Source organism: Pseudomonas sp. GW821-FHT04C07, from assembly GCF_059420325.1.
Map to the genome: position 1 here is coordinate 1 of NZ_JBWKTM010000022.1, position 57,671 is coordinate 57,671.

At 57.1% G+C, this 57,671-nt stretch carries 52 protein-coding genes and 4 pseudogenes (1 of these 56 running past the window's edge); 18 read left to right on the forward strand and 38 right to left on the reverse strand.

Annotated elements, in window-relative coordinates; translation table 11 throughout:
* Positions 1-152 precede the first annotated feature (152 nt).
* From AC07UI_RS27910 to AC07UI_RS27940, 7 genes are all read right to left on the reverse strand, one after another.
* On the reverse strand, positions 153-1,565 hold the full coding sequence (locus tag AC07UI_RS27910; protein WP_494995530.1) for an aldehyde dehydrogenase family protein: 1,413 nt from the start codon (positions 1,563-1,565) through the stop codon (positions 153-155).
* Positions 1,566-1,575: 10 nt separating this feature from the next.
* Entirely contained in the window at positions 1,576-2,619 is a 1,044-nt protein-coding gene (locus tag AC07UI_RS27915; protein WP_494995531.1) for a homoserine dehydrogenase, read from the reverse strand.
* 173 nt (positions 2,620-2,792) lie between these two features.
* Positions 2,793-3,230, reverse strand: a complete 438-nt coding sequence (locus AC07UI_RS27920) for an Lrp/AsnC family transcriptional regulator (protein ID WP_494995532.1) — start codon at positions 3,228-3,230, stop codon at positions 2,793-2,795.
* A 20-nt stretch (positions 3,231-3,250) separates the two neighbouring features.
* Positions 3,251-4,630 carry a threonine synthase gene (gene thrC / locus AC07UI_RS27925; protein WP_494995533.1) on the reverse strand — a complete coding sequence of 460 codons (1,380 nt, stop codon included), beginning with the start codon at positions 4,628-4,630 and terminating at the stop codon, positions 3,251-3,253.
* Between the two features lie 16 nt (positions 4,631-4,646).
* Entirely contained in the window at positions 4,647-5,537 is an 891-nt protein-coding gene (locus tag AC07UI_RS27930; RefSeq protein ID WP_494995534.1) for a LysR substrate-binding domain-containing protein, read from the reverse strand.
* A 60-nt stretch (positions 5,538-5,597) separates the two neighbouring features.
* Positions 5,598-7,028, reverse strand: a complete 1,431-nt coding sequence (locus AC07UI_RS27935) for an amino acid permease (RefSeq protein ID WP_494995535.1) — start codon at positions 7,026-7,028, stop codon at positions 5,598-5,600.
* Positions 7,029-7,180: 152 nt separating this feature from the next.
* Entirely contained in the window at positions 7,181-8,458 is a 1,278-nt protein-coding gene (locus tag AC07UI_RS27940; RefSeq protein ID WP_494995536.1) for a cystathionine gamma-synthase family protein, read from the reverse strand.
* Positions 8,459-8,941: 483 nt separating this feature from the next.
* On the opposite strand from AC07UI_RS27940, the gene AC07UI_RS27945 reads away from it, so the two are divergent.
* Complete coding sequence (locus AC07UI_RS27945) at positions 8,942-9,145, forward strand: co-regulatory protein PtrA N-terminal domain-containing protein (RefSeq protein ID WP_494995537.1); 204 nt, start codon at positions 8,942-8,944, stop codon at positions 9,143-9,145.
* Between the two features lie 224 nt (positions 9,146-9,369).
* Here the strand turns inward: AC07UI_RS27945 and AC07UI_RS27950 are convergent, their stop codons facing one another.
* Positions 9,370-10,650 (reverse strand): HAD family hydrolase, encoded by a 1,281-nt coding sequence (locus tag AC07UI_RS27950; RefSeq protein ID WP_494995538.1) that lies wholly within the window; start codon positions 10,648-10,650, stop codon positions 9,370-9,372.
* A gap of 263 nt (positions 10,651-10,913) precedes the next feature.
* Here AC07UI_RS27950 and AC07UI_RS27955 point away from each other — a divergent pair, with 263 nt between their 5' ends.
* Positions 10,914-11,684, forward strand: a complete 771-nt coding sequence (locus AC07UI_RS27955) for a DeoR/GlpR family DNA-binding transcription regulator (RefSeq protein ID WP_494995539.1) — start codon at positions 10,914-10,916, stop codon at positions 11,682-11,684.
* A gap of 88 nt (positions 11,685-11,772) precedes the next feature.
* Here AC07UI_RS27955 and AC07UI_RS27960 read toward each other — a convergent pair.
* The 6 genes and pseudogenes from AC07UI_RS27960 to AC07UI_RS27985 all read right to left on the reverse strand — a co-directional run bounded on the left by AC07UI_RS27960 (position 11,773) and on the right by AC07UI_RS27985 (position 18,737).
* Positions 11,773-12,702: pseudogene (locus AC07UI_RS27960) on the reverse strand (p-hydroxyphenylacetate 3-hydroxylase reductase component).
* A 205-nt stretch (positions 12,703-12,907) separates the two neighbouring features.
* Positions 12,908-13,513: a hypothetical protein gene (locus AC07UI_RS27965; RefSeq protein WP_494995540.1), complete on the reverse strand. Its 606-nt coding sequence runs from the start codon at positions 13,511-13,513 to the stop codon at positions 12,908-12,910.
* 549 nt (positions 13,514-14,062) lie between these two features.
* Positions 14,063-15,286: a patatin-like phospholipase family protein gene (locus AC07UI_RS27970; RefSeq protein ID WP_494995541.1), complete on the reverse strand. Its 1,224-nt coding sequence runs from the start codon at positions 15,284-15,286 to the stop codon at positions 14,063-14,065.
* 418 nt (positions 15,287-15,704) lie between these two features.
* Positions 15,705-16,550, reverse strand: coding sequence for an amidohydrolase family protein (locus AC07UI_RS27975; RefSeq protein ID WP_494995542.1), 846 nt, complete (start codon positions 16,548-16,550; stop codon positions 15,705-15,707).
* Positions 16,551-16,578: 28 nt separating this feature from the next.
* Positions 16,579-17,868 (reverse strand): MFS transporter, encoded by a 1,290-nt coding sequence (locus tag AC07UI_RS27980; RefSeq protein ID WP_494995543.1) that lies wholly within the window; start codon positions 17,866-17,868, stop codon positions 16,579-16,581.
* A 137-nt stretch (positions 17,869-18,005) separates the two neighbouring features.
* Complete coding sequence (locus AC07UI_RS27985; RefSeq protein WP_494995544.1) at positions 18,006-18,737, reverse strand: GntR family transcriptional regulator; 732 nt, start codon at positions 18,735-18,737, stop codon at positions 18,006-18,008.
* A 181-nt stretch (positions 18,738-18,918) separates the two neighbouring features.
* On the opposite strand from AC07UI_RS27985, the gene AC07UI_RS27990 reads away from it, so the two are divergent.
* Positions 18,919-19,659: a Mut7-C RNAse domain-containing protein gene (locus AC07UI_RS27990; RefSeq protein WP_494995545.1), complete on the forward strand. Its 741-nt coding sequence runs from the start codon at positions 18,919-18,921 to the stop codon at positions 19,657-19,659.
* A gap of 110 nt (positions 19,660-19,769) precedes the next feature.
* Positions 19,770-19,940, forward strand: a complete 171-nt coding sequence (locus tag AC07UI_RS27995) for a DUF2986 domain-containing protein (RefSeq protein ID WP_494995546.1) — start codon at positions 19,770-19,772, stop codon at positions 19,938-19,940.
* 68 nt (positions 19,941-20,008) lie between these two features.
* On the opposite strand, the gene AC07UI_RS28000 is transcribed toward AC07UI_RS27995, so the two are convergent.
* Positions 20,009-20,395, reverse strand: a complete 387-nt coding sequence (locus AC07UI_RS28000; RefSeq protein ID WP_494995547.1) for a hypothetical protein — start codon at positions 20,393-20,395, stop codon at positions 20,009-20,011.
* Between the two features lie 262 nt (positions 20,396-20,657).
* Here AC07UI_RS28000 and AC07UI_RS28005 point away from each other — a divergent pair.
* A pseudogene (locus AC07UI_RS28005) lies at positions 20,658-20,762 on the forward strand (GNAT family N-acetyltransferase); the annotation flags it as partial.
* A gap of 19 nt (positions 20,763-20,781) precedes the next feature.
* On the opposite strand, the gene AC07UI_RS28010 reads toward AC07UI_RS28005, so the two are convergent.
* Positions 20,782-21,546 carry a tetratricopeptide repeat protein gene (locus AC07UI_RS28010; protein ID WP_494995548.1) on the reverse strand — a complete coding sequence of 255 codons (765 nt, stop codon included), beginning with the start codon at positions 21,544-21,546 and terminating at the stop codon, positions 20,782-20,784.
* A 69-nt stretch (positions 21,547-21,615) separates the two neighbouring features.
* Between AC07UI_RS28010 and AC07UI_RS28015 the strand changes: the two are divergent.
* Positions 21,616-21,770: pseudogene (locus AC07UI_RS28015) on the forward strand (integrase); the annotation flags it as partial.
* Here the strand turns inward: AC07UI_RS28015 and AC07UI_RS28020 are convergent.
* Positions 21,763-22,347 carry an eCIS core domain-containing protein gene (locus AC07UI_RS28020; protein ID WP_494995549.1) on the reverse strand — a complete coding sequence of 195 codons (585 nt, stop codon included), beginning with the start codon at positions 22,345-22,347 and terminating at the stop codon, positions 21,763-21,765. The pseudogene AC07UI_RS28015 and the gene AC07UI_RS28020 sit on opposite strands and share 8 nt — an antisense overlap.
* A gap of 360 nt (positions 22,348-22,707) precedes the next feature.
* Here AC07UI_RS28020 and AC07UI_RS28025 point away from each other — a divergent pair, with 360 nt between their 5' ends.
* Positions 22,708-23,025 carry a hypothetical protein gene (locus AC07UI_RS28025; RefSeq protein ID WP_494995550.1) on the forward strand — a complete coding sequence of 106 codons (318 nt, stop codon included), beginning with the start codon at positions 22,708-22,710 and terminating at the stop codon, positions 23,023-23,025.
* 51 nt (positions 23,026-23,076) lie between these two features.
* Here AC07UI_RS28025 and AC07UI_RS28030 read toward each other — a convergent pair whose 3' ends face one another.
* Complete coding sequence (locus AC07UI_RS28030) at positions 23,077-23,475, reverse strand: DUF3224 domain-containing protein (RefSeq protein WP_494995551.1); 399 nt, start codon at positions 23,473-23,475, stop codon at positions 23,077-23,079.
* Between the two features lie 178 nt (positions 23,476-23,653).
* Between AC07UI_RS28030 and AC07UI_RS28035 the strand changes: the two genes are divergently transcribed.
* Positions 23,654-24,502, forward strand: coding sequence for a DUF6597 domain-containing transcriptional factor (locus AC07UI_RS28035; RefSeq protein WP_494995552.1), 849 nt, complete (start codon positions 23,654-23,656; stop codon positions 24,500-24,502).
* Between the two features lie 23 nt (positions 24,503-24,525).
* Here the strand turns inward: AC07UI_RS28035 and AC07UI_RS28040 are convergent.
* Positions 24,526-24,633, reverse strand: a pseudogene (locus AC07UI_RS28040) (IS5/IS1182 family transposase); the annotation flags it as partial.
* A 535-nt stretch (positions 24,634-25,168) separates the two neighbouring features.
* Positions 25,169-25,756 (reverse strand): TetR/AcrR family transcriptional regulator, encoded by a 588-nt coding sequence (locus AC07UI_RS28045; protein ID WP_494995553.1) that lies wholly within the window; start codon positions 25,754-25,756, stop codon positions 25,169-25,171.
* A 149-nt stretch (positions 25,757-25,905) separates the two neighbouring features.
* Here AC07UI_RS28045 and AC07UI_RS28050 point away from each other — a divergent pair, with 149 nt between their 5' ends.
* The 5 genes from AC07UI_RS28050 to AC07UI_RS28070 all read left to right on the forward strand — a co-directional run bounded on the left by AC07UI_RS28050 (position 25,906) and on the right by AC07UI_RS28070 (position 30,043).
* Complete coding sequence (locus tag AC07UI_RS28050) at positions 25,906-27,006, forward strand: alkene reductase (protein WP_494995554.1); 1,101 nt, start codon at positions 25,906-25,908, stop codon at positions 27,004-27,006.
* Between the two features lie 54 nt (positions 27,007-27,060).
* Entirely contained in the window at positions 27,061-27,849 is a 789-nt protein-coding gene (locus AC07UI_RS28055; protein WP_494995555.1) for an SDR family NAD(P)-dependent oxidoreductase, read from the forward strand.
* A gap of 84 nt (positions 27,850-27,933) precedes the next feature.
* Positions 27,934-28,803, forward strand: coding sequence for an alpha/beta fold hydrolase (locus tag AC07UI_RS28060; protein ID WP_494995556.1), 870 nt, complete (start codon positions 27,934-27,936; stop codon positions 28,801-28,803).
* A 68-nt stretch (positions 28,804-28,871) separates the two neighbouring features.
* Positions 28,872-29,870 (forward strand): NADP-dependent oxidoreductase, encoded by a 999-nt coding sequence (locus AC07UI_RS28065; RefSeq protein ID WP_494995557.1) that lies wholly within the window; start codon positions 28,872-28,874, stop codon positions 29,868-29,870.
* On the forward strand, positions 29,867-30,043 hold the full coding sequence (locus AC07UI_RS28070; RefSeq protein ID WP_494995558.1) for a hypothetical protein: 177 nt from the start codon (positions 29,867-29,869) through the stop codon (positions 30,041-30,043). Before AC07UI_RS28065 ends, AC07UI_RS28070 begins: the two co-directional genes overlap by 4 nt.
* 556 nt (positions 30,044-30,599) lie before the next feature.
* Here the strand turns inward: AC07UI_RS28070 and AC07UI_RS28075 are convergent.
* Entirely contained in the window at positions 30,600-31,166 is a 567-nt protein-coding gene (locus AC07UI_RS28075) for a TetR/AcrR family transcriptional regulator (protein ID WP_494995559.1), read from the reverse strand.
* Positions 31,167-31,262: 96 nt separating this feature from the next.
* Between AC07UI_RS28075 and AC07UI_RS28080 the strand changes: the two genes are divergently transcribed.
* On the forward strand, positions 31,263-31,907 hold the full coding sequence (locus tag AC07UI_RS28080) for a glutathione S-transferase (RefSeq protein ID WP_494995560.1): 645 nt from the start codon (positions 31,263-31,265) through the stop codon (positions 31,905-31,907).
* A gap of 422 nt (positions 31,908-32,329) precedes the next feature.
* On the opposite strand, the gene AC07UI_RS28085 is transcribed toward AC07UI_RS28080, so the two are convergent.
* From AC07UI_RS28085 to AC07UI_RS28100, 4 genes are all read right to left on the reverse strand, one after another.
* Entirely contained in the window at positions 32,330-33,925 is a 1,596-nt protein-coding gene (locus AC07UI_RS28085) for a DHA2 family efflux MFS transporter permease subunit (protein ID WP_494995561.1), read from the reverse strand.
* On the reverse strand, positions 33,922-35,019 hold the full coding sequence (locus tag AC07UI_RS28090) for an HlyD family secretion protein (protein WP_494995562.1): 1,098 nt from the start codon (positions 35,017-35,019) through the stop codon (positions 33,922-33,924). The genes AC07UI_RS28085 and AC07UI_RS28090 overlap by 4 nt, the downstream gene beginning before the upstream one ends.
* A gap of 97 nt (positions 35,020-35,116) precedes the next feature.
* Positions 35,117-35,530 (reverse strand): cupin domain-containing protein, encoded by a 414-nt coding sequence (locus tag AC07UI_RS28095; RefSeq protein WP_494995563.1) that lies wholly within the window; start codon positions 35,528-35,530, stop codon positions 35,117-35,119.
* 82 nt (positions 35,531-35,612) lie between these two features.
* A complete protein-coding gene (locus tag AC07UI_RS28100) occupies positions 35,613-36,374 on the reverse strand; it encodes an SDR family oxidoreductase (protein ID WP_494995564.1) in 762 nt (253 codons plus the stop codon).
* A gap of 259 nt (positions 36,375-36,633) precedes the next feature.
* Here AC07UI_RS28100 and AC07UI_RS28105 point away from each other — a divergent pair, with 259 nt between their 5' ends.
* Entirely contained in the window at positions 36,634-38,229 is a 1,596-nt protein-coding gene (locus AC07UI_RS28105) for a winged helix-turn-helix domain-containing protein (RefSeq protein ID WP_494995565.1), read from the forward strand.
* 200 nt (positions 38,230-38,429) lie between these two features.
* Here the strand turns inward: AC07UI_RS28105 and AC07UI_RS28110 are convergent, their stop codons facing one another.
* The 4 genes from AC07UI_RS28110 to AC07UI_RS28125 form a co-directional block, all read right to left on the reverse strand.
* Positions 38,430-39,353, reverse strand: coding sequence for a LysR family transcriptional regulator (locus tag AC07UI_RS28110; protein ID WP_494995566.1), 924 nt, complete (start codon positions 39,351-39,353; stop codon positions 38,430-38,432).
* Positions 39,354-39,433: 80 nt separating this feature from the next.
* Positions 39,434-40,408: a quinone oxidoreductase family protein gene (locus AC07UI_RS28115; RefSeq protein WP_494995567.1), complete on the reverse strand. Its 975-nt coding sequence runs from the start codon at positions 40,406-40,408 to the stop codon at positions 39,434-39,436.
* A 279-nt stretch (positions 40,409-40,687) separates the two neighbouring features.
* Positions 40,688-41,341, reverse strand: a complete 654-nt coding sequence (locus tag AC07UI_RS28120) for a peroxiredoxin (protein WP_494995568.1) — start codon at positions 41,339-41,341, stop codon at positions 40,688-40,690.
* Positions 41,342-41,951: 610 nt separating this feature from the next.
* Positions 41,952-43,037, reverse strand: coding sequence for an NAD(P)H-dependent flavin oxidoreductase (locus AC07UI_RS28125; RefSeq protein ID WP_494995569.1), 1,086 nt, complete (start codon positions 43,035-43,037; stop codon positions 41,952-41,954).
* Between the two features lie 317 nt (positions 43,038-43,354).
* Here AC07UI_RS28125 and AC07UI_RS28130 point away from each other — a divergent pair, with 317 nt between their 5' ends.
* The 3 genes from AC07UI_RS28130 (at position 43,355) to AC07UI_RS28140 (ending at position 48,345) form a co-directional block, all read left to right on the forward strand.
* On the forward strand, positions 43,355-44,386 hold the full coding sequence (locus AC07UI_RS28130) for a GlxA family transcriptional regulator (protein ID WP_494995570.1): 1,032 nt from the start codon (positions 43,355-43,357) through the stop codon (positions 44,384-44,386).
* A 250-nt stretch (positions 44,387-44,636) separates the two neighbouring features.
* The gene (locus AC07UI_RS28135) at positions 44,637-47,453 is read left to right on the forward strand and encodes a 2-oxoglutarate dehydrogenase E1 component (RefSeq protein ID WP_494995571.1); all 2,817 of its coding nucleotides are present in this window, start codon (positions 44,637-44,639) and stop codon (positions 47,451-47,453) included.
* Positions 47,454-47,577: 124 nt separating this feature from the next.
* On the forward strand, positions 47,578-48,345 hold the full coding sequence (locus AC07UI_RS28140; protein ID WP_494995572.1) for a metallophosphoesterase: 768 nt from the start codon (positions 47,578-47,580) through the stop codon (positions 48,343-48,345).
* A 340-nt stretch (positions 48,346-48,685) separates the two neighbouring features.
* Here the strand turns inward: AC07UI_RS28140 and AC07UI_RS28145 are convergent, their stop codons facing one another.
* The 9 genes from AC07UI_RS28145 to AC07UI_RS28185 all read right to left on the reverse strand — a co-directional run.
* On the reverse strand, positions 48,686-49,669 hold the full coding sequence (locus AC07UI_RS28145) for a GlxA family transcriptional regulator (protein ID WP_494995586.1): 984 nt from the start codon (positions 49,667-49,669) through the stop codon (positions 48,686-48,688).
* Between the two features lie 144 nt (positions 49,670-49,813).
* Positions 49,814-50,812 (reverse strand): 4-hydroxyproline epimerase, encoded by a 999-nt coding sequence (locus tag AC07UI_RS28150; protein WP_494995573.1) that lies wholly within the window; start codon positions 50,810-50,812, stop codon positions 49,814-49,816.
* A 12-nt stretch (positions 50,813-50,824) separates the two neighbouring features.
* Positions 50,825-51,676 (reverse strand): ABC transporter permease, encoded by an 852-nt coding sequence (locus tag AC07UI_RS28155; protein ID WP_494995574.1) that lies wholly within the window; start codon positions 51,674-51,676, stop codon positions 50,825-50,827.
* Positions 51,673-52,521, reverse strand: coding sequence for an ABC transporter permease (locus AC07UI_RS28160; RefSeq protein WP_494995575.1), 849 nt, complete (start codon positions 52,519-52,521; stop codon positions 51,673-51,675). Before AC07UI_RS28160 ends, AC07UI_RS28155 begins: the two co-directional genes overlap by 4 nt.
* Positions 52,518-53,636 (reverse strand): quaternary amine ABC transporter ATP-binding protein, encoded by a 1,119-nt coding sequence (locus tag AC07UI_RS28165; RefSeq protein WP_494995576.1) that lies wholly within the window; start codon positions 53,634-53,636, stop codon positions 52,518-52,520. Before AC07UI_RS28165 ends, AC07UI_RS28160 begins: the two co-directional genes overlap by 4 nt.
* A gap of 76 nt (positions 53,637-53,712) precedes the next feature.
* Positions 53,713-54,561, reverse strand: a complete 849-nt coding sequence (locus tag AC07UI_RS28170) for a glycine betaine ABC transporter substrate-binding protein (protein ID WP_494995577.1) — start codon at positions 54,559-54,561, stop codon at positions 53,713-53,715.
* Positions 54,562-54,633: 72 nt separating this feature from the next.
* Positions 54,634-55,980: an NAD(P)/FAD-dependent oxidoreductase gene (locus AC07UI_RS28175; protein WP_494995578.1), complete on the reverse strand. Its 1,347-nt coding sequence runs from the start codon at positions 55,978-55,980 to the stop codon at positions 54,634-54,636.
* Positions 55,977-57,494: an aldehyde dehydrogenase gene (locus AC07UI_RS28180; RefSeq protein WP_494995579.1), complete on the reverse strand. Its 1,518-nt coding sequence runs from the start codon at positions 57,492-57,494 to the stop codon at positions 55,977-55,979. Before AC07UI_RS28180 ends, AC07UI_RS28175 begins: the two co-directional genes overlap by 4 nt.
* Positions 57,487-57,671 carry the 3' end of a dihydrodipicolinate synthase family protein gene (locus tag AC07UI_RS28185; protein ID WP_494995580.1) on the reverse strand. It continues 727 nt past the right edge of the window, so the window shows 185 of its 912 coding nt (coding positions 728-912); its start codon lies beyond the right edge, outside the window; it ends in the stop codon at positions 57,487-57,489. Before AC07UI_RS28185 ends, AC07UI_RS28180 begins: the two co-directional genes overlap by 8 nt.

Sequence of the window (57,671 nt, forward strand, 5' to 3'; positions counted from 1 at the left end):
GCTACTGTCCGCGTAATGTCTTAACTGACTGGCATTGCCAAAAGAACCCGTTTTTAACCCTTCTATATAGTAGAGCCATCAGCACCTATATATAGAAGGGAACATTCACAGTACGCCAGCATCAATCTTGCACAGCCCCCCAGCACAATGAATCAACGAAGATTATTCAGGCACACCACTTTGGGTTGAGTCATTTCTTCATAGGCGAAGCGAACGCCCTCCCGGCCCAGGCTGCCATACTTGAAGCCGCCAAACGGCATCGCATCGAAGCGGTAGTCGGACGAATCGTTAATCATCACGCCCCCCGCTTCGATCCTCCGTGCAGCACTCATTGCCGTTCCCAAATCATTGGTGAAGATCCCGGCATGCAAGCTGTACTCGGGCTCATTGGCCAGGGCAATGGCTTCATCGAAGGTTTCGAAGGACTGAAGCACCACCACCGGCGCAAACACTTCATTGCGCCATAGCCGGCTGGCGTGATCGACATTCTCCAGCACTGTCGCGGCGTAACATGCGCCCTCTCGCTGGTGCCCGCAAAGCAGCCTGGCCCCCTCTTGCATTGCCTCGCTCACAACTCTCTCGGCACTCTGAGCAGCCTGTAACGTTATCATCGGACCGATGTCCGTGGTGGCCAATGCCGGGTTACCCGCAACCAAGGTTTTCGAGAGGTTGACGAACCGGTCTCGAAAAGCTTCATAGATAGAAGCCTGAATCAGAAGGCGCTGAGTACCAATGCAGTTCTGCCCGGCGGCCCAGAATGCCCCGGATACACAACTCTCAATTGCGGCATCGAGGTCGCAGTCGCCCATCACGATGACCGGCGCATTACCGCCCAGGTCCATGGCCAGTTTCTTCAAGCCGGCAGCGCGGGCAATTTGCTCCCCCGTGACGAACCCTCCGGTAAAAGAGATCATCCTGACCTCACGGGCGGCGACCAGGGCCTTGCCCAGCGCAGCCCCTCCGGTCGCGACCGTGACCACCGACTCTGGCAGACCCGCGTCCACCAGATACCCTACCAGCTTGATCGCCGACAAAGGTGCCAGCTCGGACGGTTTGAGGATGACCGCATTGCCGCCTGCTATGGCCGGGCCCAGCTTGTGCGCAACCAGATTCAACGGATCGTTGTAAGGGGTGATTGCCACAATCAGGCCCAGTGGCTCCCGAGAGAACCAGCCCTGCCGCGACTCGGAGCCTTCATAGGCGTCGAACGGCACGACTTCCCCCGCATTGCGCCCGGCCTCTTGCGCGGACAGTTTCAGGGTGTTGACGCAACGTTTGACTTCTTTTTCCGCCTGCCTGATGGTTTTACCGGCCTCGTCGACGATCAGCCGGGCGAACGCCCCGCCATCCCGCTCGATGTTCAGGGCTGCTTGCTCAAGAATCTGAGCCCTGCGATAACGCGGCAATCCGGTGCATGTTTGCGCACCACTGCGCCCCTGCGCCAGCAGATTCGGGACTTGAGACGCACACATATCAGGTACCGACCCGATGACGCTTGCGTCAAACGGGTTCAACACGTCGATTTGATTCCCGACCACGGCCATGGCCAAGCGCGATACGTTCACAGGCCTTCTCCTAGTTGTTCGCAACCGACTTATGGATGTTGATGATGTCCGACAGCAGCGCGAACGCGGTTTCCGTCCGCCCGGCGCCTGGGCCCGATACGGTGACCGCCCCCAGCAGCCCGGTATTGAACGACACCGCGTTGGTCGCGCCAGCGATGCTGGCCAATGGGTGAGCGTTGCTCAACAGCCTGGGTTCGACACTGGCACTGACCGAGCCATCAGCGTTGCGCGTGGCGGCGCCGATGAGTTTCCAGCGCGCGCCGTTGTGCCGGGCGTTCTCAATGTCGTCCAGGCCCAGGGGCGAAATACCGCGGCAGCTGACGTCGCTGACACTCAAGTGGGCATTGAGCAGTTCGTTGGCCAGAATCACCACTTTGAGGCGCACATCATGCCCCTCGACATCCGCGGTCGGGTCGGCTTCGGCATAACCCTGCTCCTGGGCTTTGCTGACTGCCTCGGCGAAACCCAGACCGCCTTCCATGCTGGTGAGGACAAAGTTGGAAGTGCCGTTGAGGATCCCTTCGAAGCCGACAATCGAACTGCCTGCCAGAGACTGCCTGGCAAGCCGGATCACCGGCGTACCACTCATCACTGAACCTTCGTATTCAAAGGCGACGTTATTGCGCTGGGCCAGCTCTTTCAGCTCTGCGCCATGCAAAGCAATCGGCCCCTTGTTGGTCGTCACCACGTGCTTGCGGTTTTCCAGGGCCCAGCGGCAGAACGAGGTGGCCGGCTCGCCGTCTACAGGGTTGGTGAAGGTCGCTTCGGCGATGATGTCTGCACCGGAATGCTTGATCACAGCTTCATTGAAGGCTTCGGCATTACCGCCAGGCAGCTGCGCGAAAGCGCCCTTGACTGCAGGGAAGTTCGCCAACAGCCCGGCATCCAGGCCGTCACGGCCGATGACAGAGCCCAGAAACAGATCAGTGACGCCGACGATTTTCAAGGTAAAACCGAACTCTTGTTGCCACGCCTTATTACGCTCGGCGATGAGCTGAGCCAATGCACGATTGACACCGCCGAAGCCGACCAACGCAAGTTTGTATTCTGTCATTTTTGTTATCTTCCATCCGGGTTATTAGCTGTTGGGCTCTAGATTAGGATGGAGGCCATGGCAGTGAAATATGGCGATTTGCTCTATTTTATGGCCGTTTTGATCAGCGCACGGGCAAAGTGCCCAGACATAAAAAAGCCAACAATCGTTGGCTTTTCAGACAGGCAATAACCCTAAACAACAGATGACAGGACAAATGAAGTCACGGTGTTTTCCACCCCCGACAGGGCGGATATTTCATTCCAGACTTTATGCACCCGCTCGGGGCTCGAAGCGCCGACTCGCACCATCAGATCGAACTCCCCACTCATCACATCGCACTGGATTATTTCAGGTATTTTCTGCAGTGCCTGCAATACCTCCGCGCCGCGCATGCGGTCATAGCGATAGACGAATATCACCGCATTGATATTGGCTGATGACTGATGCCCCACGCCCGTGCGTAGCGTATACCCCTGTATCGCACCATCGCGTTCGAGCCGTTCGATGCGCTGTCGCACCGCATTGCGCGACAGGTTCACTTTGGTCGCCAGCTCGGCGTGAGCAGCTCGGGCATTCAACCTGAGCTCGGCAATGATGCGCTCATCGAGCGGATCCAGAATTCGCTTCACTTAGCCCCCTTGTCGCGTCTTCAAAGACCGCGGAGCACTTGATGGATGGTTTCGATGTCGTCGGGCTGAATGCGGTAAACCTGCTGCGAAGATTGAACCGTGAGCGGGCTTCGCTGTAGCACCGAGGTGATCCCCAGCTCACCGAGCAACGCCGCTGACTTGACTGGCGAGATCTCGCCCAGTGTGACCATCGGCGCCACCAGGCTTCTGCGGTACAGCCGGGCCGCCAGAACGCCTGTGGCTGTATGAGGGTCGATGACATATCCGGTATCACGGTAGAGGGTGGTGATTTCCTTCAGGGTCTCGTCATCGCTGACTGAGTAAGAGTCGATGATCATCCGTGCCTGCAACCAGAACTCATTGGCGATGGTCATCTCGCCATGGGCCTCGAACTCTGTCATCAGCGCGCTCACTGCCTGATGATCGTGCCCGTAGAGCTCCCACAGAAAGCGTTCGAGATTGGAAAAAATCGACAGGTCCATGGCTGGCGACAAGCTCTTGCTGGCCCGCGACCTGGAGTAATGGTTTTTCAGAAACAGCTGGTGCAGCGCGTCGTTCCGATTGGTGGCAACGATCATTTGGGTGATCGGCAGGCCCATCTTTTGCGCGATATAGCCCGCATAGACTTCGGCGAAACTGGCCGCCGGCACGCTGAATCCGATCGGCCGCTGACCACCGCCCAGTTGCAGCACGGCGTGAAAATAAAACACCAACTGCGCCATCACGCTGACCCAGTTGTTCGAGTTGAAACTGATCGCCTCGCACTGCGCGGATGGCCATTGGCGCAACAACCGGGTGACGATGGTCTGGCAATCGTCAAAGCTGCCGTTCACGGCGAATCTGTGCAGCCTGGGGTGAGCGGCAGCCTGCAGATGCTGCAGCTGATCATCAGGCACACCGGCTTGCGGGTAGAACACCACCACGGCGGTTTCGTCGCAGTCTTTGAACGCCTCGATGGCGGCAAGCCCGGTATCCCCATTGGTCGCCCCCAGCATGACCGCACGCTGCTGGCGTTTAACGAGGAAATAGTCGACCAGGCGCGCTTGCAGCTGGGCAGAAAAATCCTTCGAGGAACGGGTCGGCCCATGGAACAACTCCAGTACCCATTCGTTCCTGTCGACCTGATGCAAGGGCGCGACGGAGCGATGACTGAAGGTGCTGTAGGCTTCCTTGAGCAGCTGTTTGAAATCCACTTCGGGGATTGACTGGCCTACGAACGGACTCATGACCCTATAGGCCAGTTCGTCATAGGGCAACGTTGACCAGTTGGCGATTTCCTGCGCGCTGAACAGCGGCAGGCTGACTGGCACGAATAGCCCGCCGTCGTCGGCGACTCCGGATAATACGACCCTCTCGAAATCGGCCTGCACGGCCGAACTTCGTGTACTCACATAGCGCATGGTTGACTCCGGCCATTCATTTGTAACGATGTGCCTGCTCGACCAGCCAGGTGGAAAACATGACCGCATCGGGATGCTGATCGGCTCCGGAACCGCGCACCAGGTAAAAGGACTCGCTGGCCTCGATCCGCTGTGCGAAGGGTTCGACAAGACGACCGTCCTGGAGCATCTCATCGACCATGGATGAGCGAGCCAGGGCAATACCCTGGCCGAGCTCAGCCATGCGCAACGTCGAAATGAGGGTATCGAACTGCATGCCCGTCGACGAATCGACAGCGTCCGCACCGACCATTTTCAACCAGTAACCCCACCCTTCTTCATACCCCAACACGTGCAGCAAAGGATGCCGGGCCACGTCGCCTGGCACCTTCAGCGGCGCGCTCGCCATCAACCCCGGCGAGCAGACCGGAAACAAGGTGTCCCAGGTCAGGCGCTGAGACACCAGGCCCGCCCATTGTCCATGGCCCCAGCGGATCTCCATGTCGTCCTCACCATCGAGTTCCTTTACCCAGATGTTGCTGATGTAGCGTATATCCACATGCGGATGAGCCTGGCGAAAGTCGACCAGCTTTGGCGCCAGCCAGTGCACGAAAAAAGACAGGCTGCCACGCACCTTGATCGGTCGCCTTTTATGCTGACCAAAAATTTCATTGGTGCCGACCGCCAATCGCGTAATCGCATCTTGCACGACAGGCAAATACGACTGACCTTCTTCGGTCAAACCCAAACCACGGGGCAAGCGTTTGAACAGTGCCACACCCAGGTGGCTTTCCAATTGCCGGATCTGTTGGCTGACCGCGCCTTGGGTCAAAAACAACTCTTCGGCCGCATGGGTGAAGTTCAAACAGCGGGCGGATACCTCAAATGCGCGAAGCCAATTGAGCGGGGGTAACGTCTTTTGATTCATTGCCTGGACCTCATTGACGCCCCCTGCACCAAGCGCTGTTGCCCACATCGTCGATACCGCTTAGAACGCATCGGACGGTTGTGCCAAGGGGGCAACCGACAAGCGACGCTCGCGGTTCTTGCGGGTAATGTAATACACGAAATAGCACCAGGCGATGAACGGCAAGCCGAAGTACAGTGCCACACGCTGCTCAGGGTCAAAGGCGATCCCCACACAGGCCAGACTGCAACAGACCAGCGCACCCAGCGGCACCCATGGATACCCCCGTACGCGAAACTTGAGGTCCCTGATATCGCCGCCATTGGCCACATAGTGGCGACGGAACGCGATCTGACTCGCGGCAATGCTCATCCACACTACCACTACCGCCAGCCCGGAAATCGAAACCAGCGCCAGGTAGATGGTATCGGGGGCAAACACACTGCTCAGCAGCGATGCCGCACCGCCCACCATACTGACCACGATAGCGTTGAACGGTGTCCCCATGCGGGTCAACGCAGAGAACTGCTTCGGCAGATGACCTTGATCACTCAGCGTCCAGAGCATGCGCGAAGCGGCGTACAACCCGGAATTGGCGGCGGACAACAGTGCACTGATGATCACGAAGTTCATGATGTCGGCGGAGTACGGGATACCGATATAGGTAAACACCGTCACAAACGGGCTCTCGACCAATCCGGCCTGCTCGCGCGGCAACAACGTTGCCAGAACGAAAATGGTCCCAACGAAGAAGATCGCCAGGCGCAGTACGGTGGTGCGGATGGCCCGCGGCACATTGCGCTGAGGATCTTTGGTTTCGCCCGCGGCAATACCGATCAGCTCGGTACCGGAAAAAGCAAAGGACACCGCCAGCAAGGTCATGGCAATCGACATGAAACCTGTGGGGAACAGCCCCTCGCGGGTGAAGTTACTTAGCCCGATGCTGTGCGCCTGGTCGATTTGAAACACGCCAATGATCGCCCCGCCACCGACCACCAGGAACGCCAATACCGTCAGTACCTTGATCAGCGACAACCAGAACTCCGTCTCGGCAAACAGCCTGACCGACACGACGTTACTGAGGAACACCACCATGGAAAACAACGCACTCCAGATCCATACCGGCGTGCTCGGAAACCAACGCGCCATCAGGATACCCGCTGCGGTAAATTCGGAGCCGATCGCTACCGTCCAGGTCAACCAGTAAAGCCAGGCCACCGTGTAGCCGGTACCCGGGCCGAGGAAGCGTGTTGCGTAGGTACTGAATGAGCCGGTTTCCGGCATCTGCACCGCCAGTTCACCCAGGCACATCATGACCATGTAGACCATCACCGCGCCGATGATGTAAGCGATTACCGCACCCAATGGGCCGGCCTGATTGACGGTGTATCCGGATGTCAGGAATAGCCCGGTACCAATAACTCCGCCCAATGCCAACATGACAATATGGCGGGTCTGCATTTCCTGTTTGAAACCGGCACGGGTACTTATTTGTTCTTCTTTTGTGGACATAGTTGACTCTCATGAAAGTTATTAGGGCAAAATAAGTTCCTGCAGTAAATTACCGGGCAGTAATACAACCAGTTTGCCGCTAAATTTTATTATTATTCCTCTTCATGAACTCCTCAGCGACTGCCTTGTCGTGAGGCATTAACGTTTAAACGTCAGTTTGCTACCTCAGCGCAAGGTTCATTCAATATTGATTGGGTTTTCGAGATTGCCTGTTCCTCCCATAAACTTCTGACCCGGGCAAAAGCCTGTTTCAAATCATCAACCAGATCATCGGTATCTTCGATGCCAACGGAAATACGCACCAACCCTTCAGAAATACCCAGGGCTAAACGCTCTTCCAGGGTGTTTTCCACATGGCTGGTTGTTCTGGCCGGCCCATAGATGGTTTCAACCGCACCCAGGTTCCCGGCACAGTGAGCAAAGCGTAAGCGTGGCAACAGCACTTTGACCGTGTCCATGCCACCGGCCACGACAAAACTGACGATTGCCCCGAACCCGCGCATTTGCGCGCAAGCGACGTCATGGTTCGGGTGATTGGGTAAGCCGGGATAGTTCACCGACTCCACCAAGGGTTCAGTACTCAGGAACTCTGCCAGGGCGCGGGCACTGTGTTGCTGCTGGCGCACTCGCAGTACGAGTGTCTTCATGCCACGAATGATCATATAGGCCGAGAACGGATCGAGCGTGGCGCCATTGATTTCCCGGTAATGGCGAACTTTCGCCATCAACGGTTCGGCACCGCACACCAAGCCGCCCAGTACATCGCCATGGCCACTGAGAAACTTGGTAGCGCTATGAACAACTACATCCACGCCCAGCGCCAGCGGGTTCTGATTCAAGGGGGTGGCAAAAGTATTGTCCGCCACCACCAGGGCGCCGACGCGCCTGGCCGCCGCTACAAGGCGTTTGATATCGACTATTTTCAGCGTCGGATTGGTGGGTGTTTCCAGGTAGAGAAGATCGCAGCCTTTGGCGATTTCCCGTTCGATTTCTTCTTGATCGAATGTTTCACACAACGTGACATCGACCCCCATGCGCGGCAAAAACTCTTCGAAAACCTTGTTGGTGCCACCGTAACTGTCCTTGGTTGAAACCAGCCGATTGCCATGGGACAGGAAGGTATAAAGGACACTGCTGATCGCGGCCATGCCGCTGCTGAATGCCACGGCCGATTCCGCATTTTCAAGTTCGCGGATTTTCGCCTCGAGCGTCTCCACCGTGGGGTTGCTCATGCGGCTGTAAATAAAGCCTGGGCTCTTGCCCAAAGCCACGTCGTACCAGATATCGATATCGTCGTAACCGTATGCGGCGCTGACCACGATGGGTGTTTGCGTGGCGTTGTAGGGATGCCTGACTTGCTCCCCGCCCCAGACAACTTTGGTCCCCGTTCCGGCGTTATCAAGCCCTGCGCTGTCAGGTTTTATTTTCATTGAGACTACCCGCATTGAATGGTGGCGAATGTTTGCTGATTCGCTTGATCTGGGCGCCAATATAGTCAAAAGCCATGTTCTGGAGAAACGATGTTATCCGGGCCAAAGGGGCGTTTTTTTTAATGGCTGTTTAACGTGCGGGGGTGTTTGAAATAGAGGGAACGGTAAAAGCAATGCACGCGCCGGTACAGTGACAGGTCGACCTGCATCGGCTTCAGACTGATTGATTGGCGCTCAACTGCTTACTTCTCCAATTATCAAGATCACTTCGATCGTTTAATGCCGTATTTCAAGCGGATCCAGCGGGAATCCGCAGCGACTCAGTTATCCAAAGCGATCTGAAGAAGGAAAAAAGAGCACAAATAGCTTTACTGTCAAAAAATTCATGTGCCGGGGAACGGGCTGAAATACGGCTCGCTTCAGAATTAGCTCAAGCCAGCAAGCTTTCGCGCTGGCAGAACCCGAAGACTGGAGAGTTCCCCCATGAAAGCCCTTAAAGCATTTTTGATTGTCACCCTGATGAGTGCCTCTGTAGCTGCGATGGCCGAAGGCGGTAGCGACAAGGTAATGGAAAGAATGGAGGCCACGACTGATTCCTCCATGGCGCATTACCAGCAGTCTGAACATGCACAGGCGGTGGCAAGCAATCAAAAAGCGGCGGCTAATAATGCCGAACGCTCAAACTGACAGTGCACGCCACCGATCAAGTCAACTTGGCAGCCGGGTTATTCGTCATGCACTTAGCGTGTCATGGGATGCAGCCGGGAAACTGCCGCAGTGCGCGAATTCGGTCAGTTGCTGTTGAAGCCTGACCGGGCTCTGAGCGATGGAGGCGGTGGACGCCCTCTTGATTTTCCAGCCATTGCACTGCGGCTCGCGGATGGCAGCCAACCACCCGCAAGCCAATGCCATCAAGCCAGCAGCTTAAGCTCGCTTTTGCCGTACTTGAGGGATTTTTCGTCCGGGATCATCAGGCCAGTGTGCTCGTCGCGCCCCTGCAGGATGAAGCGGGCGTTCGGGGTGCCCAGCTGGGTGGCGGCCTGCTGGCTGTCGGCACCGATCTCGCCCTTCTTCATGCGGTTGACGATCACCCCCACCGCCGTATCGTTGAAGTCGCGCAGCATCCAGGCATCGCCATCGCTGTCGCCGGCCACCAGCACCGGGCCATAGCCCTTCTGTTTAACCAGCACGTTGTTGATGCCGACAGTCTTGCCCGGCCCGTAATTGAAGTGCCAGCCCGGCAGATAGCGGCTGGTGTACTTGCCCTCTTCCATCGCCATGCGCAGACCGATCACGTTCTCAGGCGGCACGCCGTAGCCGTAATTGGGATGGCCGGCGAACACCCGCACCACATCGTCGATCGAGGCGGTGCTGACATAGACGTCGATGCCGTTGGCGCGCAGCGAGTGCATCAAGCCGCGGATCTCCTCATGGATGCGGATGCCATGGAAGTGGGTGTCCGCCACCACCCCTGCCTTGCCCGAAAGCGTGCGGGAACTCTCGTACTTGACCTTGCGCAGCGCGTCACCGATCGCATAGTTGTTCGAGGCCTCGGCCATCGCCTGCAATTCGGCCGTGGTCATGTTCTTGTAGAAGTACAGAATCCACTTGTAGCCGATCTCCACCGGGTAACTGTCGCAGATCGCGTCATACATGAAATAGAGCTTGGCGAGGAAGTCCTTGTACTGCTCGCTGGTCTGGATTTCCTCCAGGCTCTTGTCACCAGCGAGTCCCTTGTAGTTGGCGTGCAACCAGCGGTAATCGGCTTCCACGTCGCTGGCGATGTCTTCCATCTTGACCGGCTTACCGTCCACGGTGGTGTAGTCCTTCATGAACGGGCCGTTCGGCACGTCCTGGCGCAGCACGGCGGCGAACTCATCGGGCGTCAGCTTGTACTGCAAATGATTGATCTGGTAGACCAGCAGCGCTTCTTCACAGTCGTTCATGATGCAGGTGTTGTCCCAGTCGAACACCGCGTATGGGCGCTGCTCCGGGCGGTAGGACGGGCTCTTGACGCCGTGCTGGTCGATCACCGCCTGCAGGCGCTTTTTGTTGAGTGGCGACCAGCGCGCCGGGTCCAGCTCGCTCGGCGTGGCTGGGGGCGTGACGGCTTGCGTTATGCGTGATGACAACAACAGCGGACTGACAACGGAAACGGTGGCGAGGGTGTTCAGAAACTGGCGACGCTGCATGGCATAGCTCCTACTTCTAGACGAGAGGTTACAACCGAGGCGATGGCGGAAGCGTGTTTCGAAATATGGACGAGAGGGAAAAACCGTCCGGCGACGAGGCTATCTTCAAATACACAAAAATACAATATTGCCACAATATTACACTTTCATGATTCGCAGGCTGCGCCTGAGCAATGTTTACAGGGCCGAGTCGAACTTGACAGTGACCGATCCCCCCCCACAATGCGTGCTCGGACAGCGACTCAACAGCAGGGACACCCGGCATGTGGCAAGAAGAGCGTTACCAGCGGATCCGCGCACTGCTATCGACCTTGCAGCGCGTTACCACCGACCGCATCGTCACGGAGCTGAATGTTTCACGCGAGACCGTGCGGCGCGATCTGGTCGCTCTGGAAGAACTGGGGGAGTTGAAGCGGATACACGGCGGCGCCATCCGCGTCGAGGACGAGGCGCCAATCGCCGAGCGTGCGCACATCAACGTCAAATTCAAGCGTGACCTGGCGCGCGCCGCGGTCAGCCTGCTGTCGCACGGACAAACTGTGTTTATCGACGCGGGCACCACCACGGTCATCCTCGCCGAAGAGCTGGCCAAGCTGGGCGGGTTAACCGTGATCACCAACTCGTTCAACGTGGCGCTGCAATTGCGCAATCCCGCCGTGCCGGGCGGCCAGCACAACGAGGTGATCGTACTGGGCGGTTCACTCGACGACCGTGCTCCGGCTACGGTCGGTGGCACCACAGTAGCGGAAATTGGCCGCTATCGGGCCGACCTCGCGCTGTTGTCGCCCGTCGGCATCGATGCCCAGCGCGGTGCCAGCAACTACGACCACCGTGAAGCCGAAGTGGCGCGCGCCATGGCTGACCATGCCGAGCGCGTGGTCATCCTCGCCGATTACAGCAAGATCGGCGTGGAGAGCCGCGTTGCCTTCTGCCCGCCAGAACGCATTGACCTGCTCATCACCAACCACAGGGCCAGTACCGAAGCAGCGTTCGCCGCACTGAACGCCAGGCTCAAACGCATTATCCTGGCGTAGCGGTGGCCTGCCGGTTCAGGGGGGAATCGGGGCAGTGTGATGCCCAAGATGCGGCGCAATCCGCCTGGTCGGCAGTGACAAGCGACCGTCAGACTCCTTGAATCACCCCCTTGAGCACGCTTTTGAAATGCTCGACTTGTGCCTGGCCAAACTGGCTGAAGACTTTGTCCTGCTGCTCTTGGGCAATGGCCCACAAGCCTTCCGTTTCGTCGATCCCTTTGCGGGTCAGACGTACCCGATCACCCTCGTCACTGACCAGCCCCTTGCGCTTGAGATTGGCCACCGCCTCTTCAATCTCTCGAACAGGCATCGCCACTTCCCGCTGCAAATCGGCCATGCTCAGACCGGCGTCGTTCTCCAGCACCATCAGCATGCGCGCTTCACTGGTGCGTAGTCCGGTGGACAATTGACGTGGCTGGTAACTGGCCTGACAGGCTCGCAACGCCTGGGTCATCAGGTAATAAAGATTGTGGCTCAGGCGGCCCTGGAAGTGGCTGCTTGGCAATTGCCCCTCTTCACGTTTTGTCATGCGGGTGTGGGGCAACACCATCGAATAGGCGCCCTGGTGATAGAGCAACGGCGAACGTCCGAAATCGTCGAACGCCACCACTTTGCCGATCATGATCCAGTGATCGCCACCGTCGACTTGCTGAAACTTTTCACAGTGGAAACGCGCGAGCAGTCGACAAAGACCGGCGCCCCCCCTTCGCCCGCCTCGAATTCGATTTCGGCGAAGCGGTCTTCCTTGGGCCGTGCGAAGTTGTTCGACAGATCAATCTGATCGGCAGCCAGTACGTTAACCGCAAAGTGGCTGGCGGCTTCGAACACCTCATGACTGCTGGAACGCTTGTCGATGCTCCACAAAATCAGCGGCGGATCCAGCGATACCGAGTTGAAACTGTTGGCCGTCACGCCCACCTTCAGTGGCCGCCGTGACCACGGTCACACCGGTTGCAAAATTGCCTAGGGCCCGGCGAAACGCACGGGTGTCGAAGGCAGTATCAGAAACAATAGACATGCAAGACTCCTGGGCCATCGCAATTGACGGCCTCGATTGTTGTTGTATGAACCGGATCTCAACGAGCTGGCAGGTCAAACCATGGCTGGATCGGGTTCCAGGCTCATCAGCTCACGACCCAGGAATCGTCTCGAAAACGTGGTCTGTAGGCACTACCGAGCGCTGTGCGGAGGGCCCGAGTACAGGCACAGTGATCGTAATCAGATCACCCAATCAGGTTCTTGATGATGGCCCGGCTACCGCGCTGGTCTTCCAGGTCGTGATCAATGATGTATTGATAGACGGCTTGTGCTTCCTCTCGGCTGCGCGGCTTGATTTGCGCCAGTACTTCGAATATGAACCACTCGCGTATCGTTGCCTCAGTGTGCCTGTCCCCTGGCACCCCGCAGGCCTTGCGCAACAGATAAAGCTCGTTCCAGTAACCGAGTTCATGCAGGCAGTCTGCCAAGGTATAAGGCATCAAGTCAGGCCTGTCCTTGAAGCGCTTTGCCGTAGCCGCTCTGTCGTAATCGAGAGTTGAACTGACACCGCCGCTTACTTGATAAAGCGCAGTGGCACAAAACCGCTCAGCCGGCGTCTCTTGGCCAATCGACTCACCAAAACGCATCTTGACTTCCAACTGTCGTTGACGGTTTTCAATCGAGCGCGCGATCAAAGTGTCCTGATGACCGAAGCCGGTCAGGAGAAGCGTCGAAGGAGTAAGGTCCGGGACCTGCGCATCGGGGATCGCGGTGGTGTTCTCGCAGTTCGGCGGCAGGCTGAACAGTCTGCGATGGTTAACATTGCCTACAGGGTGGTCCAGGTAATGCATTGAAAAACTTCCCCAGGATACACGTGACTCGAGCTAACACAGGGTCAGTTGTCGATGCCTTATGGACCGACGTGCTTACCTGATAGGGATTATCCATGAAGCACTCAGTGCTAATGCCTATGTCCATATTTGTTCAGAATTGAAGTGGGATTCTCGACTTCAAAATCGGCGGCCTTGCGCCAGCAACACGGGCGGCCGGCAGTGCGCGCGTCTCCACCGGCCAGGCACTCTTTGGCGAAGGCCGGGCGCGCACCACCCTGGCCTTGTAGTTGAGCTACTTCTTCACCCTGACCTGATGTACATGCTGCTCAACTGGCTGCCTTCATGGGTTTCCTGCCTGACCTTGAGAGACTGCCCAGCGGCTATCGGGTACAGTCACCACCGACCGTATCTGCCGACACCTTGCGACCAAGGGACGGAGGCTGTCCGGGCTGCGGCGTATCGGTCGTGAAATCGTCGAGTCGTGGCGGCTGATGCTGGTCTGAAAAGTCTGTCACTCATCACGCCCAAGCACGGCTGGACCCGGCTCTCCCGGACGACCTGTATTGCTCATAGGGGAGCCAGAGAACCGGGCCTCTCTAACGCCTTTTCGCTCGGCGGCGATTTATGCCACGGATAGCCCTTCGCGCTGAGTTGAAAGGCGTAATCGAATAAACGCTTCATGTACTCGCCATCGAATTTCTGATTGTGCGGAAAGTAAAAGTCGGAGCCGATGTACGCAAGATTGAAGTCCGCCCCATCCTGCCGCGCGATACGGTAGATTCGATCCAGGTCGCTGATCCCCTGAGTTTGAATCAATGCACTGATGGCTCGACCGCCGATGCTCAACGTACGGCGCTTCGTTCCAGCCCACTGCGGCTCGAGTTTCCCATTGCGAATGACATAGAAATTACGTTCAAGCCGAAAAGGTGCTCCGCTGACTCTGTTCATCGCCATCAAGGTGCCAGGTGGGTAAAGGAACACCTGAGTGATGACCCCGCCGTCCACGTGCATTTCCTGAAACTGTTTGCCGTCAACGTCCACATCGATCATGACGGGTGAGACTGCGCCGGGAATACTCATCGACGCGATCATGATGTTGCGAAAGAGGCCGAGCGCTCCCGGCGCTTCGCTGGAGGCAATAGCGCCCATGTTCCAGGTGACTGGCCGCCCTGAATCAAGGTCAGTTGTGCCGATCAGCAGGATTCGTCCTTTGGCGTATTCCGACGCGATCGCCGCAAGAATCTGCGCAGTGACGTATTTTGTAATGAGCCGCGACAGTGGCTTGCTGTCCGCTATACCGTCGCTAGCAAGACGGGTTAGCACGTTTCGCGAATGAAAAACGTCTTTTGGACCGATTGCGTTGGCAATACCCCGAATGACGCCGTCGTACTCAGACCCCAGGTAAGCGAACGGGGCGACCAGGGCGCCCGCGCTAATGCCCGTGACGACCTTGAACAGGGGGCGAGTCCCGTGCGCGGTCCATCCCGTAATGAGTCCCGCTGCGAATGTGCCTGCGTCGCCGCCCCCCGAAACTGCCAGCATATTTGCCAGCGGCAGGATGTTGTTCGGTTTCCCGGCCCTGGCGAGCGCCTCGCTCTCGCGTTTGTTGGCCTGAATCGCATCCTGAATGAACGGAGTCAGGTCGTGGTCCAACCTGTAGCGAGCATTGGGAATGCCTGGGATGACAGCTTTTTCCGTTAAAATTTGCGGAACAGCGTCACGGCGTGGCAGCCACGCTTGAAGCAACATGTCCAGAGTTGAGGCGCCAGGTCTGAGCAGGAATGGTTTCAAAACGCCTCCTCCGGCCCCTGCCGTCGACAGCGAACGCGCTCATCGTATTCGGTGAAATGTCCTTACCCATGATGCCCGAGATGGCTACATGCCAGCCGACTGCGACACGTCATTCGAATGTCCAGTAGCTCATCTTGCGCTCCTTTACGTGATAAACAAACTCGTTGACCACCTCCCCCCGGGTGTTGCCATTCCGTAAATAGTTCATCCGGCCCTGATAACCGAAGCCGGGGTTCTCCAAGCATCAACCCGGCAAGCCAGAAAGCTCTGGCAACTTTAAATCGCGTCCATCGACGTACGAACTGGCAGCTATCGGCTGAAGCGGCCAAGCTCGGGACTCCCAAAGCTGTACAGGCGAAAATCACGGACGATTTATGGAGCCCCGCACCGGGAGCTCCCTTGATCTGTCGTTGCAGCTTCAGGCCTCCCTTTCTTCAAACCCGAATAACACCCGAGGCGCTTCGACCAGCAACGAACGCATCAGCTGCGTCGAACACTCCAGTGCTTGCAGTTGTTCGATCACAGTACCGAAACCGACGCTTTCTTCATGTTGTGTATGCGGCCAGTCGCTGCCCCACACCAACCGGCGCAGGCCGAAGCTCTGCTCCAGCAGCGGCAATGCCGCCCGGGCGAATCCGAGGTTCTGCTGAGGCGTACCCGCCAGCCGATAGATGCCGGAGACCTTCATCCACATCTGCCCGCTTAGCCCCAATTCCAGCAACTCGGGAAACCCGGACTGATCGACACCCAAGCGGGCATCGGGACGACCGAAGTGATCGATGACGAGCTTGACGCCGAACGGGATCAGTTGACGAATCAGCGCCGGCAAATCTGCCACGTCACGATGCAGTTCGACATGCCAGTCCAGCTCAGCGAGGTGGCCGAAGAAGCCTTTCCAGGCTGGATCGCAGAAGTCAGGCAAGGCTTTGCCCATCAGGTTCAAGCGAACGCCGACCACGCCCAGTCGAGCCATGTCGTTCAACGTGTCGCGGCTGACGTCTGGCTCCACGACCACCACACCGCGCAACTGCGCTGGCGCCTGTTGCAACGCCGCCAACAGATAACTGTTGTCGGAGCCGAGAAAACTCGGCTGGACCAACACGCCATGACTCAGGCCATGCGCTCGCAAGTGTTTTTGATATTCCCCAAGCGTTGCGTCATAGCGAGGGGTATAGCGCCGGGCAGTGGCCAGGTTTAATTCGCGGTTGAACACATGAGCATGGGAGTCGATGCCGATGATCGGCGCAGAACAAGTATCAGACATGGGTTTCATCTATCGAAAGTAATGATCATCAGGCTCGAGCGCGCTCGTTGCCGTTGACGCTGACAGGCACTGAGGTGTTCGTGGCGTCGAGACTGCGACCACGGGTTTCCGGCAGACAAAGGGCCGCAACTACCGCCACGCCGTAGGCGATTCCAGCGTCGATGCCAATGGCAAAACCCAGCGACATGGAATCACTCATGTGACCAACCAGGAACGGGAACACCGCCGAGAGCACTCGGCCGAAGTTGTAGCAGAAGCCCACGCCGGCGCCGCGGACGTCCGCCGGGTACAACTCGTTGAACAGCGCACCGAGGCTCGCCGGAATGCCCGCCGCGAAGAAGCCGAGCGGGAAACCCAGGAACAGCATCTGGGTGTTCGTCAGCGGCAGGAACACATAGCACTGCACGGTGACGACGCAGCACAGGGCGAAGAGCACAATGTTTTTACGACGGCCAATACGGTCAATCAGAAAGCCGCTGACCACGCAGCCGCACCAGAAGGCAAGGATGATGACCGCCAGGTAGCCGCCCGAGTTCAGCACGGACAGGTTGCGCTCGGTCTTGAGGAATGTCGGCAGCCACGTCATCACCGCGTGGTAACCGCCGTGTGCGCCCAGGCCCAAAAGCCCGCCGAACAGCGTCACTCGCAGCAGTTCAGGGCGGAAGATGCCGGCCAGGGATTTGAAGAAGCTTTGCGCGATGGCGTTCTCTTTTTGCAGACGCTGGAAGCTGTCGGGCTCCTCGACATTGCGACGCACCCAGATGATCAGGAACGAGGGCAGCAAGCCCACGATAAACATCACCCGCCAGGCCATGTCCTGCGGCACGAAGGAATAGATCAGCGCAAAAACCCCGACCGCCAGCCCCCAACCCACGGCCCAGGCGCTTTGCACGGTGCCCATCACTTTGCCGCGATACTTGGGATTGATGGTCTCGGCCATCAATACCGCGCCGGCTGCCCACTCACCGCCAATGCCGAAGCCTTGCAGCGCCTTGACGATCAGCAACTGCTGGAACCCGGTGACGAAGGCGGACAGAAAGGTGAAGAAGGAGAACCACAAAATCATCCACTGCAACGTACGCACCCGGCCGTAGCGGTCGGACAACGTCCCCCCTACCCAACCGCCGATGGCCGAAGTGACTAGCGTGACGCCGCTAATCAGCCCGGCATCGCCCTTGGTCAGGGCGAAGGCGGCAATTAATGCCGGAATTGCCAGACCGAACATTTGTACTTCCAGTGCGTCCAGCGACCATCCGCCGAAGCAGGCCCAAAACGTTTTGCGCTCCCGAGGAGTGACTTGGCGATACCAGCTGAACATGATTTCTTATCCTTATAAGTGGAACGTGAGGCAGCCGAGAGCGAACCGCGCCGCTACGAGGCCAGTCATGGCAAACAAAACGATGAATCCGGCAGCGATCGATTCGCCGGTGAGCGATCCGCTATTCAGGCAATGCGCTAGCGAATGTCCACGCTGTAACGGAAATGCTCGGCATGCCCACGGGAGCGCCGCCACTCCAGAGGCGTACCGGCGTAGTCACGCGCCAGACGCTCGATCACCACCACGGGACTGTTGGTCGGTATTTTCAATAACCGCGCATGCAGGTCATTTACCGATTCGGCGGTGAGTGTTTCTTCGGCAGAGGCGACGACCTGACCGCAGACTTCTTCGTAAATCGGGTAAAGCAATGGCCCTTTTCGATTCAGGTCGATCTCTAGTAGCGGCTGAAACCGGCTGCGAGGCAGCCAGATTTCTTCGGCAAGTACCGGCTGAACATCCAGAAGACGAACGCGGACAATGCGAATAACCGGAGAGTCGATTGGCAACCCTAACGCATGGGCCACCGCCGAGGGTGCGGCCACCGGCTCAATAGACAGGATGCGACTCTCCGGTACCTGGCGCTCGCCGGCAGCGGTTTGAAAGCGGAAAAAACGGAACAGCGAAGATTGAAACTGCGGCCGACGAACGAAGGTGCCTCGACCTTGCTGACGCTCCAGAACGCCCTCACTGACCAGCGCGTCGACCGCTTTGCGCACGGTGCCAGTGGACAGATCGTACTCCGCTGAAAGCGCAGCTTCAGTGGGAATGGCCTCCCCCGGACGCCAGCGATTGTTAGCAATTTGCTCGGCCAACTGATCACGCAGGCGTTGATAAAGCGGTAGGCGGACATCACTGGACAGGGAATTCATCGACTTTATTCACCTTGTTATCTAGTCATATATATGAATATTGGGGCGAGTATTCTCCTGATGCTTTTTTCTGTCAAGAAGGGTTACCGAACCTGGCGGACGAACGGTGGTGGATGGGACCTGCCGGAGAAGATCTCCGGACTGAACTCGCCCATCCTGCAGCCCTGCCATACTGTTCAGCATGACCCGTGCAACCTTCCGCTTCTACGAAGAGCTCAACGATTTCCTGCCGGCCGAACGGCGGCGGCAGTCCTTTACCTGCGAGTGTGCGCGAGGGGCGACGGTCAAGCACATGATCGAGGCGCTCGGGATACCGCACACCGAGGTCGAGCTGGTGCTGCTCAACGGCGAGTCGGTGGGCCTCGAGCGGGTGATCTTCGACGGTGACCGGCTGGCGGTGTATCCCAAGTTCGAAGCGCTGGACATCAGCCCGCTGCTCAAGGTTCGTGCGCAACCTTTACGGGTGCTGCGCTTCGTCGCTGATGCGCACCTTGGCGGGCTGGCCAGCCTGCTGCGCATGAGCGGCTTCGACACCCTCTACGACAATCGCTTCGAGGATGGCGAGATCGCCGAGATCGCTGCGCAGCAAGGACGCATCGTGCTAACCCGCGACCGCGAACTGCTCAAGCGGCGGATCATCAGCCACGGCTGTTACGTGCATGCCCTGAAACCGTCACTGCAGCTGCGCGAATTGTACGAGCGCCTCGACCTGGCGCGTAGCGCGCGGCCATTCAGCCTGTGTCTTCATTGCAACCTGCCGCTGCACGAGATCAGCCCGGAACTGGCCCGGTCGCAGGTGCCGCCACGCATTGGCGCCCTCTATTCGCGCTTCCTGCGCTGCGACGCCTGCCAACGGGTTTACTGGGAGGGTTCGCACTGGCGCAGCATGTGTGCACTGCTGGCACCTCTGCTGGACCGATAGCCGAGCGCATCGGGCAGATAACGGTCAAAAGCGCTCAAGTGCACACCACAAGGCTCTGGCCCAATATTTAAGCTGATATCATTCGAAAACGTACAAACCGAGTAGAAAAGATGAATCGTCGTAAAAAAATAAATCAGTTATTAAAGGCTAACGCCAAAAAGGCCAGCGCCAAATTGGCACCGCAAAGCAAGTCTAAATACATTTGCAAAGCCGACCGATTGAAGCTGGCGGCTGAATCCAGTCACGACTCAATCACTTCTTCCGAGAGCGGATCTGTGTAGCTTAAGCACCACCTGAATTTACAAATCAGCAGGCAGTGCTGTCGGCGGATTTATCTCGCGGCTGCGTACTAGCGACGATAGTAGCGTTGATCGTCCTCGTAGCGATGCTCATGATGGCGCTCCCAATCACGACGGCGTTCGACTTCCCGGCGCTCTTGCTCTCTGCGCCATTCCTCTCTACGCCATTCGTCTCGGCGCCAATCCTCTCTACGATCGTGCCAACGGCCGTCACGCCAGTATCGGTCGTCATCGGCAAGCAATGGCCCTGGCTGCTTGCCGGCCGTACTGGCCAAGCTCGGCCAAGGGTTCCCGGCAGCCTGGACCGGAGCCTGAACGGCTGCGACTTCAGTTGCGAAAACAGGGGTTGAGGTCTCCATCTGTGTTGCTGATGCCGAGCCCACTGCCGCAAACGCGAACAGGCTGAGGAGCACCATCCGTGGGACATAAAATTTCATGGGCGAAGACAACCTCAGATTGACAATTGGACGTGGCGCCATTTGGCTGCGGGAAACCTTCGGGTCGCGCTTACCGAGCTTTATGTGCGTATTCACATAGACAGGTAAATAGGGAAAAGTTCTAGGAAGCTGCCGCATGAATAGCTGACGGGATACTCAAACAATAGATGGGTGCGACGCACTTCCTGACCCGAAGGCTTGCCGGGACAGGTGCAGAAATGAGCTTGAACGTGCTAGCACGTGGCGAGATAAATCCGCCGACAGCACAAGAGCCTCGAACTTCTATCTGAAGCAGGGGTTTGCTTTCCTGGATGAATGGGAACCATTAGAAAGTCATCCGCATATCACGGTTCAGACAATGCTTTGAATCGCAAGCCGCCCTTAACTCAACCGTGCACCAAGTAGGCCCCTAACGGAACCCGATATCGCAGCTTCTTGCAGCTGCCGGGTGTGGGCTGATGCCCCGGCGGGCGATCAGGAAACCAGATTCGGCATTTACCCGGAGGCGGCAAATGGCCGCGGGGAATCTCAACCTCGTCGTACGCAGGCTCTGGCTCGACGGAAGTCATTTGCAATTGTCCTTCGGGCCGCGGTCTGCCAGCCGTCGATGAATCCGATACCCAATCAGCCTTTGCGTGAGCGAAGTTGCCAGCGTCGCGCCCAGCATCCAGAGTGGATTGTTCAGCAACGGCCATTTCTGCTTCGCGGCGCCTTTGGGTCTCCTCTTCCAGCCTCTTCTGTACTGCGACCAGGTCCTCTTTGGCATTGGGAGGGGTACTCGAAGCCTGGGCCTGCTGAGCTGCCTGGATCAATTGGAAGTTGCGGTTGCGTAACGCGACGTTGCGACCACCCCGCATGTTCGAGCGCACCGCCAACGTTTCAGCCTGCTGGTACTGACCCTGCTGAAGACGCAATACGCCGAGGTAATGCAGTGTCGCGGGATTGTTCGGCTGGATATGCAGGGCACGCTCCAGCGTGGCAGCGGCTTGGTCCAACTGGCCGTCTCCATACTGCCGCGAGGCCGTTTCGATCAGGGTGGTTGATGCGCTGTTACTTTGCGAGGGCGCTCTTCGCTCGGCAGCAACCGAACAAAGCGACGCGACGGCGCAGAACACCAGGATGAGACCCGGCAGAAAACTCTTGGTTGGCATCAGGGGCGGACTCGACTGATCTCGGACGGCACTGCCGTAAAACAGCTCCCAACTGACCCGACTAGTACCCTGAAGTTCCCGCTGCATCGGCCTTGGAACAAGGGAAAGCTAGTCGGGCAAAAAGTCCGCTCCGAGTCAGAGATATCCGGACCATCCGTGTAAGGCTCAAGCTTGCGGATAAGACACGGGATTTGGCCCTCTTCAACTTGGCAATCTTCAGTGAGTCCCTGCCCGCACCGACCGTCTGACCTCAGCCTGTATGGCATAAGCCGGCGCCTCCACAGCATTGAAGTCTTGTGTATACCGCTGGGCAAATCCTTCTACCCCCCACTCCTGATACTGCTGCACATGCTTCAGTTCGTGAGCCCAGAGCGCGATGTCCTGTTCTGCGGTTTGAGCGTCCCGGAAGAGGATGATGTCGATGAGCGTCACGGCACCGACATCGGGGTTTTGCAGCATGGCAGTGGCGGCGCTGAGTTGACCGTTGTCGCTAACTTTGTAGCGCGCGGCATCAAGGACGCTGGGGTCGTACCAGCGCAGCAACTGCTCCCGGATGTGCGGCGGAATGGGCTGGATGCCGGCGTTGGCTGCTTCAGCACGGGCTTGGGTCAGCCACAGAGCCAGGGCAGGTGCCGCGATCTGGTAGATGCCATCAGGCATCTGCCCCAGATCTGGCAGGCAGATGCAGCCGTCCAGGCACACTTGTTTCTCACTAGCTGGGCAGCCGTTGGTCTGGGCTGGCACTTCAAGAGTCAGGCAAAGAACAAACAGCGCCATCAGGCGCGTGATGATGGGCGGCATTGGGCGCTCCAGGGACGGACGCAGCGCGAACAGTGGGTCACTATTGATCGACGACCCGCATAACTTTAGCGTATCCCTATCGGTCTCTTTTCGATGGCTGCTTCGGGTCCAGTTCGAATAACGTCCAGCCACAGACTCCCCAGTTTTTCAATCCACACTGCGCGCTGCATCCCAGATGTCTCATGCACCCAGGCTGGCACGCCATGCTTCGATTTGGGACCGCCATTGTTCAAAGGGAGGACCCAGAGTATGACGAGGGTCACCACTCAGTGAGTACGCCATACCTTCGATCAGCCATTTTGGTTGGGTGGCGACTGCCAGATTTACGAGCGATTCCGCCTGTCGATAATGGATCAGTTCGTGAGCCAGATAAAACGCTTTCCAGCCGCGAGGGGCGACGATCAAACCAACATCACCAACGGCGGCTGCCGCGTGCTGTCCAAGTCCAAAGGATTCAGCACAAGAGTCAGTCGTGCAAAACACGACGCGAGGGACGTTTCGAAATGGCCCGACGGCAGTGGCTGCCGTCGCATATCCCGCAGCGTACAGTTGTCGGGCGTCGCCCAATTGCGCAACGCTGTCTGTGCTGATATTCGGAAGAGGGCAAGTTACTTCCAGAACGAGCAAGGGGGCAACGACTCGGAGCGGCTTCACGAAAGCCAGCACCGCGGCTGGTAACGTCAATACGGTGGCCGATATCAGGATTATGCGTTTGCGCCTCATCACTATTCAGCGCGTTGGCATGAGTTGATAGTTGAACAGATAGTAATGCTGCCCATCACGGATATCTATTTCCATCGTGCCGCTGAGTCCCTCCAACTCGCCGGTACCCGAGTCAGGTATGACCTGAATGGTCAGTGTTCGCTGGCCTCTGTCCATCGTTCCAAAATGCATCAACACAAAGCTGCCTGGCCTTCCCGCCAGATTACCCTCAACCCGCTCCATCGCCACATAGCCGGCAGATCCCGGGATTGTCGAGAGGGAGGCAAGCATCTCTCCCAAACTATTGGCCACCAAGTCTCCCTGAAACGTTTTGTGTATGGCCTTTCTGCTCAGTTGAGCGGCCTCGGTACCGGGCGCAACGGAGTGGACGGGTAGTTGGACGTCGAATGTTCCCTTGGCTTGCATGCTGTCATCTCCATTAAAAATCCAGGTAATGCCGTACGGTCTAAACCAGACGCAGATGTTGTCGACGCTAATCCCTTGACTGTTTACAGTCCGACTATGCCGAGATCGGCGGCTTATTTGACCGGTCCACACAGTCGGACCTATTCCTGATTTGCATTGGAGCAGATGGCGACCGAAGATGATTGGAAAAACACGACCAACCTCTACTGTTATCCTGCAGCCCGCACGAGGCGTCCTTAATCAGCGATTGAAGGGCCCGCAGTTCACTCACATTCGCGAGGCCCCCTCAGTCCAGTTGGCGGCATGGGTTGAACATTATTGGCATGTCAGCTGGAATCTCAGTGATCAGCCTGCACAGCAACAGGAAACCCTGCCTCACCCCAATGTGCATCTCGTTGTGGAAAGGGGTCAGGTCCATGTGTGGGGACCCCGTCGTTCCCGCTTCAGCAAGACGCTGTCTGGCAACAGCTGGGCATTTGGAATCAAGTTTCGTCCCGCTGCATTCCAGCCATTTCTGGGCGGACCTGTCAGCCGGTTGGCCAACCGATCGATCCCGGCCTCTGAAATTTTTGGGGCGGTGGTCGACAGGTTGGCCGAGCACGCCGAATGTCCGGGGATGGCGAGCCTGTGCGAGCAATCAGAAGCGTTGCTGTGTTCCTTCTTGCCGCAACCCGATGAGCGTGTACAACTGCTCAACGAGCTCATTGCCCAAATCGCGTCAGACAACAGGCTGACAACAGTGGCCCAACTCAGTGAGTTGTCCAGTGTTAGCGAGCGGCAGTTACAACGCCTCTTTGCCCATTACGTTGGCGTCAGTCCGAAGTGGGTGATTGCCCGATACCGGTTACATGAAGCACTGACCCTGCTGCAGAGCGGCGAAGCCAGGCCGGGGACGGATCTCGCGCTCAAGCTGGGTTATTTTGATCAGGCACACTTCATCAGGGACTTCACTCGGATGGTCGGTCTGGCACCCGCAAAATATGTCCAGGCGCAAACGGCTCTGTCGCAGGAGTCTGATGCGGGATGAGTCTCCCCTTCCCCCAAGCGGACTTACCTCACTCGTACCGTCATCGGAACTCCAAGTGCAGTGATACGATTCAGGATCACTGCCTGCACCTGCACCTCTGCAACCTGATGATCAAAGCCCCGTGCCATTACCTTAGCGGACATGCGCTTCAAAAAACTCAAGCACCCTTTCGTTAAGCTGCTTGTGAACGGCAACGCGGTAATCCCTTGGCATCAACGCAGAGCAGCGGTGCATCCTGCTTCAACGGTGCAGGGTGTCCAGATAATCGCCTTCAAGGCCGGACCGCTGGTATCGGATGAAATTTGAGCGATCTTTATTCCGGCTGCCTGCGTCATCGCCGCAGACAAGCAGAGCGATACAGCCAAGGCGAGTTTTCCCAGGTAGTTCATAAGCAAACATTTTGTTTTCCCTCCTTGGATCGCAGTTTGCCAAGGACCAGGCAAACCTATCCCACATCCGAACCAACCCCACCAAATGGACGATACCAAAACCGACACAGACTGCCGAACTGATCACGATGAACCAATTGCTTCGTCCAGTGCCGACCAACACAAAGGGGCCCGCCAAAGCATCGACCGGTTGAATCCACAACCCAAAGTTGACTTTCGGGTCCGAGCATCAAAGTCGAAGTGCTACCGAAAACCATGCTTTGAATGAGTCGCCCCTCTACACCGCTTCCACTTCATCGACCGGCAACGAAGCAAATATTTCAGCGCGGCACACCTCAAGGATCTCATCCGCCAGCGCGGAATCATCCGGGCAGGCACGCGACAAAATAATCGCACCGACAGCACGAGACAGCAGGTCGATCATTTTCTTTCTCCCCTCACCCGGAGCGGCATCCGGCCTGGTCGGATATTTGTCCCCTAGTGTTTGCAGGGTGTGCTCGATCCCTTCGGCAAACGTCGCTTTCAAATCATCCGATTGACGCGCCGCGTCGCCACACAACGCGGCCATGGTGCAACCGCTGCCACGTCTGTCCCGATGCTCTCTCGTCAAATAGACGTCAATGAAGCCCGGAACATCGAGCGATTCAGCACCTGCCAGCGATTTGGCAAGGCTGCTGGCCGAGGCTTCGGCCATCAGGTCGGCCTTCGAACCGAAATGCTTGTAGAAACCTCCGTGGGTGAAACCGGCAGCCGCCATGAGATCCGACACACCGACGCCGTCGAAGCCGCGCTCACGGAACAGCTCAGAGGCCGTTTCAACGATGTGCTCCCGATTGGCCTGCGCCTGGGCCTTGGTCACTCTCACGTGCAATACCTCATGTCCACTGGGAAATCATGCGCCCAATGATACATAGATGTTGGTCATAATCAAAATCGTTGACAGTTTAGATTTCGATCATCATCCTAATTGCACGCACAACCGATCTCCATCAACGGGCACGGAAGAAATACCAAATGACCGACCAGAATCTGTTCACCCCTTACACGCTTGGCGCCCTCACGCTGTCAAACCGTGTCGTCCTCGCGCCACTGACACGCAACCGCGCAGGCGAAGGCTTTGTGCCAAGCGAGTTCGCGGCCACCTATTACAGCCAACGCGCAAGCGCAGGCTTGCTGATCAGCGAAGCCACGCAGATTTCCCAACAGGGTCAGGGCTATCAGGACACCCCCGGAATCTACACGCAGGCGCAGATAGACGGCTGGCGCAAAGTGACCGATGCCGTCCACGCCAAGGGCGGAAAAATCTTCCTGCAACTTTGGCATGTCGGCCGTGTGTCGCACGTTGATCTGCAAGAAAACGGCGCCGCTCCCGTGGCCCCCTCTGCGTTGCGCGCCGCCACCAAAGTGTTCGTCAACAACCGCTTTGAAGATGTCTCCGAGCCGCGCGCACTGGATATCAGCGAACTGCCGGGGATCGTCTCCGATTTCCGCCAGGCCGCGGCAAACGCCGTCGCCGCCGGGTTCGATGGCGTGGAGATTCACGGCGCGAACGGCTATTTGCTGGATCAATTCCTCAAGGACAGCGCCAACTTGCGTACCGATGCTTACGGCGGCTCGATTGAAAATCGTGCACGTCTGTTGCTCGAAGCGACGGCGGCCGTCGTCAATGAGATCGGCGCGGATCGCACCGGTGTGCGCTTGTCGCCGGTGTCGCCGGCCAATGGCGTTTCCAGCAGTGATCCGCAGGCGCAATTCGATTACGTCGTCGATCAACTCGACGCCCTCGGCGTGGTTTATCTGCACGTGGTCGAAGGCGCGACCGGCGGCCTGCGTGACGTGGCGCCATTCGATTTCGGCGCCCTGCGCCAGCGCTTCAAACATACCTACATCGCCAACAACGGCTATGACCTGGACCTGGCGATTTCGCGGCTCGCCGAAGACCAGGCCGATCTGATTGCGTTCGGTCGCCCGTTCATTGGCAACCCGGATCTGGTGGAGCGCCTCAAGAGCGGCGCGCCGTTGTCCGCATTCAATCCCGCCACCCTCTATGGCGGCGGCTCGGCAGGCTACATCGACTACCCGACGTTGGCTGAATTGAGCGCCACCGCAAGCTGAGCAATCAATGACCGCGCTTTCTGTTTTCACACATCCTGAAAGAGAGATGACCCCATGAGCACTCGCCCTACCGTTCTCATCACTGGCGCCTCCACTGGCATCGGCGCCGTCTACGCCGAACGCTTCGCGCAACGCGGCCACGATCTCGTATTGGTTGCCCGAGACCAGGCACGCCTGGACGCACTTGCAGCCCGGTTGCGCAGCGAATACAACGTCGCCATCGATGTCATTCCGGCGGACTTGACCCAACTCAGCGATCTGACGACCGTTGAGTCCCGCCTGCGCGACGACGCCCGTATCGGCATCCTCGTCAATAACGCCGGCGCGGCTCTGTCCGGCAACTTCATCGACCAAAGCACCGACAGCGTTGCGCAACTGGTCGCCCTCAACACCACGGCGCTGGTGCGGCTCGCCAGCGCCATCGCCCCACGCCTGGCCAAAGCAGGCGACGGTGCGATCATCAACATCGGTTCGGTGGTGGGTCTGGCGCCGGAGTTCGGCATGTCGGTCTACGGTGCGACCAAGGCGTTTGTGCTGTTCCTTTCCCAAGGCCTGAGCCTGGAACTTTCGCCTCAGGGCGTCTACGTGCAGGCCGTGCTGCCGGCCGCCACTCGCACGGAGATCTGGGATCGCTCCGGCGTCGACATCAACACCTTGAACGAAATCATGGAAGTGGACGATCTGGTGGATGCCGCACTGGTCGGTTTTGATCGTCGCGAACCGGTAACGATCCCGCCGCTGCAAGAAGCTGAACGCTGGGATGACCTGCAAATCGCACGTCAGGGCCTGCTGGGGCAAATCCGCCAGTCTGCGGTTGCCCAGCGCTACCAAACCCAACAGTGATCTTTTGGTAGCGAGCATTCGCGCCGGATTCGATGCAGGCGCGCTAGACGCTGCATCGAATCCGGCCCGCTGTTCGGAGTAGAAATGAATCCAACGAAGACAAATACCCCCTCGGGTTCGCAGACGTCGTTCATCAACGCTGCAAACCAGTCGATCACGGTCAACGGCATTCCCTTCGCCTATCGCGACATCGGCCCCACGATCGACGTGCCCCTCGTACTGTTCAACCATTGGGGCGCGGTGCTGGACAACTTCGACCCCGGAATCATCGATGGCCTGGCACAAACACGGCGCGTCATTGCCACCGACTATCGCGGCATCGGCGGCTCCGGTGGAGCCGCGCCACTGACGGTCGGCGAAATGGCTGACGATGCCATCCAACTGATACGTGCGCTGGGTTTCGAGACAGTCGACGTGCTCGGTTTTTCACTCGGCGGCTTCGTCGCTCAGGACATCGCCCTGAAGGCGCCCGAATTGGTGCGCCGATTGATTCTCACCGGAACCGGGCCGGCCGGTGGCACCGGTATCGACAAGGTCGGCTCGGTGACGTGGCCATTGATGATCAAAGGCTTGCTGACCTTGCGAGATCCCAAGTTCTACCTGTTCTTTACTTCGACGCCCAATGGCCGTCGAACCGCATCGCAGTATTTGCAACGCTTGAAAGAACGCAAAAAAAATCGCGACAAAAGCCCAACGCCCAGCGCTTTCCTACGGCAGTTGAAAGCCATCACCGCGTGGGGCAAACAGGCGCCACAAGACCTCGGGCGCTTGCAGATGCCGACGCTGATCGTCAACGGCGACAACGACATCATGGTGCCCAGCGTTAACTCGATTGCGCTTGCCAACTGCATTCCCAACGCACAACTGGTCATTTATGAAGATGCCGGGCACGGCGGCATTTTCCAGCACTACGTTGACTTTGTGACCAAGGTACTGGCGTTCCTTGATGCCTGATAACGCGGCGCAGCAACACCGCAAACGCTCCGCCCACCCTTATTCCAACCGACAAGAGCCGCACAACGATGAAGGCATTTTTAATTGATCGCTATGGCAAGAACACCGGGCGCATTGGCGAAGCGCCCGCCCCCGCGGTGGACGCCCACGACGTCTTGATTGAGGTACACGCCAGCAGCGTCAACGTGCTGGATTCGAAGATCCGCAAAGGCGAATTCAAACTGATCCTGCCCTATTCATTTCCGCTGGTACTGGGCAATGACCTGGCGGGCGTCGTGGTTGAGGTTGGCTCGCAAGTGAAACGCTTCAAACCGGGAGATGAAGTCTACGCTCGCCCGCCCGAAGCGCGGATCGGGACGTTCGCTCAATTGATCGCCGTGAACGAAAACGCGATCGCCCTGAAACCTGCCAATACCAACATGGCACAAGCCGCGTCCATCCCCTTGGTCGCACTGACCGCCTGGCAAGTGCTGGTCGAAACCGCCCAACTGAAAAAGGGCCAGAAAGTGCTGATCCACGCCGGCTCCGGCGGTGTCGGCACCCTCGCCATCCAACTTGCCAAACACCTCGGCGCCTTTGTCGCGACCACCACCAGCACCGCGAATGTCGAATGGGTGAAGGCGCTGGGGGCCGACCTGGTGATCGACTACACACAGCAGAACTTCGAAAGTGTCTTGCACGACTACGACGTGGTGTTGAACAGTCTCGGCGCGGACATACTGGAGAAGTCACTCAAGGTCCTCAAGCCCGGAGGCCAACTCATTTCCATATCAGGGCCACCCACTGCGCAGTTTGCGCAGGAGCAAGGGTTGTCCTGGCCATTGAAGCAAGTCATACGCCTGCTGAGCCTCGGTATTCGGCGCAAGGCACGCAAGCAGAACGTCAGCTACGCGTTCGTGTTCATGCGGGCCAATGGCGCCCAACTGCAACAAATCACCGCGCTCATTGAGGCCGGAATCATCAAACCTGTGGTTGACCGCTCCTTCACCTTTGAATCTACGGCAGAGGCATTGAAGTACGTCGAGCAGGGACGAGCCAAAGGCAAGGTTGTTGTTACGATCAAATGACTACGCCGCCTATCGATGAGTCGACCGCAGAGGTGGCGCAACGTTTGCCACTTCAGCAGTCATCATCCGGGGTGACTTCGCCAGAGTTGCAGAAACAGGAAGAGCTGCAACCGGACGTTATGTCTGTTGAACCGCCAGTGATCGTTTGGCGCAGTTTGATGCTTGAGCAGTAGGACGAAACGGGTTGCATGGATGGGGGTGCGAGCATGGCAAGCTCCAACTACCGCAAACGCCAACGCGCTATCTGAGAGTGGCAGTATCGGGTGACTGCCTCTGGCCGATTGCTGTCCGTCGCGATGGGCCGCAACCGACCCATTATAGATAGTCCGTCCCGCCTTCACCGATACTGGTAACGGTGAAGGCGGGACGGACTATCTATATTGGGTCGATTCTGTTGAAAAAGTCGGCTTCGGTTGTCACGGCAGAAAAGTGCGCGTCTGAGATTGAAATCCGAGTTTTGGGCAGAAGGTTCAGGACTCAGATTTGACATAGCAGCGTGCGAAAAAGGCGCTTTCACCGCTCAATGCATGGCTAGCCAGGCCGAGTCGACTTTTTCAACACAATCGGTCGATTGCTGCCTGTCGAGAAGGGCTGCATCCGAGCCATAGCTGCCGGTGGCGACAGGCAGAAATCGACCCATAGGAGGCAGTCAGAACGCAATCTGGAGCGCTACGCGTCATTGTTGCGTCTGACTAGGCGATGTTGGTGACCACTTGTGGTATGCGAATATCAGGGAGTCAACCCGGCCGCTCGATAGGATTCGATCATTTGGTCGTACACCGAAATGTCGTTGCGCCCTCGGGACACCAGTTGTGCACCTTGAATGGCGGCAAATATCGACATTGCTTGCCGTTCAAAAGCTTCTAACTGAGCGTCCGGGTGTTTAAGCGCCAGGACCTTGGTCAACCATCGGACATTCGCGTCCGTGAACCCGTTTACTTCGTCCCGCACTTCGGCCGGGAGATCGTGTTGCTCGGCCGCCATGATTCCGCACAAGCACATCCGGTTGTCGTTTTCCAGGGCGGAACGGAAGGCGGCCGTGTAGTCCTTCATAATCGACGCTGGGTCCTGTGATTCCACCAGCAACTGATCCAAGTACGCAGTGGTGTCTTCGGTATAACGTCGAGCCAGCGCAGCACCCAAATCACCCTTGGTGGGAAAGTGGTAGTGGATGCTGGCGCTTTTAATCCCCACTTCTTTCGCCAATTCGCGAAAACTCAATGCGTTGTAGCCGCGTGCCTGCACGACCCTGCGGGCTGCTTGCAGGATGGTTTGCTTAGTATCCGTTGTCGTCATGGTGTATTTGCCTACCTACTGATAGATATCTATTGACCTAAGCCATTGATGGCTGCATTGTCTACCTTCCGATAGATAGATGGCAATGGAGTTAACGTGAAGATCTACGACATCCCCGGTTTTCCTAGCCCGTTACGCATTCGGGTGGTCATAGCAGAGAAGGCATTGGCGTCCAAAATCGAGTTCATCAAGATCGATTTGCCGTCAGCCGAACACAAACAGAGCGCTTTTTTGGCGATCAACCCTACAGGCACCGTTCCAGTTCTGGAGCTGGATGACGGTACCTATCTGTCCGAATGCACTGCCATTACCGAATATCTCGACAATCTTGATGGCAATCCCACACTCACAGGCACCACGCCGAAAGAGAAAGGGATAATTCATATGATGCAGAAACGCGCCGACGACCAGTTAATTGACGCCATCGGTATTTATTTTCACCACGCAACCGACGGGCTTGGGCCTCAACTCAAACCCTATAAAAGTCCTGAATGGGGCGATCGAATCGTATGGGGCGAGATGCACCGTGAGAAAGCCATCAACGGCATGAAGTATTTCGACCAAGTCTTGAAATCGCAGCAGTACGTGGCTGGCGATCAATTCTCGATGGCGGATATCACCGTTTGGGCGGGCTTGATCTTCGCGGGTTTCGCTCAGATAGCGATCCCAGATGAATGCACTGCGCTCGTGGCATGGAACGCAAAAATAGTTGAGCGGCCAAGCGTGAAAAACCCAGCCTGATCCTGCTGACGTCTGTATTGCGCCCCGGCAGTTAATCGGTACGGGGCGCTCATGTTTTGACGTCCCGCTTGCAACGTTGGTAAGCCTCCAAGTGACCGCTTCTGACCAATTGCTGCATGTCGCGACTGATCGAAATCGACCGATTGTGTTGAAAAAGTCAACCCGGCCTGGCTACCCATGTATTAAGCGGTGAAAACGCGTTTTCAGCGCGCTGCTACGTAAAAACTGAGTCCTGAACCTTCTGCGCAAAACTCGGATTTCGATCTCAGACGCGTACTTATCTGTCGCAGAAACTGAAGCCGACTTTTTCAACACAATCGACCAAAAGCACGCATTCACATAAAAGATGCCATTGAGCGCGCCTGCCTAATCCCAACTCGCCGAAACCTTGATCCAACGCCCGACGGTTGATGTGGGCTGTCTCACGCGACTGTAAGCGCAGCTCGCGCTTTCGCGTATCGCACCAGGCCGATCTTGATGCCGATCAGTATGGGCGCGGCGACGACAAACAGCAGGGCCACGGCGTAGAACGCGGTGTCGAAGGCAATCACTGTGGCCTGACCTGACACGACCTTGCCCAAAAGGCTCGTCGCTGCCCTGCCAGCGGCCGCTTGATCCATCCCCTTCCCCACCAACATCGCCGTGGTGGTCGTCAGCCGTTCGATGAGCGCGTTTCCCCCTGGGGTGACGTTGGCGCCGAGGGCCGCGACATTGATGACAATGTGATGGTCGATCAGGGTCTGGAGCCCGGCGACACCCATTAAGCCACCCAATTGACGCCCCGTATTGAACAGGCCGATGCCGCAGGCGAGGTTGCGGTTGTTGAGGTCGCTGAAGGCGATCAGCGTAATTGACAGAAACAGGAAGCCAAGGCCCAGGCCGCGCAACAGGATAGCCGCCATCATGTCGCCGGTGCCGCTGTCGCTGGTGGAACCGGACAGCATCCACATCGCCCCCATGATAAGCAGGATGCCAAAGGGCACTGTCGCAACCGGTGGAACGCGGCGCACTTTGATAAAAAAGGCAGCGATGAGCAGCGAGCCGACAAACAAACCGCCACTGGGCAGCAGGAGCAAACCGGCATCGGTCGGGGTGAACGCCAGCACCGACAGGGCGAATGCCGGAATCAAAAATGCGCTGCCGAACAAGGCGGCGCCAGCGACAAAGCTGACGATAAAGGCAAAGGTAAAATCACTCGATTTGAACACCGTAAAATCGAATAGCCCCGGGCCTTTGGCCAACGCTTGTTGGCCGAAAAATGCCAGCAGCGCGGCGGTGCCGATCATTGTCAGCATCAGGATCCGAGGTTCCTCGAACCAGTCCCATCGGCTGCCCTGGCTGAACACGTAGGTGAAACAGAACAGGGTGGCCGAGATCAAGGAGAAGCCGAGCCAGTCAAAGGGACGCTGCCGGACCCTGGCGGGCATGCGGTGGTCTGCGATGAACAAAAGGCCGGTCGCCGCCAGGGCCAGCGGTACCACGCTGAAGAAAATCCAGGTCCAGGACTGACTGTCGATCAACCACCCTTGAAGGGCCGGGGCAATAGTCGCTGGCGCGACCACCGAGCCCATGGCAAACAGGGCTTGAAGGATCGGCTGAAAGGCACGCGGCCAGGCACGAAAAATCATCGCCTGGCCCGCCACCAGCAGGGTGCCGCCGGCGAAGCCTTGAATGATGCGAAGTGCGATCAGCAGGTCCAGTCGAGCGATGATGGCGGCCATGCAGCACGCCAGGCCCATGGCCAGGGTTGAACCGATGATCAGGTTACGCGCAGAAAAACGCTGCATCAGCCATGGGGCCATGATGAACCCGATCAGCTTGAGCGTGGTGTAGCCGACATCCAGCCAGGCGAATTCATCAGGTGTTGCATAGGTGTCGCCGATGATATCGCCGCGCCCGATCGAAAGAACGGTGCCGGTGATCGCTTCCGTCAGTGTGGCCAGCACGATGCCCACGATGAGCAGGACGCCAGTCATAGCCTTGGCGCTGCTCGGCGTTGCGCTGGCAAAGGTGTTCATGAGCCGCCCCCTTGCGTCACCTCCACCCGCGCGGACAGACCTGGCACGATGCGCCCCGGCAGCGGATTGTCGGCCAGCCGGATCTTGACCGGAACCCGCTGCACGACACGGACAAAGTTCCCGGTTGCGTTGTCAGGCGGCAGCAAGCTGAACGCCGCCCCACTCCCCGGTGCAAAGCTGTCGACCACGCCTTCAAGCACCGTGTTGGGGTAGCCATCGACCGTGATGCGCACGTGCTGTCCGGGGCGGATATGTTCGAGCTGGGTTTCCTTGAAATTGGCCACGACCCACACATCATTGACCGGCACGATATCGAGTAAGGAAACGCCCGGCGTAACGAGCCGGCCGATACGAACCTGGCGGTTACCGACGACGCCACCCACAGGCGCGCGTACCACGGTGTAGTCGAGATCGATTTGGGCGAGATCGCGCGCAGCCTGTGCTTGCGACACGGCCGCCACGGCAGCCTCTCGCTCGGCCACATAGACGGCGATGTGTTGCTGTTGCGCCTCGACCGTTGCCGAAGCGGCCGATACCGACGCCTCGGCTCTGGAACGCGCCGTGCCGGTTTCATCGACCAAGGCTTGGCTCACCGCGTTGCTGACGATCAGTTTGCGACTGCGATCGTGGGTCTTGGTTGCCAGATCCATGTCGGCGGTGGCTGAACGTCTTTGGGCTTCGGCCTGCCGAATCAACGCACGCTGAAGCTGGGTCTGCGCATCGACATGGGTCAGGCGAGCCTTTGCAGCGCTGACATTAGCCTCTGCTTGCGCAAGCTTTGCGCGATAGTCCCGGTCATCGATACGAAACAGGACGTCACCCGCCCGGACGGTCTGGTTGTCCACGACCTCTACCGCAGTGACATAGCCGGCCACCTTTGCGGCGAGTGAGGTCACGTCACCGCGAACATAAGCGTTATCGGTCGAGGTTGTGCCGCTCGAAACAGCCATGGTCCCCCAGGAGGCCACGACCACCACCGCGCCGACGCACAGTAATATGCCGATTGTCTTGCGCGTGCTTCGCCGCGCCACTACGACGGGGGGCCCGGCGATTGCCCCGGTGGCAATGGTGGCCTTGTCCTGGAGCGAGTTCATTTTTTCATTTCCTGTTCAATGCCATGCACTACAGCAGCCCCAGGGCGGCAGTGGCCTGCCGCCCGGCTGTCGAACGTCGATGAGCGCGCTTATCGGCTCACTGCCTGGCAGGTGTGACGAGCACCTTTTCGTCGGTGTCGAGGACGAACACGGCCATGAGGCGTGCGGGTTTCGTGTCGCTGGCGTTCGCGCTGACTTGATGATGGGAGCCAGGCTCCTCAACGAAGTTTTCGCCGACGTTGTAGACCTTTTCCGGCCCGCCGTTGACGCGGCTGCGGACCGAGCCCTCCAGGACCGTTGCATAGATGAAGGCCGATTCAGGATGGGTGTGGGACGGTGACGAAGCGCCCGGCGCGTACTCGACGAGCACGCCTTTCATGCTCTTGCCGGGGATATTGGGAATGGGGTGGTCGAATACGACCGTCACGTTGACGCCGGGCCGCTCGTCGGCCGACGCTGCGGTGATCGACAATGCTGCGAAAGCAGCGGCTAAGAGAAATCGGCTAACCATGGCAATAATCCTTCGTGTGCAGGCGTAATGACGGCGCGCCTCATTACCGGCGCGGCGTCTTCCTGAGTTGTCCCTGGAAGCCTCAGCGGCCCGCTTCGGCCGTTGACTGGCTGAGCCAGTCTTCGAAACGGATCGCGCCCAGGCGCGGGTTCTTGCCGGGGGTCAGCGATTGATCGTCAAGCACGGCGCCGTAGTAGCGTGCGTGTACGTCCGGTACGACCTGGCGAGTATCCTGGGTGGCCCGCAGAAAGCGCCTGATCAACTCGTCGAGCGGCATGGCCTCGGGCCCCGCGACTTCGACCGTGCCGTTGACCGGCGCTGCAAGCACCACATCGGTAAGTGCCGCCACCACGTCGTCGGACGCCATCGGCTGGATCAGCGCCGGCGAAACGCAAAGCTCTTCGCCGACGGTAAACGAATGGGCAATGCCGCCGACAAATTCGAAGAACTGCGTGGCACGCAAAATAGAGTAAGGAATGCCGGATGCCTTGATAAGGCTTTCCTGCGCGACCTTGGCACGGAAATAGCCGTTCTCGGGAAGCCGTTCGCTCCCGACAATCGACAGGGCAACGTGATGGCGAACCCCGGCCGCCGCTTCGGCGGCCAGCAGGTTACGGCTCGACGTTTCGAAAAACTCGAGGACAGCCTGGTCCTCCCACGACGGCGCGTTCGCCACGTCGACGACGATGTCAGCACCATCCATCGCTTGGGCCAGGCCCTCGCGGGTGATGCTGTTTACGCCCGTGCTGGGGCTAGCAGCGAGCACGTCATGGCCGCGCTCGCGGAGGTTCTTCACAAGTTTCGATCCGATGAGGCCGGTGCCTCCGATGACGACGATCTTCATGGGCTTTCTCCACGTATCGACTGCAACCATTGCGTCGGTGTAAGGAGAGATTGCCTGCGCGCGTGAGCGTAGTCCTTGTGCCTGCTGTGGATTTCCCTCCACGAACGCTTGGTTTTACGTCCAAAGACGCCGCTGTCCGCCGCCGTCTCTGCCACGGACGGTGCGGCGGGTTTAGCGCTGCCGTATCATCAAATCAAATACTAATCGCCAGTCGCCTGGGACATGGAGTTGCGGGCGCTTCGTCAGGGGGAACCTCACTTTGCCATTCGTGTTTGAAGACTACGTGCTCGATGAGGAGCGCCGGGAACTCACCTTGCGCGGGCAAACCGTGGCCGTCGGACCGCAGGTTTTCGATCTATTGCTGCTGTTCGTCAACAACCCCGATCGTGTCGTCAGCAAAGACGACCTGCTCAAGGCGGTGTGGAGTGGCCGGATCGTCTCGGAATCGACGATCACCAGTCACATCAATGCGGTGCGCAAGGCCATCGGCGATACCGGCGAGGAACAGCGTCTGGTACGCACCGTCGCCCGCAAGGGCTACCGCTTCGTCGGCCAGATCAAGGCCGGCGGGATCGGCGAAGCGCAACAGCCTGACCAGCCTGCCATCGACGAACGCGCGTCCACAGACCCGAAGGCAATGCCCTCCTCGCTCGTCCTCCCGGACAAACCCTCGATTACCGTCTTGCCCTTCCAGAATTTGAGCGGCGATCCGGAGCAGGAATATTTCGCTGACGGCATCGTGGAAGACATCATCGCTGCCCTGTCGCGTATCCGCTGGCTGTTCGTCATCGCGCGCAATTCGAGCTTCACCTACAAGGGCCGGACGGTGGACACCAAGGGCGTCAGCCAGGAGCTGGGCGTTCGCTACGTGCTGGAAGGCAGCGTGCGCAAGTGCGGGAACAAAGTACGCATCACCGGGCAGCTCATCGACGCGACGAGCGGAACGCATATCTGGGCGGAGCGCTTCGAAGGCACGCTCAACGACATCTTCGAGCTGCAGGATCAAATCGCCGAAAGCGTCGTCGGTGCCATCGCACCGCAACTCGAACGGGCAGAAATCGAACGTGCCAAACGCAAACCGACGGAAAGCCTGGACGCCTACGACTACTACCTGCGCGGAATGGCACAACTGCACAACGGCACCCGGGAAGCCCTCGACCAGGCGCTGCCGTTGTTCTACAAGGCCATCGAGCTCGATCCGGAATTTGCATCGGCCTATGGCATGGCAGCCTGGTGCCACTTCTGGCGCAAGCTGAATGGCTGGATGACCGATCGTATACAAGAGATCGCTGAGGGCGTACGGCTTGCGCGTTTGGCGGTGACGCTTGGCCGGGATGATGCAGTCGCGTTGACGCGAGGCGGACATGCATTAAGCCATCTCGCCGGCGATGTTGACGGCGGCATTGCATTGCTCGACAGGGCACGTCTGCTCAACCCCAACCTCGCCCCCGCCTGGTACTTGGGCGGTATCCTGCGCGCGCTGCGCGGTGAAACAGACGCCGCCATCGAGCAGCTTACCCATGCCACTCGCTTGAGTCCGCTGGATCCGGAAATGTTCAGGATGCAGGTCGGAATGGCGCTCGCGCATTTCTTCGCCGGGCGCTTCGATCTCACGACGGACTGGGCGGAAAAGGCGCTGGGCAACCTGCCCAGTTTCCTGGCCCCGGTGGCCTTGGTGGCGGCCAGTCATGCCCTCAGCGGACGAATGGATAAAGCGAGGTTGGCGATGCAGCGTCTTCGCGAGCTGGATCCCTCTTTGCGCATCTCAAACCTGAAAGACTGGCTGCCCATCCAACGGCACGAGGATTTCGCGCGCTTCGTCGATGGACTGCGGTTGGCCGGGTTGCCCGAGTGACCGTGGAACGGTTCCATGTACTCAAAATCATCGGGAATGTGCAGGCAGACGATACGTTTGTTCGCCAGTTCCGAACGCAATCGTGCGGTGAGTTTTTGCGGTGGATGGGCTCCATGACAGTGTTCATACGGAGTCACGTGCAGTGTGTCCATGGTCCGCTTCTGATCGTTTTCTGCCCCATGCTATGGGCATCCCCACTGTCAAAACGATTGCCAAGGTGCCCCCCTGGAAAACCTTTCCTCGATCCAGTGCTTGAACGCCGTCGTCGTTGCCGTGTTGTACCTGGCGGACGGGCGTACCAGATAGACGCCCGCGTCGGCATCCAGCTGCCACTGCGGAAGTACCCTGACGAGGTGACCGGAATCGATGTCTCTCTTCATGAGCCACTCGCCTCCAGCAAGAATGCCCAGCCCCAGGCAGGCGGCGGACAGCAATGCCTCATTGTCGTTGCTGACCATACCGCTACGCACCCTGACGGACTTCTGATGGTCATCGCGCGTCAGCTTCCACTCCGGGTATGAGTGCAGCCCGGTGAAGCCGAGACAATTGTGGGCATCGAGGTCTGCCGGAACTTTCGGCTCTCCATGGCGCTGCAGGTAGGCAGGCGCGGCACACAGAATACGACGGTGGTCGCACAGTTTCCTGGCAACCAGTCGACTATCTGAAAGCTCACCGATTCGGATCGCGGCATCGAAACCCTCCGCGACAATGTCCACGAATCGCTCCGAGTACTCGACCTCCAGCGAAACCTGGGGGTACGCCAGGGCGAACTCCGACACTATCGAGCTGAGCCATAGCCGCCCCATCGCCGCTGGCAAGGCAATCCGCAGTCGCCCTCTGACCTGCGCCGCGCCCTGAGCTGCATCATGCTCAGCTTCCGTAATCAAGCTCACTGCATGGCGAAGCCGCGTGACCAGGCGCTCCCCTTCGTCCGTGAAGCGCAGTTGCCTCGTGGTCCGTTCGACCAGGCGTATCCCGAGACGAAGCTCCAAGGCGCTGAGCCGCTTGGACAGCACCGAAGGGTGCCGTTGCAGCATCCTTCCCGCCGCGGCAAACGAGCCGTGGTCGGACAGAGCCAGGAGTGTGGCGAGTTCATCCGCCTGACGGCTATCGAACAGATCCATACAACTACAAACCTCGCGGACACATTCAGACAAAGGGCTCTGGCGAAGGCCCGGGGCATACGCCTGGTCCCGGCCTGCGCTCAGGGCGTGAGTATCATCGCGCCTTGCGACCGCCCATTCTCCAGATCGGCGTGCGCAGAGGCTACGTCGGCCAACGGGTAGCGACGCCAGATTCGTGGCTGGATGATACCGTCGGTTATCGCTTGCAACACATCCTTTGCGCGCTCTTGATACTCGTGCGCAGTGGCCGTGTGCGCGGCGAGGGACGGTCGGGTCAGGAAGAGAGAACCCTTGGCGTTCAGGGTGCTGACCTCGATGGCAGGCGTCGTTCCCGAGGCCATTCCGAAAGATACCAGCAGGCCACGCGGGCGAAGGCTATCCAGGGAAGCCTCGAAAGAAACCCGGCCGATAGGGTCATACACGACGTCGACCTTTTTCCCCTTGGTTACCTCGGCGACCTGATCGGCAAGCGTAGCTGCGTTGAACACCAGTACTTCATCACAACCGGCTGTCTTTGCGCGCTCGACACTTTCCTGCTTCGAGACCACACCGATCACGAAGGCGCCCAGATGTTTGGCCCACGGCACCATGATTTGCCCCAACGCGCCCGCAGCTCCATACAGCAGCACCCTGGAGCCGGGGCCAACGCGATAGGTTGTCTTGAGCAGATAGTGGGCGGTAATGCCTTTGAAGAGCACCGCTGCCGCTTCGTCGAAGCCCAGATCATCGGGAATCTTCACGAGTCGATTGGCCGGATAGAGGCGACCACTGGCGTAGGCGCCAATCGGGCCGGTGGCGTACGCGACCCTGTCTCCCACCGCCACCTCGGTGACGTCCGGCCCTATCGCCGTAACATGCCCGGCCCCTTCAAGACCGAGACCGGATGGCAGAGGAATACGAACAGTGCCGCAGCGCTGGCTCAGGTCCAGGGGGTTGATCCCAATGGCCGCCTGCTCCAGCCAGACTTCTCCGGCACCAGGTGATTGTGTACTTGTCTGTTCGAGCCGCAAGACCTGAGGCCCACCAATATTCTGAATCCTGACGCAGCTTACCATCTTGATCTCCTGGCGCATCCGTTGTGCTGAGGAGTGTAATTGGTCGAAAACAAAGCACTAGCCAGGAAGATTGCAGTTCATAAGTGCACTGAATGCAACAATAAAGCTAAAGGCGCAGGTGGGGCCTCTACGGTGGCTAACCTCAGAGGAATGCTGTCCACTCTCGATGATTCAGGTGGGTGAGCCCAGTCAACACTGCGATCGATGTCATCCGGCGTAGAGTCGCTCCCGGATACATAATCCATCTTCCAATCGTGACTGAGCCCTTGCTGGTTGTTGTTACCTCGGTTGCGCCACGACGCGCAAATAGGGTTTCAACGTCTTGAAGCCCTGCGGATATTTCTTCCTGGCCTCTTCATCGGATACCGAAGTGGGAATGATGACGTCCTCACCCGGGCGCCAGTTCACTGGGGTGGCGACTGTGTGCTTGGCGTTCAATTGCAGAGAATCGAGCAGGCGCAACACTTCATCGAAGTTGCGCCCGGCACTCATTGGGTAGATCAGCATCGCCTTGACCTTCTTGTCCGGGCCGACGATGAACACCGAACGCACCGTGGCGTTGTCCGCGGCGGTGCGTGAGCCGCCACTGGCATTCGGGTGAATCATGTCGTAGAGCTTCGCCACCACCAGGTTTGCGTCGCCGATCATGGGATAGTTGACCGCATGGCCCTGGGTCTCTTCGATGTCACCGACCCAGGCCCGGTGGTCACTGACCGGGTCGACACTGAGCCCGACTATCTTGGTGTTGCGTTTATCGAATTCCGGCTTAAGTCCGGCCATATAACCGAGCTCAGTGGTACACACAGGGGTGAAGTCCTTCGGATGCGAGAACAGGATGGCCCACTTGTCGCCAATCCACTCGTGGAAGTGCAGCGGACCTTCGGTGCTTTCGGCAGTGAAATCCGGTGCTTCGTCGCCAATACGGATTGCCATGTTCGATCTCCTTACAGTGACTGGTAGGGAAGTTGTCAGAACTCCGACTGCAGTTCCAACGGCATTCGGTGTCTGCGTTGAACCTGTCAACGCGAGTCAGTATAGGAGACGTACCAAGACAAGGCGCAAACCAGGGTATTTACTCTGTAAGTGCTTGAATTAGTGTGTCTTACGGTGTCATCAGCATTAAGCTGGTGACTCAGTCGATAGACCGGCCTCAATCCTCTTTTCGCGGACTCATCCAGCAATAGCGTACGTGGCGCCGCCCAGGTGGTGCATCTGTCTTTCGGTGCCCCACAATGCGGGCATCAGGCGGCAATCAAAACCGGGCAATTCGACACTGCCGTGGGGCTGCTTGAGGCGGACATTGTTGGTGGGTGCGAGATGGTTCGCCGAAGGCTGCGGAGCCGATGTTGAACATGACCGAGTAGTGGATCTGCCTGAACATACCAGCGGATGAAGTGGCCCGGATCTGCCTCCTGTTGGAAACGATCCGGGATGCTATCAACTTTCAAACTTGCGCCGTCAGAGTACTTTAAAAATAAGCTCCAACGAATAACATCCCAATCCAGAGATCCGCAAAAAGCTGACCTCCCCCCTTCGATCTTCATCATCGATGCAAACAGTATTTCGCAAAAATTTTCGGAGTTTCCCTGACGAGTTCCTCCATCAACTCGCGCGCGTTGTCGTGACGAATCAGAGAGACGGATTGCCCTGCTGACAGAGAAACGAAGTCATCGTGGCCTTGCATTAGCGCCGCTCTTCCGAGATTCCCCATGTACCAGGCCTGGACAGGATAAGCCGCAATTTTTGAGCTGCTGTGACTCATCTCGGTAGTCATCCTGTTCGAAATGCTCCTCGCCAGGCGCCCAGTGAAGGCTTTCGTCAGCGTCGTAGATCCCGAATGACTCTCGCAAAGGGCTTTGCGATGCGGGGAACTCGCCGCTGACTCTTTACAGGCAAGAAACGCAGTACCAATCTGAACGCCGTGAGCCCCCAAGGCAAAGGCTGCCGCCACCCCGCGTGCATCAGTTACGCCACCGGCAGCGATAACGGGGATCCCCACCTGGTCCACGACCTGGGGAATCAAGGAAAATGTGCCCGTAAGCGATTCTTCAGCCGATCTCAGGAACGACCCTTTATGACCACCGGCTTCGAATCCTGAGGCAACAATGCAATCGACGCCTGCACGTTCCAATGCTTTCGCTTCCAGCGCAGTGGTCGCTGTCCCCATCGTCAAAATACCCAATGACTTGCAGGCAGCAATAATGGCGACAGGAGGAATGCCGAAAACAAAACTGAATACGTGCGGCTTAATTTCCAGCATTGCAGCTAGCTGGGCGCCCAAATCAGGGATAAAACGCTCTGGCGTGGCCGGAACTTCCTTTCCAAGTTCGGCATAATACGGACGCAAAAGCTCGCCTGCTTCATGAACGCCTTCGGGGCTTGATTCTGTCTCTTCACCGTTAGACATCCAAAGGTTGATGGCAAACGGTTTACTCGTCGCTATACGAATCTGCCGTGCCACATCAATCATTTGCGCGGGCTCCAGTGACTGCATGCCAAAAGACCCTAAACCTCCGGCATTGGATACAGTACTGACCAGTTCAACGGACGAGGGGCCGCCACCAAAGGGACCTTGAATAATGGGAAATTTTATACCCAACAGTCTTGTTGCGGGCGTGTTGGACCACATCGGCATACGCTCCGTTTGCTATCGAAATTGAATAATATTTTTCTTTGGGATATCCGCTAGTTGGGGCACCCATAAATATTGAGATGTACCAACAGCCGGCTCATATCTGCAGCAAGCTTAGAGGCAAATCGAGACACGCCGACTTTTTGCTCATTCACTTTAGAGCCAATGAATAGCTATTTCTGGCCATTTGCGCACGAGATAGCGAGAGGCTTATTGACCGGCTGACGGTGACCCGTAGCGTGTGTAGACGAACCTGTCTAAAATTCTCGTAGCACAACCGCCCCTTCTACGGACGGTTGACTCAGAAGGCTCATATGAAACTTGCACTGGTTGTTTTTGATGGTGTCCAGGCGCTGGATGTAGCAGGTCCCCTCGATGTGTTCGCCGAAGCGAATTCATTCCTGCCAGAAGGTCAGCGGTATGACGTCTCAATGGTGGGGGTTCGACCAGGAAATGTACGCTGCTCGAACGGGATGGAGATTGCCGTTCCCTATCACTATCAAAACTATCCGGGCCATTGCGACCTGCTTCTCGTGGCGGGTGGTCCGAGAATGCCGGACGCACGGCCAGAAGAAGGTTTTCTGGATTGGTTGCGCAGTCAGGCGGCGGGATCTCGGCGATTTGGATCGGTGTGCAATGGAGCCTTTCTGTTAGCTCATGCTGGCTTGCTGGATGGGCGCGAAGTGACCGCACACTGGAATGATGTTCAGCGGCTTGAAGATCAATTCCCTCTTACCTTGATCCGGCCTGACAAAATCTTCGTACGCGATGGAGATCTGTTCACCTCTGCCGGTGTGTCGGCCGGCATCGATTTGTGCCTGTCTTTGGTCGCTGAAGACTGGGGTAACGAACTTGCAGTCACCGTCGCAAAACGCCTGGTTGTGTACATCCACAGAGAGGGCGGCCAGTCACAATCGAGCCCATTCCTGGCCTTGCGCCCCGAAGAGAACTCCATCGTCACTACGGTGATGCGTTATGTGACAGATCATATCGGTGAAGCATTTTCGATGGATCAACTGGCGGATGCCGTGTCGGTGAGCCGTCGTACTTTTTCGCGAATTTTTTCCAGATACGCAGCTGTCACGCCTGCGGCTTTCGTTGAACAGGTGCGGGTTGACCATGCTCGAAAAATGCTTGAAGACACAGACGTCCCATTAAAAACCATTGCATTCAACTGCGGCTTTCATAACTCAACACATATGCGCATGATTTTTTCACGACGCTTGAATACCACGCCGAAAGAATACCGGAGTCACTTCAGAAACACCGAGAAAAGCGCAAAAGTAATACACAAGAAAGTATCGCAGGTGCCCCACCACACCACGAAAAAAATCGAGGCAGCATAGTGAATCTCCTGGCGGCGTCCGAAACAAAAAGATGGCATCGACGCGGGTTCACATCAAGTTTATAAAGCATCGATTTCAAGCCAGACTCAATCACTTTCTGGCCAAGTACGAGCAGCTCTGGTACGGGTGGGTGCTTGGCCGAAAATCGCCTTTTTTTGGCCTTGAACCGCACCATCTATAAGTATTTTAGAATGACATTTTAGTTAGCATCGCTCTAACAATCCGAGGGCAGAGAAACGAGGAGTTAGCGATGCAAAGCCAAAAAACTTCAGTCTTACATGGTGGGAACGCCACCTATGTTGAAGAGTTATATGAGCAGTTTCTCGTTGACTCCTTAACCGTACCCGATCAATGGCGTACCTACTTTGAGTCATTTCGGCTGCCCCTCGGCATTGGTGAGTTGCAGACAGCTGACATTGCGCACGCGCCGATAGTCGAGCAGTTTGTGCAGCTTGCGCGACGTGCCGGGCGCAAGGCTTTGTCGGTCGCTGTTCCAGACATGGAAACTGCTCGTAGACAATTAGCAGCTCAATCATTAATCGCGACCTTTCGAATGGTCGGCGCACGTCGGGCCGATCTTGATCCTCTGCGATGGGCTCCATTACCTGGCATGCCGGAGCTGTCGCCTGAGTTTCACGGATTGGAAGGCTGCGACTTATCAAAAAAAATCGAGCTGCCAGGTAACCACTTCTGGAAAGGCGAAGGGTCTATTTCTGACTTGGTCTGCGCATTAGAGACAACCTACTGTGGAACTTTAGGCACCGAATTCATGTACCTGAGCGACCCATTGCAACGCGATTGGTGGCAGAACCGTCTTGAGTCCACACGATCGAAGCCGGCGCTCGGTCCCGAGAAAAAACTTCGCATTCTTGAGCGTCTTTCGGCGGCGGAAGGGTTCGAGAAATATCTGCATATCCGGTACACCGGTCAAAAACGATTTTCGTTGGAGGGCGGTGAATCCTTGATCGTCCTTCTGGATGAGCTCATCAACCATGGCGCAAAAAACGGTGTACGTAATGTCGTAATGGGCATGGCTCACCGTGGCCGTTTGAATGTTCTGGTGAACACGGTTGGTAAGCCACCGGCTTATCTATTCGATGAGTTCGATAACAAAGCTGCCAATGTTTTACCGGCGGGTGACGTGAAGTACCACAAGGGGTTCACGGGGAACATAGAGACGCAAAACGGTACGGTGAAAGTCGCCTTGGCCTTCAACCCTTCTCACCTGGAAATCGTCAACCCGGTTGTTCAAGGTATGGCTCGAGCTCAAAGCGAGCAGTACGAAGCCTCCCAGCGCGGCAGCGTGCTGCCAGTAGAGATACATGGTGATGTGGCCATTTCCGGACAAGGTGTCGTCATGGAAACGCTGAGCCTGAGTTACACCAAAGGGTATGGCACCGGCGGCACCGTGCACATCGTCGTGAACAATCAGATTGGCTTTACCACTTCTGATCCACAAGAAACCAGGTCCTCATTTTTCTGCACTGACATTGCAAAGATGATTGAGGCGCCGGTATTGCACGTGAACGGGGACGACCCTGAGGCTGTTGTCAATGCGGTACAGCTCGCTCTCGATTTCCGCAAAGAGTTTGGCAAAAGCGTAGTGATCGACCTGGTCTGTTTCAGACGGCACGGCCATCAGGAACAAGACACACCGAACATTACTCAGCCGCTGATGTACCGTTCGATCAGTACCCATCCGGGCATACGTCAAATCTATGCCAATAAGCTGGTCGCTTCGGGACTGCTAACTGACGAGCAGGTTTTGTCCATCGCGCAGGTTTACCGCGACGGTCTGGAAAACTCCCAGTCTGGCGCTATAGCTGAAATCTCCATGGCCGTAGAGACAGCTCGACAGTTCTCTCCAGGCCTGAAAACCAACTTTTACTCAGCACCGACACTGGAGCAAATCAAAGCACTGGCTACCCGTATTTCAGAGCTTCCTGCAGATTTGAAATTGCACCCTCTGGTATCCAGGGTCATCAATGGCCGGCACGAGATGGCAATGGGCTCGAAACCGTTGGATTGGGGCATGGGTGAACACCTTGCTTTCGCATCGGTGTTGTCTGCTGGTGTCGATGTGAGGCTCAGTGGGGAGGATTGCGAGCGAGGCACTTTCAGCCATCGGCACGCCGTTTTAAATCCGCAGAATCGTGAAGTGCGTGGACAAGGTAAATATCGGCCTTTGGATCATGTGGCCCAAGGGCAGCAGGGTAACTTCACGGTCATCAACTCGGTTTTGTCCGAAGCCGCGGTCCTGGCCTTTGAATACGGTTACACCATCGCTCGTCCTGACGCACTGGTACTGTGGGAAGCTCAATTCGGAGATTTTGCCAACGGCGCGCAGGTAGTTATCGACCAGTTCATTGCCGCTGGCGCTGCCAAATGGGGTCAGCACAGTGCATTGACCATGTTGTTGCCGCACGGGCAAGAAGGTCAGGGTCCGGAACACGCTTCAGCCCGACTGGAGCGATACCTGCAATTATGTGCGCAAGACAACATGCGGGTTTGTCAGCCGACGACGCCGGTTCAGTTCTTCCATTTACTGCGACGTCAGGCGTTGCATTCCGCACCCAGGCCATTGATTGTGATGACTCCGAAATCCTTGTTGAGGCATCCAGATGCTGTGAGCGAGCTAATGGAATTCTCTGAGGGATCTTTTCAGGAGGTGATGGGTGAGAGGTTTACCGCTGCTGCGGAAGATCAAAAGGTGACCCGTGTGATCGCCTGTTCCGGCAAAATTTACTATGAACTGTTGGCACACCGCCGTGCTGTGAATGCTGAACATATTGCTTTGGTTCGCCTGGAGCAGCTTTTTCCTTTTCCTTGCGAGGCGTTGGCTAATGAACTCGGTCGTTACAAAAATCTGAAATCGGTGGTCTGGTGCCAGGAGGAATCCCGTAATCAAGGTGCCTGGAAATTCGTCGATGATTATCTGCGTGAAATTACCCCTGAGTCGGCCTCGCTTCGTTATGCAGGACCACCATCAGGTGCATCCACGGCACCAGGCAATATGACGATGCACGTTGAGCAACAACGCCTGGTCATTCAAAGCGCGTTCTCTTAGGGGACGATTTGTGCTCCCTCTCGTCGCCATCCTGGTGTCGAGAGGGAGTCGCCAAGCTTGTCGCAAGAGGTGATCAACGCGTAAGTTGAATGGGCCGCCATTTAAAACCGGTAGGAGTTGATCAATGCGCATCGCCTTGCTGTCCGACATCCACTTGTCCGTCAACGCATTACCTTTTCCCGATGTGGATGCCGATATCGTAGTCCTCGCCGGAGACATCTCCCGACCGGCAGCGGCCATTGAGTGGGCCAAATCCTGCCCCGCTCCGGTCGTGTACGTGGCAGGCAATCACGAGTTTTATGGCTGTGACCTGATCTCTACCTACGAGCACTTGAACAGATTGTCGCAAGGCACACAGATCCACGTGCTGGAACGTTCGGAGTATGTCCACAACGGCGTGCGTTTTCTGGGTTGCACCCTGTGGTCTGACTATCGTCTTTTCGATTCCGCAGAGGATCGGGCACGGGGCATTGATCTGGCGACGAAGGTCATTCGGGACTTCACCCACATAAAAATCTCACCCGATTTTCAAGACCTGTTCAGTCCGGCGATTTCCCAACTGGTTTTTTTACAGACAGTCGCCTGGCTGGAAGACTGCTTTACCAAAAACAGAACCATGCCCACGGTGGTGGTTTCCCATTTTGCACCGACACGGTTGAGCATCAGCCCGGCTTTTGCGAGTTCGCCGATTAACTCCAGTTATGTTTCAGACCTCGAAGAGCGGATCAAAGACTGGCAACCGGCACTTTGGCTACATGGCCATACCCATGGGAGCTTTGACTATCGGGTGGGCAATACCCGCGTCATTTGCAACGCCCGGGGCTATGCAAAAAATGGCATCAATGAAAACCCTGAATTTAATGGCTCATACGTGATTGACCTGGATATATGAGGCAACACACTGCAAATCCCCCTCCGTAAAACCACCAAGGCAATCACCAACACCATCCCGTTCCGGTGTAGAGGTACCATGGCAAGGTAATATCATCGGTCTACCGGATCTGCCTGGTATCCACGCATACACAGCTGCCTCACGAAGCATCGACGGATCGGGCTGCGCCATGAAGTCACGGAAAAGCGTTGGGTCGTATTTAATTTCGGCAGCGAGTGCCGCATTTGACGCGTTGAGACAACAGCTTTACCGACAGTTACCTTTCCCGGCATCAAAGTGATCTAGCTGATCCACCGTTGCGATGGATCATTCCAAAACGTTACTAACGCAACGGTTCTTTTTACTTTACCAGCCGCTTTTCCTTGGACGGTCTGTAACCGAAATACGAGCTATAGCACTTGCTGAAATGACTGGGCGAAACAAAGCCACAGGCAACCAGCACATCGACTTGGGACAGCTCTGTGTGCTGGAGAAGTCGTCGCGCCTCGGTGATACGCAGTTCCATGTAATACCGTTGCGGCGTTGTGCCCAGTTGCTCCTTGAACAAGCGCTCGAGTTGTCGACGCGAACGGCCAGCGTAGACCGCCAGCTGCTCCAACTCCAAAGGCTCTTCGAGGTTGGCATCCATCAGCTTCACCACCTCACGTAACGGCGCGCTAACACAGATATTTTCAGTTGGTTTTATGCGCCGATAACGAGACTCCTCGAACGCCAGAATGTCCTCTATACCCTCGACGAGGGCTTTATCATGCAGTCCTTTGATCCAGTCCAGCGCCATGTGGAATGCCCCAGAGGGACTGGAAGCCGTGAGCCGGTCTCGATCAATGATATAGGGCTCACTGCTGACCTGCGTCGCCTTGCAGAACTCAGCGAGTGCGGGGCGATGTTCGGGGTGAATGGCGCAACGGTAACCGTCAAGCAATCCTGCCCTCCCCAGGAACCATGCACCATTCCACAATCCGGCCAGACTGACACCCAGATCCGATGCAGTCCTGAGCAGGGTGATAAATCCATCATTAGCCTTCAGTTCTGTCCTATAGCCGCCGCAAATGACCAGTAGATCAAGGTCTTTAATCACTGAACAATCGATACGCGCATCCGGCCGAATGACCAAGCCCAGATCACTGACGACCTCCCCATCGGTCAAGCCAAACGTTCGGGAAGAGAACAACCCGGGTCGTAGAAGATTCGCGGTGACAATCGTATCCAGCGCTTGGGTGAACGCGGGCAGCGAGAAATGCTCAAGCAGCAGAAATCCTGCCCGAACCATTTGAGTCGTCTCGTTGGGGTTTTCATTCAGATAGCGGAGATTTTTCCCCTTCATGCCTCCGCTGAATTGGCGTCGCTCGATCAATGTTCGACCTACTTTCTTATGTTAATTAACACGTTATTTGGTGCGTTGATAAAGCGCAATGCCAAGCGCCAGAAGTACAAAAAGCGCTTACCCCTGGCGTCATTACTCTGCTGATCAGGCAAGCTGAAAACCGTGACGAAGCGGGTCTTTATCATCGACAAATATGGTGTTGTGTCCCGTTATCTGCGCCCAGCCACCGATACTTGGCCTGATGCCATCAAATCTTCCGACTTTCACCGACGCTTCGACTTTCCCTTCGAAGATCGTCCCGATCAAGCTTTCGTTGCGGAACGTATCACCCACCTTCAATCGTCCTTTACCAAATAGTTGAGCCATCCGTGCCGAGGTACCTGTACCACCGGGAGAGCGATCAATGGCCTTGTCGCCGTAGAACACGGCACCGCGTCCATCTGCTGCCGTGCTGTGTTCGTCGTCGCACCAGATGACATGGTGAACGCCACTGATTCTGCTGTTCTCGGGATGCACGGGGTCACATACTTCTGCCAGAGCCGAGCGCAGTTTCTGGCTCAGGTTGACGATGTCTGCCGTGGTCAATCCTTGCAAGCCGGCCCAGTTTTCCTGCGGCTCGACCACCGCATAGAAATTGCCGCCGTAAGCAATGTCCACGACGAGCTCACCTACGCCAGGTATATCCACCACCACATCGGCACTGTGCAGATAACTGGCCACGTTGAACAGGCGGATGGAGTCGACATATTCGCGGTTCATGGTGTACTCGACATCCACTCGCCCGGCCGGCGTCTCGATGGCCAGCTTGCCCGATTCGCGCGGTGTGATCAGGCCTTCCTCGATCACCACGGTAGACAGACCGATAGTGCCTGCTCCACACATCGGCAGACAGCCGCTGACCTCGATAAACAACGCACCAAAGTCACAGTCATCACGCGAGGACGGATAGATGATGACGCCAGACATGATGTCGTGCCCCCTGGGCTCGAACATCAACGCAGTTCGCACCCAGTCATGATCGCGGACAAAAATTTCTCGTCGTTCGGCCATCGACACCGACGGCAACAAAGGGCCGCCACCTGCCACCACCCGAACCGGATTGCCGCACGCATGTGAGTCGATGCAAAAAAAGCTGCGTCTCATACTGGAACCCTATCAAACGAGGTTGCTGGGGGAATGACGCTGCAACGCGCCGCGTGACAGACGATCCAGCAGCAGTGCAACCGCCACAATCGCCAGGCCGGCCCGGAGTCCCAGGCCCATCTCCATCCTTGAGAGACCTCGGGTTACTTCAGCCCCTAAACCGCCCGCCCCTACCAGACCTGCCAGCACCACCATCGCCAAGGACATGAGGATGCATTGGTTCAGACCTACTAACAGCGTTGGCGCGGCAGTCGGCAGTTCAATCTTGAACAAAATGTCTCTTGGTGAAGCACCGGACGCCTGCCCCAGCTCCAGCAAATCTTTCGGCAACTGTTTGAACGCCAGGGTTGTCAGCCTGAGCATCGGCGGAATGCCGTAAACGATGGTCGCAATAATTGCCGGCACCCGCCCCAGGCTGAACAGAATCACGGCGGGGATCAGGTAAACCCATGGCGGCACCGTCTGCATGATGTTGAGGATCGGCAGGAACGCTTCATCAACCCGCTTCACCCGTGCGGCCAGCACACCGAGTGGAAAGGCGATGGCCACCGATATCAGAACCGCGACCGAGACCAGGGCAATGGTTTGCATGGAGGCGACCCAAAGACCGGAGAATAAGCAAAAAGCCAACATCAAAGCAGCGAATACGGCGACGCGTTTGTTGGTGAGAAAAAAAGCTCCAACGACGACGATCCCAATGAACAAATAAGGATGGGGCGCAAGCAGCGCGGCCTCAACGAAGCCAAGTACCGCCTCGATGACTTGGCTGATCCCTTTGAACAAACCGTGCAGATTGGCGTTCAGCCAGTCAACGGCAGGTGCCAGGAACTCACCCGGGGAAAATTGGATGTTCATGGTAGTCATTGGCTTTCTCCCATCTGCGAACGTGCAGCGTGCTGCGCCAACCGATCCAGAATCATGGTCAGAATGACGATGGCGATGGCCGCATTGATCGACTTGGCGATATCCAGTGTGCGAACAGCTGCATAAATCGACTCACCCAGGCCGCCGGAACCCACGATGCCGGCAATAACCACCATGCCGAAGGCCATCATCAAGCTCTGATTCACCCCTGCCATGATGCTTGGCTTGGCGAATGGCAGGCGGATCTTGAAGAACATCTGCCAACCGGTGACGCCACTGGCATCCCCCAGCTCGATGAATTCCCGTGGAGTCATGCGAATCCCCAGAGAGGTCAGGCGTATGGCCGGTGGTACGGCAACGATAAAGGTGGCCAACAGTGCCGTGGCCGGGCCGTAGCCCAGCAGGGCGATGGCCGGCAACAGATAGATGTAGGGCGGCAGGGTCTGGATCAGATCCAGAACCGGATCCACGACGCGATCAACTGACGGCGCGAGGCCGGCCAGCACGCCCAATGGGATCGCTACCACCAGCGCCAGCACGGTAGCCGTCAGCACCAGGGCAAGGGTACTGACCGTCTCCGGCCACAAGCCAATCACCTCGCAAAACAACAACGCCAGGCCTGCGAGAATGGCGAACCGAACGCCGACAACCCGCCACCCGATAAGGGCAATGGCTATCGCGACGACGTAATACGGGGGATAGGCAATGCACCAGAGAACACTTTTGTATATGCCCGTCAGCAATGCATTGACGCCGTCGAATAAAAATTCGCCGTGATCCGATAGCCATTCCAGACTCGAGTCGACGACCGAGTCGAACTGATTGGAAAAGTCCGGGATGCTCATGTCGATGCCTCCAGAAGACTGGCGGCGGTCGAAGCCGCGAACTCATTCGGAATGCCTTGAACACCACGCAGCAGATCACGCAGCGTAATGATGCCTACCACTGTTCCGTTGTCGACAACAGAGAGTGCGTCGCGCTCGGACTTCATGGTCAATTCGATCAGCTCGTTGATATCGGCGTCGAGCGAGGTTTTGGCAAGCCTGGAAATGTCGCAGCCAGGGTTCGCCACCTGGTAAGGCTCCACGGGCGTCATGACCGACTGGGCTTTAACCAGATGCAATCTGGAAATGCCCGCCACAAATTCCGCGACGTAGTCGTCAGCCGGATTGAGAACGATCTCCTCGGCCGTACCCACCTGGATAATCACGCCGTCCTTCATGATCGCGATGCGGTCACCGATTCGAATCGCCTCGTCCAGGTCGTGCGTGATAAACACGGCGGACTTGCCAAGCTCCTTGGTCAACTGGCGAAATTCATCCTGCAACTGCCGGCGAATCAACGGATCAAGCGCACTAAAAGGCTCATCCATCAAAATCACTTCAGGATCGGCGGTGATGGCACGTGCCAGACCCACACGTTGCTGCATACCTCCAGACAACGCGCTGGGATAATGTGAAGACCAATCGCTCAAACCCACCTTGGCCAAGGCCTGCTCGGCCACCTTGTAACGTTCAGCCTTGCCCACGCCCTGCACTTCCAGGCCAAACGCCGTGTTCTCCAACACTGTTCGATTTGGTAACAAAGCGACGCTCTGAAAGACCATGCCAATGTGACGCGCCCTAACCTCACGAAGCTGTGCAGCTGTAAGGGAAGACAGATCCTTGCCTTTAACCAGGACTGTCCCTGAGCTAGGTGTGATCAGCTTATTGAGTAGCCTGATAAGTGTGGATTTGCCACTGCCGGACAATCCCATGATGCAAAAGATCTCTCCTCGGCGAACCTGGAGACTGACGTCGGAGACGCCGACCACGCAGCCGTAGTTTTGCAGGATCTGAGTCTTGGTGAGCCCCTGCTGAACAACAGCATTCATTGCTGCAGGTGCGGCTTTCCCGAAGATTTTCCAGACTGACTGGCAATCTATCAGCACTTCGTTGGTGTCAATTTTGGGCGTTGTCATTTTCGTAACCCGTGAACCAGTTTTCTGGTTTTTCTAATTAATCAAAGGGCGGCAGTGGCTACAAAGCAAAAATTGATTAGTTCTTGATATTTTCCCAACGCTTCAGCAGCTCGGCGTGGCTATCCGTCCAGCCCTTGATAGCCTGCTCCATCGTCTTGCCATCCTTGACTTCAGCATTCATCGCGGTGATGTCTGCGATCGGCACGTATACGCTCGCCATGAGCTCGCGAGCACGTGGATTGCCTTCAGCAAAGCCTTTGTGGCCGATCCAGTAGTAGCCTTGCTGTGGTGGGAATATGGCTTTTGGATCTTTCAGGAATTTAAGATCGAACTTCTTGGTCATCCAGGAGGGTTCCCAGACGGTTACGACTACCGGCTCTTTACGGTCGACGGCTGATTTCAACGCTGCAGTCATCGCGGTGGTACTGCCCTCGACCAGCTTAAGCTTGAGGTCATACGCTTTAACTACGTTGTTAGCGTCGCTCATCAAGCCAGACCCTGGCTCGATACCGATAATTTTGCCGCCCAGTTTTTCCGAGTTAGCATTCAACTGATCAATGGAATCAATGTTGACATAGCTCGGCACTGCAAGACCTTGGTAAAGGCCAAAGGAAACAGGAGATAGTTTCTCGATCTTGTTCTTGTTTTTGTTCCAGTAATCGTTCGCCGCATAGTCCGTTTGGGACGCCAACACCTGAACATCACCCTTGGTTAACGCAGCGTACGCGATGCCCCACTCGGAAAAATCTACAACTTTCACTGTGTAGCCAGCGTCTTCAAGCACCTTCTTGGTGATACCGGTGATGGGCGTCAAATCCTCCCAAGTCATCGTACCCATGGTGATGTTCTTTTCTTCGGCGTGAACTGGCAAACTCATTACACCAGCCACAGCGACAGCGCAGATTGCCTTCCAAATCTTTTTCATGGCGTACTCCGAACTACGGTTAAAACTAGAAATTAGGCCTTTATGAAATAAAAGCCGGTTGTGTGAAACACTTCAGCCCTCTCGCCCTGCTCTCAGCGCCTGCCAACGAATAACCGAGTTGACACCCAGCTTCGTTAATATCCTGGGTGGAAGCCTGCTTGGCCCAGGCGCTTGACTGAAACTTTCTAAAAACTTTGAATTGGTGCCGGAGGCCAACTCAGCGGCCATCACGCCCGCCAGAGTACTCTTGACAGTTCCCAGCCCATTTTCGCAGCAAGCCGAATAGAGGTTTTCTTCTATCTCGCCAAAGGCTGGAGCGCTGTTACGGCTCAAGCAGAGGCGTCCAGCCCAGCTAAACTCCAATGGAGTCGACTTCAGCTCGGGAAAGCGCGCGTCCAGCGAATGCCGTTGCTCTTCGGCAATCCCGGCAACACGCTTTAGTGTCACTTGAATACTTGGGTCATACGTGAACTTTGTACGGATAACAATGCGCGAAAGCCCATTTGAAGTAATCTTGCGAACGGTCGCTCCCATCGGATCCGCGGGTAACAAGGCCCATCGATCCTTACCTGTCACCGGCCTTCCAAACTCATGATGACTATAAGCAGCCGTCATCGAAGCGTAGGTAAACACGTGCAGCAGTCGACCTTGAAAATGGCCGAAGTCTTCGATATGGCCATTGACTCCAAGAATCACCTTAGGCGCATTAACCACACCACGATGAGACCTCGCCTTCCAGCTATTTCCCGAGCGGGACAGTTCAATAATCGGAGAGCGTTCATAAAGGCTGACGTTCTTATCAAGCCCAAATGCGAAATCCCTAATATATTGAGCGGGCTGAATCATCACCGCACCGGGCGTATAAAGCCCACCATGGTAATAACGGGAGCCGGTGATCTCTTGCATCTGCGCAGCGTCCAGCAACTCGTATTGCTCGCCAATGCCCTTTAGCGATTTCGCATAGTTGTCATTGAGCTTCATCCCCCGCTCTGTTGCAGCCGCGTTGATCTTTCCGGACGGATCAAAGGTCTCGACAGACATGCCGTACTCGCGTGCGGCTTGCGCTGCAAAAGCGATAGCAAAGCGGTTCTGGGCGATTTCCAACGACGTTGCAGACTCAGCGGCAACCGAATACTCCCCAGATGAAAGACTGTGGGGCACGTCGATCATGAAGCCAGAGTTTCTTCCTGCTGGCCCCTTCGCGACTTCATGGGCATCAACGACCGCGATGCTATCGCCGGGATGCAGTTGGGCTAGCCTGCGCGCAGCGGACAGACCTGCAAACCCTGCTCCGATAATCAGCCAATCTGCCGACACGCTCCCATCAAGCATGCGCACAGGAGCAGTGCGCGTGGAAATCGCCTCCCAACCTGAAACCCCGGTGTCTACCGGTAGGCGCTTGATGGTCTGGGTGCTCATTTTTCAGTCTCTTCATCCGACCGACCAGAAACATCGATCCAGATGGTTTTGATTTCGGTGTACTGATCGTGAGCAAAAATCGATTTGTCTCGACCGCCGAACCCTGACTCCTTGTAGCCGCCGAAAGGCGTGGAAGCATCGCCCTCACCAAAGCAGTTCACGGTGACGATGCCGGCGCGAATTTCCCGCGACAACTTGATCGCCCGTCGCAGACTGCCGGTATAAACAGAGGCGGCAAGGCCGTATACCGTGTCATTGGCCAAGGCAATGGCTTCGGAGATCGAGCTGAATGTGGTGACCGAAAGAACCGGGCCGAAAACCTCTTCCTGGAACAGCCGGTTGTCCCGACCTACGCCGTCAATCACGGTCGGCTCTACGAAGGCACCGTCTTTGGTCGCGCCGCCGTACACAACTTCGAGCTTTCCAGCGGTGGCATGCTCAAGGTACGACTTCACTTTCGCGAAATGCTCAGGGCTGACCAACGCCCCTACACGGTTTTGCGGATCGAGTGGATCGCCCATTTTCCATTCGCGGATGTAGGCGCCCATGCGCTGTAGCAGCTCATCTTTCACGGATGTGTGGACTATCAGGCGCGAGGTTGCAGAGCAATTCTCGCCCATGTTCCAGAACGCGCCGTTTACGACTTGCTCGGCAACGCGATCCAGATCTTCCGCATCGTCCATCACCACGGCAGGATTTTTCCCGCCGCATTCGAGGACAATACGTTTCAGATTCGAATCGGCTGCGTAATGCAGAAACCGGCGACCGGTCGCGGTGGAGCCAGTGAAGCTCACCATGTCGACATCGTGATGCAAGCCAATCGGCTCCCCGACATCCTTGCCTGTACCCGTAATGATGTTGAGCACACCTGCGGGGACACCGGCTTCAAACGCGAGCTGCGCAACGCGCAACGTCGTCAGCGAGGTTTGTTCGGCGGGTTTGACGATCACCGAGCATCCCGCTGCGAGCGCCGGGCCGATTTTCCAGGCCAGCATTAGTAGAGGAAAGTTCCAGGGCAGCACGCAGCCCACTACACCTATTGGCTCGCGAACAACCATGGTCAGTGCGTCACTGCCCACAGGGGCGGTGTTGTCATAAATCTTGTCGATCAACTCCGCGTGCCAGCGCAGCGTGTGAATGGTGTCCGGCACATCGACCAACTGACATTCACTGACGGGCTTGCCGCTATCGAGGCTTTCCAGGACTGCCAGTTCGTGTTGATTGCTTTCAAGCAGATTCGCGAACTTCAGGAGAACGGCTTTTCGCTCCCTGGGAGAAATCGATCTCCAGCGTCCATCCTCAAAGGCTTCTTTAGCGTTACTAACTGCATAATCGACATCTTCAGACGCGCATGCGGCAACATCTGCCAGAAACTCACCCGTCGCCGGATTGGTCGTGGCGAACGTTTTGCCAGAGATCGCGGGCTTGAACGCGCCATTGATGAACGCGTTAGAAGGAAACGAAATACCTTTAGCGATGGCGGCGTATTCGGCCTTGCTCAGAAGATCACCCATGGCTGGCTCCCGAAGTGATGTTAGCAACGTCGCGCTTCACATCGCTGATGATCGCTTCAAGGCTTTTCTTCTCTTCTGAATCAAGCGGCTGAAGCGGCAACCGCACGTCCCCTACTTTCAGTCCAGTCAGCTCGCAACCAAACTTGATCGACTGCACGAACTTGCCGCCGTCCAAAG

Coding starts and splice junctions, on each gene's coding strand:
- AC07UI_RS28175 (WP_494995578.1), bottom strand. CDS start 55,980: ATGAGCACCCAGACCATCAAGCGCCTACCGGTAGACACCGGGGTTTCA.
- AC07UI_RS28180 (WP_494995579.1), bottom strand. CDS start 57,494: ATGGGTGATCTTCTGAGCAAGGCCGAATACGCCGCCATCGCTAAAGGT.
- AC07UI_RS28165 (WP_494995576.1), bottom strand. CDS start 53,636: ATGACAACGCCCAAAATTGACACCAACGAAGTGCTGATAGATTGCCAG.
- AC07UI_RS28125 (WP_494995569.1), bottom strand. CDS start 43,037: ATGTGGTCCAACACGCCCGCAACAAGACTGTTGGGTATAAAATTTCCC.
- AC07UI_RS27940 (WP_494995536.1), bottom strand. CDS start 8,458: ATGAAAATAAAACCTGACAGCGCAGGGCTTGATAACGCCGGAACGGGG.
- AC07UI_RS28135 (WP_494995571.1), top strand. CDS start 44,637: ATGCAAAGCCAAAAAACTTCAGTCTTACATGGTGGGAACGCCACCTAT.
- AC07UI_RS28130 (WP_494995570.1), top strand. CDS start 43,355: ATGAAACTTGCACTGGTTGTTTTTGATGGTGTCCAGGCGCTGGATGTA.
- AC07UI_RS28050 (WP_494995554.1), top strand. CDS start 25,906: ATGACCGACCAGAATCTGTTCACCCCTTACACGCTTGGCGCCCTCACG.
- AC07UI_RS28100 (WP_494995564.1), bottom strand. CDS start 36,374: ATGAAGATCGTCGTCATCGGAGGCACCGGCCTCATCGGATCGAAACTT.
- AC07UI_RS27915 (WP_494995531.1), bottom strand. CDS start 2,619: ATGACAGAATACAAACTTGCGTTGGTCGGCTTCGGCGGTGTCAATCGT.
- AC07UI_RS28110 (WP_494995566.1), bottom strand. CDS start 39,353: ATGGATCTGTTCGATAGCCGTCAGGCGGATGAACTCGCCACACTCCTG.
- AC07UI_RS28115 (WP_494995567.1), bottom strand. CDS start 40,408: ATGGTAAGCTGCGTCAGGATTCAGAATATTGGTGGGCCTCAGGTCTTG.
- AC07UI_RS27955 (WP_494995539.1), top strand. CDS start 10,914: ATGTGGCAAGAAGAGCGTTACCAGCGGATCCGCGCACTGCTATCGACC.
- AC07UI_RS28060 (WP_494995556.1), top strand. CDS start 27,934: ATGAATCCAACGAAGACAAATACCCCCTCGGGTTCGCAGACGTCGTTC.
- AC07UI_RS28140 (WP_494995572.1), top strand. CDS start 47,578: ATGCGCATCGCCTTGCTGTCCGACATCCACTTGTCCGTCAACGCATTA.
- AC07UI_RS27990 (WP_494995545.1), top strand. CDS start 18,919: ATGACCCGTGCAACCTTCCGCTTCTACGAAGAGCTCAACGATTTCCTG.
- AC07UI_RS27950 (WP_494995538.1), bottom strand. CDS start 10,650: ATGCAGCGTCGCCAGTTTCTGAACACCCTCGCCACCGTTTCCGTTGTC.
- AC07UI_RS28095 (WP_494995563.1), bottom strand. CDS start 35,530: ATGGTTAGCCGATTTCTCTTAGCCGCTGCTTTCGCAGCATTGTCGATC.
- AC07UI_RS27975 (WP_494995542.1), bottom strand. CDS start 16,550: ATGTCTGATACTTGTTCTGCGCCGATCATCGGCATCGACTCCCATGCT.
- AC07UI_RS28160 (WP_494995575.1), bottom strand. CDS start 52,521: ATGAGCATCCCGGACTTTTCCAATCAGTTCGACTCGGTCGTCGACTCG.
- AC07UI_RS27985 (WP_494995544.1), bottom strand. CDS start 18,737: ATGAATTCCCTGTCCAGTGATGTCCGCCTACCGCTTTATCAACGCCTG.
- AC07UI_RS27965 (WP_494995540.1), bottom strand. CDS start 13,513: ATGCATTACCTGGACCACCCTGTAGGCAATGTTAACCATCGCAGACTG.
- AC07UI_RS28120 (WP_494995568.1), bottom strand. CDS start 41,341: ATGGCAATCCGTATTGGCGACGAAGCACCGGATTTCACTGCCGAAAGC.
- AC07UI_RS28035 (WP_494995552.1), top strand. CDS start 23,654: ATGATTGGAAAAACACGACCAACCTCTACTGTTATCCTGCAGCCCGCA.
- AC07UI_RS28155 (WP_494995574.1), bottom strand. CDS start 51,676: ATGACTACCATGAACATCCAATTTTCCCCGGGTGAGTTCCTGGCACCT.
- AC07UI_RS28145 (WP_494995586.1), bottom strand. CDS start 49,669: ATGAAGGGGAAAAATCTCCGCTATCTGAATGAAAACCCCAACGAGACG.
- AC07UI_RS28065 (WP_494995557.1), top strand. CDS start 28,872: ATGAAGGCATTTTTAATTGATCGCTATGGCAAGAACACCGGGCGCATT.
- AC07UI_RS28000 (WP_494995547.1), bottom strand. CDS start 20,395: ATGAAATTTTATGTCCCACGGATGGTGCTCCTCAGCCTGTTCGCGTTT.
- AC07UI_RS27980 (WP_494995543.1), bottom strand. CDS start 17,868: ATGTTCAGCTGGTATCGCCAAGTCACTCCTCGGGAGCGCAAAACGTTT.
- AC07UI_RS27945 (WP_494995537.1), top strand. CDS start 8,942: ATGAAAGCCCTTAAAGCATTTTTGATTGTCACCCTGATGAGTGCCTCT.
- AC07UI_RS28075 (WP_494995559.1), bottom strand. CDS start 31,166: ATGACGACAACGGATACTAAGCAAACCATCCTGCAAGCAGCCCGCAGG.
- AC07UI_RS28055 (WP_494995555.1), top strand. CDS start 27,061: ATGAGCACTCGCCCTACCGTTCTCATCACTGGCGCCTCCACTGGCATC.
- AC07UI_RS28150 (WP_494995573.1), bottom strand. CDS start 50,812: ATGAGACGCAGCTTTTTTTGCATCGACTCACATGCGTGCGGCAATCCG.
- AC07UI_RS28030 (WP_494995551.1), bottom strand. CDS start 23,475: ATGCAAGCCAAGGGAACATTCGACGTCCAACTACCCGTCCACTCCGTT.
- AC07UI_RS27935 (WP_494995535.1), bottom strand. CDS start 7,028: ATGTCCACAAAAGAAGAACAAATAAGTACCCGTGCCGGTTTCAAACAG.
- AC07UI_RS27930 (WP_494995534.1), bottom strand. CDS start 5,537: ATGAATCAAAAGACGTTACCCCCGCTCAATTGGCTTCGCGCATTTGAG.
- AC07UI_RS28010 (WP_494995548.1), bottom strand. CDS start 21,546: ATGCCAACCAAGAGTTTTCTGCCGGGTCTCATCCTGGTGTTCTGCGCC.
- AC07UI_RS28085 (WP_494995561.1), bottom strand. CDS start 33,925: ATGAACACCTTTGCCAGCGCAACGCCGAGCAGCGCCAAGGCTATGACT.
- AC07UI_RS28020 (WP_494995549.1), bottom strand. CDS start 22,347: ATGCCGCCCATCATCACGCGCCTGATGGCGCTGTTTGTTCTTTGCCTG.
- AC07UI_RS28170 (WP_494995577.1), bottom strand. CDS start 54,561: ATGAAAAAGATTTGGAAGGCAATCTGCGCTGTCGCTGTGGCTGGTGTA.
- AC07UI_RS28070 (WP_494995558.1), top strand. CDS start 29,867: ATGACTACGCCGCCTATCGATGAGTCGACCGCAGAGGTGGCGCAACGT.
- thrC (WP_494995533.1), bottom strand. CDS start 4,630: ATGCGCTATGTGAGTACACGAAGTTCGGCCGTGCAGGCCGATTTCGAG.
- AC07UI_RS28090 (WP_494995562.1), bottom strand. CDS start 35,019: ATGAACTCGCTCCAGGACAAGGCCACCATTGCCACCGGGGCAATCGCC.
- AC07UI_RS27995 (WP_494995546.1), top strand. CDS start 19,770: ATGAATCGTCGTAAAAAAATAAATCAGTTATTAAAGGCTAACGCCAAA.